Annotated in this window: 61 protein-coding genes and 1 pseudogene (2 of these 62 cut by a window edge); 41 read left to right on the top strand and 21 right to left on the bottom strand. The window is 41.8% G+C overall.

All coding sequences use genetic code 11. The features are described 5' to 3' along the window. Together coaW and selB are read left to right on the top strand one after the other, a co-directional pair. Window positions 1–750: the 3' portion of a type II pantothenate kinase gene (gene coaW / locus ACXAEA_RS12205; RefSeq protein WP_475096152.1), read on the top strand. The gene continues 60 nt to the left of window position 1, outside the view; 750 of the gene's 810 nt are visible here — the last part of the coding sequence; its start codon lies off the left edge, out of view; the stop codon is at window positions 748–750. An 88-nt stretch (window positions 751–838) separates the two neighbouring features. Further along, complete coding sequence (gene selB, locus ACXAEA_RS12200) at window positions 839–2,722, top strand: selenocysteine-specific translation elongation factor (protein WP_475096151.1); 1,884 nt, start codon at window positions 839–841, stop codon at window positions 2,720–2,722. Window positions 2,723–2,764: 42 nt separating this feature from the next. On the opposite strand, the gene ACXAEA_RS12195 is transcribed toward selB, so the two are convergent. From ACXAEA_RS12195 to ACXAEA_RS12185, 3 genes are all read right to left on the bottom strand, one after another. Further along, window positions 2,765–4,921, bottom strand: coding sequence for an MMPL family transporter (locus ACXAEA_RS12195; RefSeq protein WP_475096150.1), 2,157 nt, complete (start codon window positions 4,919–4,921; stop codon window positions 2,765–2,767). Window positions 4,922–5,089: 168 nt separating this feature from the next. Next, window positions 5,090–5,341, bottom strand: a complete 252-nt coding sequence (locus tag ACXAEA_RS12190; protein ID WP_475096149.1) for a sigma-G-dependent sporulation-specific acid-soluble spore protein CsgA — start codon at window positions 5,339–5,341, stop codon at window positions 5,090–5,092. Window positions 5,342–5,349: 8 nt separating this feature from the next. Then, window positions 5,350–5,550, bottom strand: a complete 201-nt coding sequence (locus ACXAEA_RS12185) for a hypothetical protein (protein ID WP_475096148.1) — start codon at window positions 5,548–5,550, stop codon at window positions 5,350–5,352. Between the two features lie 143 nt (window positions 5,551–5,693). On the opposite strand from ACXAEA_RS12185, the gene ACXAEA_RS12180 reads away from it, so the two are divergent. The 4 genes from ACXAEA_RS12180 (at window position 5,694) to ACXAEA_RS12165 (ending at window position 8,462) form a co-directional block, all read left to right on the top strand. After that, window positions 5,694–6,827 (top strand): zinc-dependent alcohol dehydrogenase, encoded by a 1,134-nt coding sequence (locus ACXAEA_RS12180; RefSeq protein ID WP_475096147.1) that lies wholly within the window; start codon window positions 5,694–5,696, stop codon window positions 6,825–6,827. Between the two features lie 153 nt (window positions 6,828–6,980). Beyond that, a complete protein-coding gene (locus tag ACXAEA_RS12175) occupies window positions 6,981–7,577 on the top strand; it encodes a class I SAM-dependent methyltransferase (RefSeq protein ID WP_475096146.1) in 597 nt (198 codons plus the stop codon). A gap of 67 nt (window positions 7,578–7,644) precedes the next feature. Then, entirely contained in the window at window positions 7,645–8,073 is a 429-nt protein-coding gene (locus tag ACXAEA_RS12170) for a ferritin-like domain-containing protein (protein WP_475096145.1), read from the top strand. Further along, a complete protein-coding gene (locus ACXAEA_RS12165; RefSeq protein ID WP_475096144.1) occupies window positions 8,040–8,462 on the top strand; it encodes a c-type cytochrome in 423 nt (140 codons plus the stop codon). Before ACXAEA_RS12170 ends, ACXAEA_RS12165 begins: the two co-directional genes overlap by 34 nt. 5 nt (window positions 8,463–8,467) lie before the next feature. Here the strand turns inward: ACXAEA_RS12165 and ACXAEA_RS12160 are convergent, their stop codons facing one another. Continuing rightward, on the bottom strand, window positions 8,468–8,737 hold the full coding sequence (locus ACXAEA_RS12160; RefSeq protein ID WP_475096143.1) for a hypothetical protein: 270 nt from the start codon (window positions 8,735–8,737) through the stop codon (window positions 8,468–8,470). Between the two features lie 313 nt (window positions 8,738–9,050). Here ACXAEA_RS12160 and ACXAEA_RS12155 point away from each other — a divergent pair, with 313 nt between their 5' ends. Both ACXAEA_RS12155 and ACXAEA_RS12150 read left to right on the top strand, forming a co-directional pair. Then, entirely contained in the window at window positions 9,051–9,239 is a 189-nt protein-coding gene (locus ACXAEA_RS12155) for a hypothetical protein (protein ID WP_475096142.1), read from the top strand. A gap of 133 nt (window positions 9,240–9,372) precedes the next feature. Beyond that, a complete protein-coding gene (locus tag ACXAEA_RS12150) occupies window positions 9,373–9,615 on the top strand; it encodes a hypothetical protein (RefSeq protein ID WP_475096141.1) in 243 nt (80 codons plus the stop codon). A gap of 28 nt (window positions 9,616–9,643) precedes the next feature. Here ACXAEA_RS12150 and ACXAEA_RS12145 read toward each other — a convergent pair whose 3' ends face one another. Both ACXAEA_RS12145 and ACXAEA_RS12140 read right to left on the bottom strand, forming a co-directional pair. Further along, window positions 9,644–9,790 (bottom strand): hypothetical protein, encoded by a 147-nt coding sequence (locus ACXAEA_RS12145; protein WP_475096140.1) that lies wholly within the window; start codon window positions 9,788–9,790, stop codon window positions 9,644–9,646. Window positions 9,791–9,802: 12 nt separating this feature from the next. Then, the gene (locus tag ACXAEA_RS12140; protein ID WP_475096139.1) at window positions 9,803–10,441 is read right to left on the bottom strand and encodes a DUF2238 domain-containing protein; all 639 of its coding nucleotides are present in this window, start codon (window positions 10,439–10,441) and stop codon (window positions 9,803–9,805) included. A gap of 182 nt (window positions 10,442–10,623) precedes the next feature. Between ACXAEA_RS12140 and ACXAEA_RS12135 the strand changes: the two genes are divergently transcribed. The 3 genes and pseudogenes from ACXAEA_RS12135 to ACXAEA_RS12125 form a co-directional block, all read left to right on the top strand. Further along, a complete protein-coding gene (locus ACXAEA_RS12135; RefSeq protein ID WP_475096138.1) occupies window positions 10,624–10,869 on the top strand; it encodes a hypothetical protein in 246 nt (81 codons plus the stop codon). Window positions 10,870–10,907: 38 nt separating this feature from the next. Then, entirely contained in the window at window positions 10,908–11,426 is a 519-nt protein-coding gene (gene mug, locus ACXAEA_RS12130; RefSeq protein WP_475096137.1) for a G/U mismatch-specific DNA glycosylase, read from the top strand. A 237-nt stretch (window positions 11,427–11,663) separates the two neighbouring features. Then, a pseudogene (locus ACXAEA_RS12125) lies at window positions 11,664–11,925 on the top strand (transposase); the annotation flags it as partial. A 104-nt stretch (window positions 11,926–12,029) separates the two neighbouring features. Here ACXAEA_RS12125 and ACXAEA_RS12120 read toward each other — a convergent pair. After that, a complete protein-coding gene (locus ACXAEA_RS12120; protein ID WP_475096136.1) occupies window positions 12,030–12,521 on the bottom strand; it encodes a VanZ family protein in 492 nt (163 codons plus the stop codon). Between the two features lie 334 nt (window positions 12,522–12,855). Here ACXAEA_RS12120 and ACXAEA_RS12115 point away from each other — a divergent pair, with 334 nt between their 5' ends. From ACXAEA_RS12115 to ACXAEA_RS12100, 4 genes are all read left to right on the top strand, one after another. Then, window positions 12,856–13,293 (top strand): peptidylprolyl isomerase, encoded by a 438-nt coding sequence (locus ACXAEA_RS12115; RefSeq protein WP_475096135.1) that lies wholly within the window; start codon window positions 12,856–12,858, stop codon window positions 13,291–13,293. Between the two features lie 206 nt (window positions 13,294–13,499). Continuing rightward, entirely contained in the window at window positions 13,500–14,243 is a 744-nt protein-coding gene (locus tag ACXAEA_RS12110; protein ID WP_475096134.1) for a sigma-70 RNA polymerase sigma factor region 4 domain-containing protein, read from the top strand. 21 nt (window positions 14,244–14,264) lie between these two features. Continuing rightward, window positions 14,265–15,137: a DUF3307 domain-containing protein gene (locus ACXAEA_RS12105; RefSeq protein ID WP_475096133.1), complete on the top strand. Its 873-nt coding sequence runs from the start codon at window positions 14,265–14,267 to the stop codon at window positions 15,135–15,137. Window positions 15,138–15,211: 74 nt separating this feature from the next. Next, a complete protein-coding gene (locus tag ACXAEA_RS12100; RefSeq protein WP_475096132.1) occupies window positions 15,212–16,597 on the top strand; it encodes an FAD-binding domain-containing protein in 1,386 nt (461 codons plus the stop codon). Here ACXAEA_RS12100 and ACXAEA_RS12095 read toward each other — a convergent pair. Then, window positions 16,580–17,473, bottom strand: a complete 894-nt coding sequence (locus tag ACXAEA_RS12095; protein WP_475096131.1) for a DMT family transporter — start codon at window positions 17,471–17,473, stop codon at window positions 16,580–16,582. The two genes, ACXAEA_RS12100 and ACXAEA_RS12095, sit on opposite strands and share 18 nt — an antisense overlap. 136 nt (window positions 17,474–17,609) lie before the next feature. Here ACXAEA_RS12095 and pdxR point away from each other — a divergent pair, with 136 nt between their 5' ends. From pdxR to glsA, 12 genes are all read left to right on the top strand, one after another. Next, window positions 17,610–19,019, top strand: a complete 1,410-nt coding sequence (pdxR, locus tag ACXAEA_RS12090; RefSeq protein ID WP_475096130.1) for a MocR-like pyridoxine biosynthesis transcription factor PdxR — start codon at window positions 17,610–17,612, stop codon at window positions 19,017–19,019. Between the two features lie 53 nt (window positions 19,020–19,072). Continuing rightward, entirely contained in the window at window positions 19,073–19,834 is a 762-nt protein-coding gene (locus tag ACXAEA_RS12085; protein ID WP_475096129.1) for an exodeoxyribonuclease III, read from the top strand. Window positions 19,835–20,109: 275 nt separating this feature from the next. Then, complete coding sequence (gene ccpN, locus ACXAEA_RS12080; RefSeq protein WP_475096128.1) at window positions 20,110–20,760, top strand: transcriptional regulator CcpN; 651 nt, start codon at window positions 20,110–20,112, stop codon at window positions 20,758–20,760. 14 nt (window positions 20,761–20,774) lie between these two features. Continuing rightward, a complete protein-coding gene (locus tag ACXAEA_RS12075) occupies window positions 20,775–21,593 on the top strand; it encodes a pyruvate, water dikinase regulatory protein (RefSeq protein ID WP_475096127.1) in 819 nt (272 codons plus the stop codon). Further along, window positions 21,593–24,265, top strand: a complete 2,673-nt coding sequence (gene ppdK / locus ACXAEA_RS12070; protein ID WP_475096126.1) for a pyruvate, phosphate dikinase — start codon at window positions 21,593–21,595, stop codon at window positions 24,263–24,265. The genes ACXAEA_RS12075 and ppdK overlap by 1 nt, the downstream gene beginning before the upstream one ends. A gap of 180 nt (window positions 24,266–24,445) precedes the next feature. Continuing rightward, window positions 24,446–24,826 carry a hypothetical protein gene (locus ACXAEA_RS12065; protein ID WP_474835881.1) on the top strand — a complete coding sequence of 127 codons (381 nt, stop codon included), beginning with the start codon at window positions 24,446–24,448 and terminating at the stop codon, window positions 24,824–24,826. A gap of 109 nt (window positions 24,827–24,935) precedes the next feature. Beyond that, window positions 24,936–27,512, top strand: coding sequence for a DEAD/DEAH box helicase (locus tag ACXAEA_RS12060; protein ID WP_475096125.1), 2,577 nt, complete (start codon window positions 24,936–24,938; stop codon window positions 27,510–27,512). A gap of 120 nt (window positions 27,513–27,632) precedes the next feature. After that, window positions 27,633–28,898 (top strand): LysM peptidoglycan-binding domain-containing protein, encoded by a 1,266-nt coding sequence (locus tag ACXAEA_RS12055; protein ID WP_475096124.1) that lies wholly within the window; start codon window positions 27,633–27,635, stop codon window positions 28,896–28,898. Between the two features lie 149 nt (window positions 28,899–29,047). Then, complete coding sequence (locus ACXAEA_RS12050; protein WP_475096123.1) at window positions 29,048–29,431, top strand: phasin family protein; 384 nt, start codon at window positions 29,048–29,050, stop codon at window positions 29,429–29,431. A 15-nt stretch (window positions 29,432–29,446) separates the two neighbouring features. Next, on the top strand, window positions 29,447–30,874 hold the full coding sequence (locus tag ACXAEA_RS12045; RefSeq protein WP_475096122.1) for an ABC1 kinase family protein: 1,428 nt from the start codon (window positions 29,447–29,449) through the stop codon (window positions 30,872–30,874). Continuing rightward, complete coding sequence (locus ACXAEA_RS12040) at window positions 30,844–31,119, top strand: hypothetical protein (protein WP_475096121.1); 276 nt, start codon at window positions 30,844–30,846, stop codon at window positions 31,117–31,119. The genes ACXAEA_RS12045 and ACXAEA_RS12040 overlap by 31 nt, the downstream gene beginning before the upstream one ends. A gap of 127 nt (window positions 31,120–31,246) precedes the next feature. Then, window positions 31,247–32,173 (top strand): glutaminase A, encoded by a 927-nt coding sequence (gene glsA / locus ACXAEA_RS12035; RefSeq protein WP_475096120.1) that lies wholly within the window; start codon window positions 31,247–31,249, stop codon window positions 32,171–32,173. Window positions 32,174–32,262: 89 nt separating this feature from the next. Here the strand turns inward: glsA and ACXAEA_RS12030 are convergent, their stop codons facing one another. After that, on the bottom strand, window positions 32,263–32,637 hold the full coding sequence (locus ACXAEA_RS12030; protein ID WP_475096119.1) for a hypothetical protein: 375 nt from the start codon (window positions 32,635–32,637) through the stop codon (window positions 32,263–32,265). Between the two features lie 5 nt (window positions 32,638–32,642). Further along, on the bottom strand, window positions 32,643–33,833 hold the full coding sequence (locus ACXAEA_RS12025; RefSeq protein ID WP_475096118.1) for a ParM/StbA family protein: 1,191 nt from the start codon (window positions 33,831–33,833) through the stop codon (window positions 32,643–32,645). A gap of 203 nt (window positions 33,834–34,036) precedes the next feature. On the opposite strand from ACXAEA_RS12025, the gene ACXAEA_RS12020 reads away from it, so the two are divergent. The 3 genes from ACXAEA_RS12020 to ACXAEA_RS12010 all read left to right on the top strand — a co-directional run bounded on the left by ACXAEA_RS12020 (window position 34,037) and on the right by ACXAEA_RS12010 (window position 37,143). Continuing rightward, entirely contained in the window at window positions 34,037–34,804 is a 768-nt protein-coding gene (locus ACXAEA_RS12020; RefSeq protein ID WP_475096117.1) for a CsxC family protein, read from the top strand. A gap of 331 nt (window positions 34,805–35,135) precedes the next feature. Then, the gene (locus ACXAEA_RS12015) at window positions 35,136–35,915 is read left to right on the top strand and encodes a CsxC family protein (RefSeq protein WP_475096116.1); all 780 of its coding nucleotides are present in this window, start codon (window positions 35,136–35,138) and stop codon (window positions 35,913–35,915) included. Window positions 35,916–36,033: 118 nt separating this feature from the next. Continuing rightward, window positions 36,034–37,143 (top strand): hypothetical protein, encoded by a 1,110-nt coding sequence (locus ACXAEA_RS12010; RefSeq protein WP_475096115.1) that lies wholly within the window; start codon window positions 36,034–36,036, stop codon window positions 37,141–37,143. A gap of 43 nt (window positions 37,144–37,186) precedes the next feature. Here the strand turns inward: ACXAEA_RS12010 and ACXAEA_RS12005 are convergent, their stop codons facing one another. Beyond that, entirely contained in the window at window positions 37,187–38,002 is an 816-nt protein-coding gene (locus ACXAEA_RS12005) for a CsxC family protein (protein ID WP_475096114.1), read from the bottom strand. A gap of 243 nt (window positions 38,003–38,245) precedes the next feature. Further along, window positions 38,246–38,992 carry a CotY/CotZ family spore coat protein gene (locus ACXAEA_RS12000; RefSeq protein ID WP_475096113.1) on the bottom strand — a complete coding sequence of 249 codons (747 nt, stop codon included), beginning with the start codon at window positions 38,990–38,992 and terminating at the stop codon, window positions 38,246–38,248. Between the two features lie 185 nt (window positions 38,993–39,177). On the opposite strand from ACXAEA_RS12000, the gene ACXAEA_RS11995 reads away from it, so the two are divergent. From ACXAEA_RS11995 to hutG, 6 genes are all read left to right on the top strand, one after another. Continuing rightward, complete coding sequence (locus tag ACXAEA_RS11995) at window positions 39,178–39,762, top strand: branched-chain amino acid aminotransferase (RefSeq protein WP_475096112.1); 585 nt, start codon at window positions 39,178–39,180, stop codon at window positions 39,760–39,762. 323 nt (window positions 39,763–40,085) lie between these two features. After that, the gene (gene hutP / locus ACXAEA_RS11990) at window positions 40,086–40,520 is read left to right on the top strand and encodes a hut operon transcriptional regulator HutP (RefSeq protein WP_475096111.1); all 435 of its coding nucleotides are present in this window, start codon (window positions 40,086–40,088) and stop codon (window positions 40,518–40,520) included. Between the two features lie 101 nt (window positions 40,521–40,621). Then, on the top strand, window positions 40,622–42,145 hold the full coding sequence (gene hutH / locus ACXAEA_RS11985; protein WP_475096110.1) for a histidine ammonia-lyase: 1,524 nt from the start codon (window positions 40,622–40,624) through the stop codon (window positions 42,143–42,145). Between the two features lie 34 nt (window positions 42,146–42,179). Continuing rightward, window positions 42,180–43,841: a urocanate hydratase gene (hutU, locus tag ACXAEA_RS11980; protein WP_475096109.1), complete on the top strand. Its 1,662-nt coding sequence runs from the start codon at window positions 42,180–42,182 to the stop codon at window positions 43,839–43,841. A gap of 92 nt (window positions 43,842–43,933) precedes the next feature. After that, window positions 43,934–45,214 (top strand): imidazolonepropionase, encoded by a 1,281-nt coding sequence (gene hutI, locus ACXAEA_RS11975; protein ID WP_475096108.1) that lies wholly within the window; start codon window positions 43,934–43,936, stop codon window positions 45,212–45,214. Further along, window positions 45,183–46,124, top strand: a complete 942-nt coding sequence (hutG, locus tag ACXAEA_RS11970) for a formimidoylglutamase (RefSeq protein WP_475096107.1) — start codon at window positions 45,183–45,185, stop codon at window positions 46,122–46,124. Before hutI ends, hutG begins: the two co-directional genes overlap by 32 nt. Window positions 46,125–46,217: 93 nt before the next feature. Here hutG and ACXAEA_RS11965 read toward each other — a convergent pair whose 3' ends face one another. The 7 genes from ACXAEA_RS11965 to ACXAEA_RS11935 form a co-directional block, all read right to left on the bottom strand. Continuing rightward, entirely contained in the window at window positions 46,218–47,234 is a 1,017-nt protein-coding gene (locus ACXAEA_RS11965; protein ID WP_475096106.1) for an LLM class flavin-dependent oxidoreductase, read from the bottom strand. A 174-nt stretch (window positions 47,235–47,408) separates the two neighbouring features. Continuing rightward, window positions 47,409–48,143, bottom strand: a complete 735-nt coding sequence (locus tag ACXAEA_RS11960) for an exonuclease domain-containing protein (RefSeq protein WP_475096105.1) — start codon at window positions 48,141–48,143, stop codon at window positions 47,409–47,411. 4 nt (window positions 48,144–48,147) lie between these two features. Further along, window positions 48,148–49,113: a DUF294 nucleotidyltransferase-like domain-containing protein gene (locus tag ACXAEA_RS11955; RefSeq protein ID WP_475096104.1), complete on the bottom strand. Its 966-nt coding sequence runs from the start codon at window positions 49,111–49,113 to the stop codon at window positions 48,148–48,150. A 95-nt stretch (window positions 49,114–49,208) separates the two neighbouring features. Next, window positions 49,209–50,507, bottom strand: coding sequence for an ammonium transporter (locus ACXAEA_RS11950; RefSeq protein WP_475096103.1), 1,299 nt, complete (start codon window positions 50,505–50,507; stop codon window positions 49,209–49,211). A gap of 240 nt (window positions 50,508–50,747) precedes the next feature. Then, on the bottom strand, window positions 50,748–51,071 hold the full coding sequence (locus ACXAEA_RS11945; protein WP_475096102.1) for a MerR family transcriptional regulator: 324 nt from the start codon (window positions 51,069–51,071) through the stop codon (window positions 50,748–50,750). Window positions 51,072–51,158: 87 nt separating this feature from the next. Then, entirely contained in the window at window positions 51,159–51,311 is a 153-nt protein-coding gene (locus ACXAEA_RS11940; RefSeq protein WP_475096101.1) for a Fur-regulated basic protein FbpA, read from the bottom strand. Between the two features lie 14 nt (window positions 51,312–51,325). Beyond that, the gene (locus ACXAEA_RS11935) at window positions 51,326–51,466 is read right to left on the bottom strand and encodes a hypothetical protein (RefSeq protein WP_475096100.1); all 141 of its coding nucleotides are present in this window, start codon (window positions 51,464–51,466) and stop codon (window positions 51,326–51,328) included. A 213-nt stretch (window positions 51,467–51,679) separates the two neighbouring features. On the opposite strand from ACXAEA_RS11935, the gene ACXAEA_RS11930 reads away from it, so the two are divergent. The 5 genes from ACXAEA_RS11930 (at window position 51,680) to ACXAEA_RS11910 (ending at window position 55,953) form a co-directional block, all read left to right on the top strand. Continuing rightward, a complete protein-coding gene (locus ACXAEA_RS11930; protein WP_475096099.1) occupies window positions 51,680–52,558 on the top strand; it encodes a dimethylarginine dimethylaminohydrolase family protein in 879 nt (292 codons plus the stop codon). A 149-nt stretch (window positions 52,559–52,707) separates the two neighbouring features. Continuing rightward, the gene (locus tag ACXAEA_RS11925) at window positions 52,708–54,168 is read left to right on the top strand and encodes an alanine/glycine:cation symporter family protein (protein ID WP_475096098.1); all 1,461 of its coding nucleotides are present in this window, start codon (window positions 52,708–52,710) and stop codon (window positions 54,166–54,168) included. A gap of 129 nt (window positions 54,169–54,297) precedes the next feature. Then, window positions 54,298–55,212: a CBASS cGAMP-activated phospholipase gene (locus ACXAEA_RS11920; RefSeq protein WP_475096097.1), complete on the top strand. Its 915-nt coding sequence runs from the start codon at window positions 54,298–54,300 to the stop codon at window positions 55,210–55,212. Window positions 55,213–55,284: 72 nt separating this feature from the next. Next, window positions 55,285–55,554 (top strand): DUF1292 domain-containing protein, encoded by a 270-nt coding sequence (locus ACXAEA_RS11915; protein ID WP_475096096.1) that lies wholly within the window; start codon window positions 55,285–55,287, stop codon window positions 55,552–55,554. A 129-nt stretch (window positions 55,555–55,683) separates the two neighbouring features. Then, window positions 55,684–55,953, top strand: coding sequence for a hypothetical protein (locus ACXAEA_RS11910; protein WP_475096095.1), 270 nt, complete (start codon window positions 55,684–55,686; stop codon window positions 55,951–55,953). A 37-nt stretch (window positions 55,954–55,990) separates the two neighbouring features. Here ACXAEA_RS11910 and ACXAEA_RS11905 read toward each other — a convergent pair whose 3' ends face one another. Beyond that, window positions 55,991–57,313, bottom strand: a complete 1,323-nt coding sequence (locus ACXAEA_RS11905; protein ID WP_475096094.1) for a hypothetical protein — start codon at window positions 57,311–57,313, stop codon at window positions 55,991–55,993. 152 nt (window positions 57,314–57,465) lie between these two features. After that, window positions 57,466–57,671 carry the 3' end of a glycoside hydrolase family 18 protein gene (locus tag ACXAEA_RS11900; protein WP_475096093.1) on the bottom strand. Its footprint extends 943 nt past the window's final position, so only the last 206 of its 1,149 coding nucleotides appear in the window; its start codon lies beyond the right edge, outside the window — the gene reads right to left on this strand; the stop codon is at window positions 57,466–57,468.

Here is a 57,671-nt window from a genome sequence, read left to right as displayed (position 1 = left end):
AACGGGAGATTGCATTTTCGAAAATATCCTATCAATGAATTGGAACATGTCGCAGAGTGGCTAAGAATGGTTGCATTCAATAAAAAAGTTTACCTGACAGGTGGCAGAGCACGCAGAATGCAAAGCGAATTTTTTCCAGATGCAGAGATTATCGATGAATTTACCGCCACTTGCGAGGGTGCAAGGTATTTAACGAATACTGAAGCAATCATTACGTCCAGTGAAATAAGCCTGCTTATAAATATCGGGACAGGAACCTCATGGTTTACAATTGACGGGGATAAATACGAGCGTGTTTTGGGAAGCGGAATAGGTGGAGGCACTTTCATGGGTTTAGGCCAAATTTTTGCTGGTACAAGTGATTTTTCCAAGCTGGTCAGCTTGTCTTCAAATGGTGACAGAGGGTTTGTGGATTTGCTGGTAAGAGATCTCTATCAAGAGGGAGAGCCGCCGATCCCTGGAGACCTGACCGCCAGTAATTACGCAAAGGCAGCCGCAATGGATCCAACCTCTCCTGCAGACCAAATGGCTTCGCTCATCAATATGATTTCGGAAACAATCACTCTTCTAACTTTACAAACAGCTAATTTAACCGGCACCAAGAAAGCGATTTATATTGGGAGTACACTTACAGGCAATAAACCTCTCCAGGAGAGCCTTGTATATTACTCTAAAATGTCCGGCCTTGATCCAATCTTTTTGCCTAATGGCCATTTCAGTGGCGCAATTGGAGCAATGCTGAACAAATAAAATGAACATGTTCTGATTTTCGTTGCTTGAACAATTGTTGTTTTAAAGTTAGAGTTAATTTATACATATTTAAAGTAGGTGTCAGCATTTGAGCAAGAGGTACTTTACCATCGGGATGGCTGGACATATTGACCACGGGAAAACATCGCTGACAAAAGCATTGACAAACGTGGATACCGACCGTCTGAAGGAAGAAAAAGAACGGCAAATATCAATTGAACTTGGCTTTGCGCCATTATATGAGGATGACGACCTGCAGATCTCCGTCGTTGACGTCCCTGGACATGAGCGCTTCATTCGCCAGATGATAGCAGGGGTTGCTGGGATCGACCTTGTCGTACTGGTTGTCGCTGCAGACGAGGGCGTCATGCCACAAACACGCGAGCATCTGGATATATTGGGATTTCTTGGGATCCGGACAGGCGTTATTGCGATTACAAAGATAGATCGCGTAGAAGAAGAATTTGTTGAACTTGTAAAAGACGATATCTTAGGGGAGCTTGAAGGTACAGTTTTTGAAAACTCTCCATTCATGATGGTCGACAGTCTTTCGAAAAAAGGGATTCAAGAATTGAAAGATTTGATCATCACAACGTTGAAGGAGCAGGAAATGCGGGATGCGAAAGGAGCTTTCCGGCTTCCGATTGATCAGGTTTTTACTGTTAAAGGACAGGGGACCGTGGTCAGAGGTACTGTCTATGAAGGTACAGTTGAAGAAGGGCAGCTGTTAAAAGTAATGCCATCCGGGCTTGAAGTTAGAGCCCGTCAGCTTCAGGTGCACCATCAGCAGGCAAAAACTGCATTCGCCGGCCAGCGGACAGCTATCAACTTATCGGGAGTCTCAAAAGATGACCTTGAACGCGGGGAGGTCCTTGTTTCTTCAGAACATTTCATTGTAACTAACACTATTGATGTGGCCATTCGTGTAGTCGAAGACCTCGAACATCTTGTAAAACAAAGGACTCCGATTAAGTGCCATATCGGGACCGCTGAAGTAATGGGCAGGATTGTCTTTTTCGACAGAAATGAATTAAAAGAGGACAACGCTGAAATCCTTTGCCAGCTGCGGCTCGATGAAAAAATCGTCACCAAGCGTGGAGACCGTTTCATTATCCGCAGGCCAAGCCCCCCAGAAACAATTGGTGGGGGGTGGGTCATTGATCCAAGGGGAAATAAATATCGGTTTGGGCAGCAAACGATTGAAGAGCTGGAGAAAAAGAAGGCAGGTACACCTGTAGAAAGAATACATGCAGCTTTATACGAAGCGAAAAGTTTACCAATTGAAGAGCTGATCAAACGGACCGCCCTTGATGAACAATCGATAAAGGATAATTTGATGGATGAACAATTTGTCCAGATTTCCAATAAGGAGTACACCCTCGCCTCCATTGTCGAATTAATCGAGGATGATATTAAGGATCGTATTATGGATTTCCATCAGGAAAACCCAATGCGCACAGGCTTGAACAAAGCGGAATTGATTCAATCACTGCAAAGTTCTTTCTCTAAATCCCTACTAGAATTCATCATCGAAAACGGAATTAAAAATTCAGTATTCTCTAGAAAAGAACAGTTCATTTCGCTTGCAAGTTTTGTTCCCCATGTGCCAAAAAATTGGGAGAAACGGACTGAAAATATGCTAAAGGAACTAAAGAAGGATGGCCTAAAGGTTGCTCATCTAAATGATTATATTAACAATTCCGGAATTCCAGATTCCATTGCTTTTGAATTGAAACGCTTCCTCGAAGACCAGGGCCAAATCGTTCCTTTGGATGACCAATATGCATGGTACGGAGAGCATTTTGCCGATGCGGTCGCAAAGCTTAAAAGCCATACCGGAGACGAGTTTGAAGTTTCAGAGGCTAAGGAAGCTGTAGAATTATCACGAAAATATATGATTCCATTCCTCGAGCGTCTTGATGCCCTTGGCTATACTAAAAGAGTTGAGAATAAAAGGGTTTGGAGAAAATAGAAAAAACAGCAGGACGATCTGCTGTTTTTTTGTATTTGGAAATTAATGTCCAAGTTTATTCTTTTTTGATGGTTTGAGGCCGAAGAACCACCAGTTCCAGTCACCAAGCATCTTCATAAGAGCAGGAACCAGGATCATCCTGATTATGGTTGCATCAATAAAGATGGCAAGTGCGATGCCGACGCCCATTTGCTTTACAGGTGTAACTCCGGTGAATGCAAAAGCACCGGTCACAACGATCATGATGGCAGCGGCAGAGGAGATGATTTTGCTTGTCGAAATTAATCCTGATAAAGTTGCGTTGTTATTATCCTTCGTTTCTAAATACTCCTCATGGATACGTGAAATCAGGAAAACCTCATAATCCATTGACAATCCAAAAACAAGGCTGAAGACAAATACGGGAAGGACCAATGCGATGTTTGCCGGCTCCATGCCCAGGTGTCCTTCCTGGAAAAGCCAAACGACAATCCCAAATGTTGCGCTTAAGCTTAAAATATTCATGATGATTGCTTTCAGCGGGATTAACAACGACCTGAATGCTGCCATCAGGATGAGAAAAGTTGAAACAAGAATCAATATTAGACCTTTAGGTGCTTTATTATAAATTTCATCAAAGATTTCCTGTTCAAATTTAGGTGTACCTCCGAATGAGACAGCTACATCATACTCCTTTTCAGCCCATTCCCTGACCCACTTCTGTGCTTCTGTGGATGAAAGCTGATTATTTAAATATACACTCGCAATCATCTTATCACCAGAAATATACGAATCAATCACTTGTTGAATTGGACTGTTATCCTGCTGTGCAGTGTATAGGAATGTGGATGGTTCATTCATTCCTGTCATTGTAAAAGGAGAAGCGACAGCATTGACATTTTCATTCTTTTCAAACTTCTCCAAAACAGCATGCAGCTTTGCGAGATTATTCTCAGTTAAAACATCGCCTTCGGTTTCCAGAATTACCTTTACCTCTTTATCAGTACTTTTGTCATCGTCAACAAAACGGTCCTGGAATGTATCATAGGCAATCCTGGAATCGTAAGATGGAGGCAGAGCATCTACCCCAGGCACTGTCAGTTCCATGTCCTTGACTGGGATCAGTCCCGTAATTAAGAGTCCCAATGCAAGCAATGTCATAATGACTGGTCTTCTCATGACAAAATGAGCAAATGTGCTCCAAATACCAGGTTTGTCGGGATTCACTTTAAAAACACTAAGAGAATGTATTTTTTTGCCCAAAAGCCCCAGTATAGCAGGCAGGAAGGTGATCGAAGATAAGGCAGATACGAAAACGACAGTCATTCCACCGATGGCGACATTTTGAAAAATATCGATTTTGATGAACATCAATCCCAGTAGGCCGATGAATACACACATAGCGGAGAAAATAATCGAACGCCCCGCTGTCGAAATGGTCGTAATGATTGCTTCATTAACCGGTTTAGCAGTAACTTCTTCTTTGAAACGATTGATGAATAAGAGAGCAAAATCTATGCTTAAAGCCAATCCAATCATTGGAACGATGTTAAGGATGAAAATAGTCAAATTAAATGAATAGCTAAAAAAATACACAACCCCCATCGTTGTTAAAATTGAAAATATCCCTACAAGGAGCGGGAGGCTGGCTGCAACAAGGCTTCCGAATGCGAAAACAAGAACAATCAAGGCAATTGGAAGGCCTATCATTTCAGCTTTGGCAAGGTCATCCTGGCTTGCCTGATTAAGGTCTTTTAAAATGACGGGTTCGCCTGTGATGGAAATCTTTATGCCATCCCGATCATTTAATAGTTGACGAAGACCGTCTATTTCTTTCCCCATGTCAGAAGCTTCCTTATCAAAAAACAGGACACCGTACGCGATGTCACTTTTTATCATCTCTTTTTGCATAAAAGGGGAGATGCTGTCATCTGCGGTCTTTTCTGCATTTTGAAATGAATCTTTAATAAATGTATGCCAATCTTCTTTTGGGACATTCTTTTCATTTTCATAAAGCACAATGACCGAGGATGGATGCTGGCCAAAGTTGTCCTCAAGGATTTTCTTCGTTTGAAGGTACTCTCCGTCAAACTCAAATCCATTGCCGCTTAATACAGATGGCAGCTGCAAGGCAAAAAAGCCAAAAAAGAGGATGATTCCTATCCATAATAAAATAACAGTTTTCTTATATTTGTTAATTACGCTTCCGAGTTTGTTCACATTTTCCTCCTTAAATCGCCATGCCCACAATATGTATTTTATTCCTATTTTGCTAACCTAAATTATATATGAATGCTATTGATAGTTGTATGAATAATGCTTGAAAGATTTTTTCGTGGTGTTCTGAGATATGAGGTGGGATACGGAAGGGAGGATCCCTTCCGAAAATTAATAGAGCAGTTCATACACTTCATTCAGTTGCTGGGCGCGTTTCTCATCTAATTCGTTTTTGGCATACTCAATTGCTTCAGGAAGGATTTTATTCAGGAACTCAATTTCCTCTGCTGTAAGGTGCCTTACAAACTCCCCCTCGGAAGGGTAGTTTCCTTCTTCCAGCCTTTGATAGATTTTTTTGCTGAGAGGGTATGTTTCAGTATAGTTGGATACAATTTCGCGTAAATATGCCTGTGTTTTTTCCATTATCGAATCTACTCCTTGAAGTATTCCTTGAATTGTTCTGAATCGGTCATTTGATCGTTATTCAAGTAAGGGTTTTCTTCGGTAACATCAGCGGGATCCAGATTAGTTTTTATTACAAGCTGCGGCCCAGAAGCTGGCTGGGACATGATTCGATCAGTCATTTCCTTAAAATCAGGCAGGTCTTTATTTCCAGGTTGTTTAGGCTCCATTTTATAACACCTCCATTTTATAAGGTGCATAATCCCAAGAAAGTTTATGTATGAGCTAATTATTGGTAAATCTTCCAAACAGGTTATTCTAAATATATGTAGGGAAATCTTTAAATGTACAAATTGGAATGGGGTGGAATAATTTGAAGGCAGTAACGTATCAGGGAACAAAGGATGTTCAGGTTAAAAATGTGGAAGCACCCAAAATTGAACATGAAAAAGACATGATTGTAAAAATTACTTCTACTGCCATTTGTGGTTCTGATCTTCATCTTTATCAGGGGAACATGCCGCTTCGTCCAGGCTACATCATTGGCCATGAGCCGATGGGGATTGTAGAGGAAGTAGGTCCAGGCGTCCAGAAAATTAAAAAAGGAGACCGTGTAGTCATTCCGTTTAATGTGTCTTGCGGGGAGTGTTTTTATTGCCATAACCAGATGGAAAGCCAGTGTGATAACACGAATGAGTATAAGGATGCAGGAGGTTATTTTGGCTATGCAGAGCAATACGGCAACCATCCAGGCGGCCAGGCGGAGTATCTGAAGGTGCCTTATGGTGATTTCACTTCGTTTGTTGTTCCGAAATCATGTGAATTAGAAGATGAATCCCTACTATTCTTGTCAGATGTCATACCTACTGCATGGTGGAGTGTGGAAAATGCCGGTGTTAAGAAAGGAGACACTGTCATCGTGCTTGGCTGCGGACCTGTTGGCTTGATGACGCAAAAGTTTGCCTGGATAAAGGGAGCTAAGCGCGTCATTGCTGTCGATCATCTCGATTATAGGCTAATGCATGCAAAATCAAGAAATAATGTTGAAATATTTGATTTCACCAAGCAGGACGATCCAGGGAGATTCCTGCAGGATTTGACTGAAGGCGGAGCGGATGTGGTCATCGATTGCGTAGGAATGGATGGAAAGAAATCCGTGGTTGAAAAAGTCGAACAAAAGCTTAAGCTCCAGGGCGGCACTCTTTCTGCCATTGAAATAGCCCATACAGCAGTCCGCAAATTCGGAACAGTCCAGCTTACTGGTGTTTATGGATTAAGGTACAATATGTTCCCGCTTGGCCGATTCTTTGAACGAAATATTACAATGAAAATGGGCCAGGCACCTGTTATCCATTACATGCCGAAGCTATATGACATGATTGTAAATGGAGAATTCGATCCAACTGACATCATAACCCATAGGATTCCATTGGAGAATGCTGCAGAAGGATATGAGATTTTTAACGACCGCAAGGATGACTGTATTAAGGTTGTTTTGAAGCCATAATAATGTGAAGGAAAGGCAGGACTTAGGGTTCTGTCTTTTTTTAGCTGAGCAGAAATTCTCGTTATTTGTTCAATGGGAGAATTAAGAGAATAGATTTTCATCTATCGTTTTTATTATAATGAGGAAAAACTTATTTTTAAGGAGCATAAGTGTGTGGCGAAATTGTTTGCGGCTTTATATGACACAGTAATGGGACCGCTCGAAAAAAGATGGATAAACCGGATCAGAAAAAAATTAATTTCAAATCTCGAAGGGGAAATTCTTGAGATTGGCACAGGGACTGGAGCGAATTTTCCTTTTTATGCACCGGGAAAAGTCAGCCGTATCGTTTCAGTCGAACCGAATCCATATATGATTGAAAAGGCAAAGGTGAAGGCTGATCAAATGAAATTGCCAATCCAGTTTCATCAGGGTATGGCAGAATCACTTCCTTTTAAAGACGGGGAATTTGACATTGTTGTGGCAACTCTTGTGTTATGCTCAGTTGAAAATCCCGAAAAGGTATTTGACGAGATTAAAAGAGTTTGTAAAAAAGGCGGGCGAATTGTATTATTTGAGCATGTAAGGACGGAGTCTGCATCTTTGGCAGCTCTCCAGGATATGCTTACACCTGCATGGAAAAGACTTTGTGATGGATGCCATCTAAATCGCGATACGGGATATTTCATGAAAAAAGCGGGGATCAATGTAATGAGAGAAAAGAAGTACCTACAAGGGATTTTCGTTGAATTTGAAGGCTTCAATCCGTAATAAATTTAACAGGCACACCAATTCCCCCTTCCCATACAATATGATAAATAGTTTGGGGAGGTTTGACATGTATCCATATTATGCCCATTACAGGCAGAACCAAAAGCTGATCAATGACTTAAAGAAAGCCATAAATGGCGAATATAGTGCAACACAATGCTATGCGAAGCTTGCTGGCATGGCGCCTGATGAACCACAGCGGGCTCAGATTACTGAAATACTCAATGATGAAAAAAAACACCTTCAGCAGTTTTCGCAAATATACATGGCTTTGACCGGAGTGCAGCATCTGCCGCAAATGTCGGAGGAATGCGCCAATACTTATCTTGAAGGACTTGAAGCATCAATAAAAGATGAGCAAATAACAACCGACTTCTATCATGAATTTGCAGATGAGGCTGCCGATCCAACGATAAAAGAAATTTTCAGGCGCGCTGCATTTGATGAACAAAATCATGCAGTATGGTTTCTTTATTTTCTTACAAAAGAAAAATAATTGGTGACCTCGAAGTAGAAGATGGGGAAAAGCTTTATGCTCAATCTTGTGCAAGCTGTCATGCAGCGGATGGAGCTGGGACCGGTCCGACTATAGGCCCGGCTGTATGGGGAGAAAATTCATTTAATGATGGTGCGGGAATGTCCAGATTGACAAAAATGGCAGGATACGTGCAGAAAAATATGCCTAAAGGACAAGGTGGTACATTATCGGATCAGGATGCTATTAACGTGGCAGCCTATATCCTTTCACAAGAACGTCCCGAATTCAAAGGCCATGCACAAGACTGGCCAAAAGGTGGAAAACCAGCTGATATCATGAACAAGGAAAAGCGTGAACAGGTTAAAAACGGTACGATCGATTGGCAAGCTGTTCTTTCAACTAATTAAACGACTTATGGTCCAGATCTTTGCTGATTTGGATCCTTTTTTTGCAATTTTTTTCTTTGGGTATAGTCACTTTCCGTACCGAGCTCTTTATTAAGCTGCCACTCCATTTTCTCCAATGAATCTCTAGTCACTACGGGATCACTCATTGACCACTTGATCGTGTAGATAAAATAATAATTTTTAATTTTACGGAACAGTACGATGGAGTTTGGATATTCATCAAACCATGCATTAATATTATATCTTTTCGTGTACGACCATCTTGTTAATTTCATTATTGGTCCCATACCTTCTCTTAAACTATTTGAGTGTTGCTCTTGAATTGTGCAAGATAACTAATGTGGATTGACCATGATTGGTATGACTACAATTTTAGGCTTTTGATTGCCATTAATATTGAGGTACCCTTAATGACAAAAGTGAAAACGGGGATAGATAACAAGAAAGTGTTAAATGCTGTTGTAATATGCTAAAATAAAGGTCGTTGAGAATGTGTTAGCGACATATATCTACATGATATTGATTGCTAGCATTTTGTTAGAATAAGAGAATTGTTGATGTATTAGGAATTGGAGGGAAATCAGTCAGATGAATGAAGCCCAGAGAATTCAATTGAATGTAAGAGTTACAAAGGAAACGTCAGTGAAGCTTGATGAAATTGTGGAATACTATCAAGAAAATACAAAAATCGGCAGAATATACAAAGGCGATGTTTTGACAGATATTATTGAGAAGTCATATGAAATAATGGAAAAACAAAAAAAACTAAGAGGATAATTCACCAAGCTCAGTATGATATATTGTCAATAAGATTATAAGGCGATCTTATGAACAAAATGGTTGCACTTAGCAATAATTAATCGTATTATTTAAATAATCTGATAATTATTCAATGAGGTGGTTATGGATTATGATGAGAATGTCTATTGCTGGTGTCGCCGGTTTTGTCCTTGTGTTCATCGAGTCATATATCGTAATGGTCATCAAACAATATGAAACAATTGAGTTTGGGGGTATTGCCCCGTTTGTAAGTGTCTGGACAATGAATTTCTTTCTGGTATTTTCGATCCTTACGCATGTGAAATTCTGGTATGATGAACGGGAAGCACAACGCGAAGAAGAAGCTGCAGAAAGAGATCGTTTCATTAGTTAAAAGGAGAAAGGCAATTTGCCTTTCTCCTTTATTTTTGCTGTTCTGTTTGATCACGTTCTGCTTCTTCAGCAGCTATTTTTAATTCCGCATAGAATAATTGATCATTACATACCATACTGTGCTGTTCTTCATTCTTTTCGTTATAGCCTTTTTTGTCCTTATGGTTATGTTCCATCCTTTTTCCTCCTTACTCAATGTTTTTCTTGTTCGTATTTAACCCTAATTCCCTTTTTATCATTCGGTCATGCAGTTTTGTTAAAAATATTAATGTTAAGATCGACCCAGCTAATGTTAAGGCCATATCCCATTGCGCGTCCCATATGTCACCCTGCATTCCCAAAAAGTCCTTAGATTGTTTATTTCCCTTTGCAATCATAGCAAATAGCCATTCCACAATTTCATATAAGGCAGCAATGGCAAGTACGATTGAAACAGAAAGACTATTTATCCAGCGTTTATCAAACGTAGTTTTTCTGATTAGAATCTCCCTAACAACAATCGTAATAAGTCCTTTCATCAAATGACCAAATCGGTCATAATGGTTCCGTTTCAAATCCCAGGCGTCTTTCAGCCAATCGAAAAGCGGCACATTTGAATATATATAGTGCCCGCCGATAAACATGAGAATAGTAACGAATGTAATGATTGTATAGGAAAGTGTAGTAAATCGAAATTTTTTATAATAAATAAGAATCACTGCAATGGAAATGACTGCTGGAATAACTTCTAGAAGCCAGGATCCGTAAGATGCAGGCTTGATTGCAGACCAGATAAAAGCAAACAATACTATGAACAATAAAAACAAATGAATTCTTTTATTTTGCACTCAGTTCACCTCCTACAGGGGGACTTCATATATAAGTATTTTTCCAATCAGCAGTTTTCATTCCGATATCTAGCTATTCAATCATTTTAAGGTAAAGAGACTTACAAACGATCTTGTTGATGCCGCTGTATAAGCACTGTGAAACAATGAGAGAATGGAGGTAAAGACAGAGGAGTGGTAAAATGGGTGAAAATGATTTAGAGAATGTGTTCGATTGGGCCGGATTAGCGAATTTATATGATCAGCATGGATTTAAATTATGGCTTAGTGGTATTGAAAACAGTATTGATGCTGAATTTTTGGACCGATTTTCAGATGCGTATTCCATTGATACTGCCGAAAAATTGTATTATGACGAGTTATTATTTCATCTGAGGATCTTTAAAGGGATATGTAAAAACAATGATCTGCCCCCTCGGTATTGGTGAGTGGAGCTATAGATACATATACAGGAGGAGCTGGGAAGATGAATCCAATACCTGATCATTTACGTGAAAATCTTGATGTGATTTTTGTGGGATTTAATCCAAGCATTCGCTCTTCTGAAACGGGTCATCATTACGCCAATCCAAACAACAGGTTTTGGAAGATTTTATTTGAAGCGGGGATCACCAAAAGGAAATATGATACTTCAGAAGACTTTAAACTGCTTGATTTAGGTTATGGGATGACGAATATTGTTGCTCGCCCTACTAAAGCCGCAGATGAGATTACAAAGGATGAATATCAACATGGGAAACAGGAACTAAAGTTGAAGATTGAAATGTACTGTCCAAAAATTGTTTGTTTCGTAGGAAAAGGAGTGTACCAGCAATATAGCGGTAAAAAAGAGATTTCGTGGGGAATACAGAAGGAATCAGTCGTTGCGGGAACAATCGACTTCGTTGCTCCATCCTCAAGCGGCCTCGTGAGAATGCGGATGGATGAGGTTGTTGCTATTTACAAGCAGTTGCCGAATGTAATCAGCAGTTTGAAAACTCGGTAAAAAGGGGGTCCCAATAGTATAAACTTTTGGGACCCATCTTTATTTTTAGGCCGGCTTGTAAAAATGGTCCGTTAATTTCCGTTCCAGGCGCTTCGCTTTCCGCGGGGCCGGCGCTGAGCCTCCTCGTCGCCGTTGGCGTCTGCGGGGTCTCACCTGTCCAGCTGAGCCCGCAGGAGTCTTCGCGCCTTCCACTCCAATCAACTCAGGTTTCTAGATTCATTTTTGGAGCCGGCCTCCTTCCATCCTCGAATGATGTTTAAAGTCATTCTTTATGCATATGCCAACCGGATTTACTCCTCCCACAACTCGCAAAACAGCTAACAGAGAACAATATGTATGTGTGGCTTTTCGGAGAACAGGAACCAGATTTTCGTACCTTCAACCGTTTCCGTTCCGAACGCATGAAGATGTTGTTTACGAGACGTTCATTTTCATTGTCGACCTCCTTCGGGAGGAAAGGTTGGTGAAGCTGGAAAACTATTTCATGGATGGTACTAAGTAGGAAGCAAAGGACAACAAGCATACGTTTGTTTGGAAGAAATTCACTTTTTATGTCTGAAAGCGCAGTGTTTCCATGGCGAAAGTTTGCTTTCTTTTAGCATTCTAATTTCCGCGTGTCTTCTTTTTTATTACGAACTGAAAGATCAGCCGTATCATCAAATAGCCAACAGCTCCCCCAATTGTGTTTAGAATGATATCATCAATATCGAAACTGCCTACTTGGGTGAAAAATTGCAGGATTTCAACCATCACAGTTGACAGAAAAACGGCCCCGATGGTTCGCCAAAATCCGTTAAAACGGTTGAACAGTAACGGGAGGAAGAACCCTAATGGCAGAAAGGCCAGCACATTGCCGAGCAGATTGGACATCCAGATGCTTTGATTGATATGAGAAGATGCACTTATATAGTCTGAGATTGTTTTAAATGGAATGAGGTTATATGGACTGGAACCCGCAGAATTGATTTCGTAGGCAGCCTGTCTGTAAGGGCTCAAAAACAGCAAAATTACTGCACTGATGATGTAAAGAATGAATAGGACATAAGAAAATACAGATATTCTCTTCCTGTATTTGGAATCCATGAAATTTAGCATATCTTCTCCTTGATTTTTAATCTATTAGTCTGATGATATATCATATTTTATGCATTTATTGAAAATGTTGTAGATTTACGCAGTACTCTTAATGAAAGAAAAAACCTTACCTACAAAGGCAAGGTTAACTCATATGTATTTGATCGTCCTGCAAAGCAGGGCCCCTGCCGTCCGTACAGTGGTTAAGTGTCCCGCAACAAGCGAATGTTCGGCAGAGGCAGTTATATTTTAACACAACTTTGTTGGAAAAATACAATTTGAAGAGTGGATACTTTTATTTTTATTTGGAATAGTGTTATGATAACAATGATTTTACCATAAGGAGATGATTTTCATGGCTAAAAAAGGATACATACAAATGCAAAATGGTGAGAAAATCGAATTTGAACTTTACCCAAATGAAGCTCCAGGAACAGTTGCGAACTTTGAAAAGCTTGCAAACGAAGGCTTCTATAACGGTTTGAATTTCCACCGCGTAATTCCTGGGTTTGTAAGCCAGGGAGGGTGCCCTCACGGAACAGGAACAGGTGGTCCAGGATACACAATCAAGTGCGAAACTGAAGGAAACCCTCATAAGCACGTACCAGGTTCACTTTCAATGGCACACGCTGGAAGAGACACGGGCGGCAGCCAGTTCTTCATCGTTCACGAATCACAGCCACACTTAAATGGTGTTCATACTGTATTCGGTAAAGTAACTTCTGGTTTGGAAGCTGCTAAAGCTATGCGCAATGGCGATGTAATGGAAAAGGTAGTTGTAACAGAAGAATAAGAAATACGGAAAGAGCCTTTGGGCTCTTTTTTTGTACTTATTTACCCATTGAACCGAACGTATGCTCTTGTTAAAATGAAGGAGATTGAACTTGCTTAAAAGAATTAAATGCGACAGTCTAATATTCAATGAATTTGACTAAACTATCTAATTTGTTTAAAGTTAGATTAAATAGTCTAATTTTATTAATGTTGGGTGGAATGGCAATGCGACCAGCTTCTGTATTCATAATGGATGTATCGAAGTCTTCCTCTGCATTGGATGGGGATAAATTAAGCAGTTATTTAGGGCACCTCGAGACATGGATTAAAGCATGGTTTGGCAATTCAGGCCTGGTGAAAGTGAAACATCGTTCTGGGGATGAAATCATACTTCTCGCTGAAGGCTATTCGTCTGCCTTTGTCACTGCATTTTATATTAGCCGGATATGGAGTTTTAGTGATAATCCGCCATATTTTGGGCTCGCCTTTGGCAAGATTGATAAAAGAGTAGATGAAATAGATATTGAAAAGTGGATTCATCCATTGGTGAAAGACGCAAGAAATGCGAATGACCATCTAAAGAAACAGAAAGAAAAAGAATCCTTCTTTTTTCAGGTGAATGATGAAGGGTCAGAGCTGCGTACATTAATGAGGGGATTGCTCAGGATCCAGCATGTATTGAGCATGCAGCAGACGGAGGTCCAACGGCTAGTTTGCTCTCTATATCTCGTATATGGAAAACAAAACGCTGTTGCTGACCTGCTAGACCGAACAGCACCTACGATTTACAGCCATTTTAAGAAAGGTCATAGCGAGCATATTCTAGAGAGTTTCCGTGATATCGTTGAAGTGTTGGACTCCATTCAGGCAAAAGAATTCCCGGATTTTAAGAATGGACAAACGAAGGAACTCGAAGCAAATATCCGAAAAAATATCAAAGACCAGGTACAGTATGTATTCAGCCTCTAAGTTCTGGTGAAAGGAGCAGGAATGCTTATATTAAGTTTAATCATTGCCCATTTAATAGCGGATTTTTACCTGCAGACAGATCTAATGGTACAGAATAAGCTGAAAAACTTGAAAAAGCATATACTCCATCATCTCGTTATGAATATTGCTGTCCTGACAACAGGCTGGCTTTTAATGGGTCAACATTATGACTTGGTAAAGGCTGTCGTGTGGCCAGTACTTTTCATAACGGGGACTCATCTAATTATTGACATTTTAAAGATCAAGATTTTGGACCAATATTCAGTCCGCGAAAACTTTAATAAGCTGTGGTTTTTTGTAATAGACCAGCTGATGCATTTCTCCATCCTGTTGATCGCATTGCAGCTTTTCTGGGGAATTCCACTAGTTTCAAATATCGATAGATTTATACAGCTGCTGTTTGAGCAAGGGCGACAATTGGACACAGTAAATTCAATCCTTGTCATTGTGGTCATCGTAATACTGGGAACAACAGTTAGCGGCCATATAATCCGCATCCTGCTTGGATCCCTGCCTGGGCAGCTGTTGACTTTTGAAGGGAAATACACCTTTAAAAATGAGCTTAAGGAGACTGCGTATCCCCCGAATAGCATTGGCGAAAGAGGTTTGTCTGAGCAATACAGCTACATGGTTTTTAATAAGCACGATATGTCACGAGGGAAGCTGATCGGCTATATCGAGCGTCTCCTGGTCATCCTGCTTACATATTATGGCTCGTATCCAGCCATCGGCTTCATTGTTACCGCGAAATCAATCGCTCGTTTTAAACAAATGGATGACCGCGACTGGGCAGAATATTTTCTATTGGGTACTTTAACATCCATGTTTTTGGGAATCTTATTCGGAATTCTTTTGAGGGAAATAGTAAATTAGTAAATAGGAATGGCAGTCTTTTGGCTCGCAATTTTACATTTTCAGCTAAAGAGTATTATGGCGGAGTGATTCGAATGAACATCGTACTATTCAGTAAGGATTTGCGTATTTCTGACCATCAGCCATTGACCGAGGCTGCTGCAAAAGGCACTATACTGCCGCTTTATATTATTGAACCTTCTCTTTGGGAAGAATCAGCACTTTCCGCACGTCATTTTAAATTTGTTGCCGAAAGTTTAGAGGACCTTTCAAAGCAAATAGAGGACAGGGGCGGGAAACTCTTTTTTGCGATCGATGAGCTGGAGACGGTACTGGGAAATTTGCTGGTGTCTTATGATTCTATCAACTTATATGCGCATAATGACAATAGACTGATAGATAAAGCGGCACTATGGATGGAGCAACATCACCAGCGCCTTTTTACTTTTGGCCCGGAGCTTGAAAGTGTGCCAGTAAAACTTTATAAAAACCGTTTGCAGTCGTACCTGAACGAACCTATTGAAAACATTCCAAACAGGATCGAGGTACCGGAACAATCACCAGCTTTTCTATTTACTGATTTAAAAAAACTCCAAAAATTCAGCGTCAAAGGGAGTAAAATCCGTTTTGGACAGCAGGGCGGAGAAGGTAGAGCGATAGAAACACTTGATTCTTTTCTCGAAGAAAGGTTTGCGAACTACATCGCTAACCAGCACAAGCCTCTGCCTTCTTCGCTATCATCTTCGAGGCTTTCCGCTTATATCACATGGGGTAATATTTCAGTCAGGACAATTTTTCAAAAAACAAACGAAAAATTCCAATTCTGTGAGGTGAAGGAGGAACAGCTCCAGCTAGAAGAGTTTTTATCAAAGCTAACTGCCCGGTTGAAAATTTTCAGTATTCCTCATGAAGATCTGAGCGTGACAGATGTAGGTATGATCAAAAGGGAATGGAATGAAGAGTGGTTCCAGCGCTGGCTGCAGGGCAGCACAGGGATACCGATGATTGATGCAGCGATGAGAAGCCTGTTTAAAACAGGGTGGCTGAATTTCACGCTGAGAGGCCTGGTTATTTCTTTCATTACAAACACTTTATTGCTGGATGGACATAAACCATCCAGGGCATTGGCAGAATTGTTTTTAGATTACGAGCCTGGTGTCCATGATTTCTATATCCACCAGCTAACCGGAATGGCAGGAAAGGTGAAAATCACTGACCCTGTAAAAATTGGCAAGCAGCTTGATCCGGATGGGGTGTTCATCCGCAGATATATCCCGGAACTGAACAGTATTCCAGGAGAATATATCCACGAACCATGGCTTTACCCTGCTTTTTACCGGCTGGGCTATACAGCACCGATTGTTGATGTGAAAAAAGCAAATAAGCATGCGAGGATTCAGTTTCAGGGAATAAAAGGAAAGGGGAAGCGAGGTCGAGAAAAAGGAGTACGGGGGACGGAGCAGCTATCCTTCGACCTTTAAAGAGCAATCCTCCACGCCGCTTTTTCCCTTGAAATAAGTTAAGGAAACTCCTAAAAGGGATATAACCCCTCCTGATATAGTTAAAATGGACGGACCTTCTCCAAGCCAAACCCAGGCAATCAGGAAGGAGGCTGCCGGTGTCAGGTATAGTGAACTTGCAGCTTCGGAGGCGCCAGATTTAGCTGTAATATAGGCTAATGCAAAGTATGCAATCACCGTTGGGAAGAGCCCAAGGTATATAACGCTAATCGTAGCTCCTATTGATGCCTCAGCTATTTCTGCCCTGATTCCAGGAGCAAAGAAGCTCATGAAGATCGTAGCGCCCCAAATGGTATAGGTAGTAAAAGGAAGTGCTCCATATTTACTTAAATATCTTTTTTGGAACACAAAGTAAAGTGATTCTGAAAGTGAAGCAATCAATATCAGGATCACGCCTAAACCAAACTCGAAGCTTCCCGAAGCGCCATATGAAATGAAGATGACCCCGAGCAAACTGATGGCAGCGCCAACCCAATACCATTTTCCGGTGCGTTCCCGAAAGAAAATGGTGCCTAATAATCCAATAAACACCGGGGATGTTGAAACAAGCAAGCTGGCTGCTCCGGAACTGACCGTTTGTTCGCCAAAATTTAGAGCTGTTTGATAGACAGCAAATCCGAGGAAGCCAAACAGCAAAATTACCGGCCAATCTTTTATATCTGGCAGCTTCATTTTTGTGAAGGCTGCGTAGAAAGCGAGAACCACAGAACCAATAAAGAGCCTCAGGAACGACAGGTGCTCAGGAGAATACCCTTCAAGACCGTGTCTGATTCCAGCGAATGAAGAACCCCATAATAAAATAACCAGCGCGTGTGCCGTCAGAATTCTATAATCCATTTAATACACCTCATTAAAAACCATCCAATTAAATCCTGTATAATGTTATGTCTTTTAAATATAACTGGGTCTTGGTAGAATGTATCCAGCCATTAAAATTATTTTAAAACCAACCAATTTTGAATGGAGCTGGGACATGAAAGTGCCGAAGTATAAGGTGATTATTGAATATATAAAAGAACAAATTACAAATGGCACATGGCCGGTTGGCAGCAAACTGCCCAGTCAGCGTGACCTTGCAAAGCAATTTGGTGTGAACAGAAGCACTGTCATAACTGCATTGGATGAATTGGCAGCTGAAGGCCTGGTAGAAGGTAAGCTCGGAATGGGGACGGTCGTCGTCAACAATACCTGGACTCTGATGCGTTCCACTGCTCCTGTGAATTGGAGCGAGCAGGTAGCGCTTGGCATGCACCAGGCAAGCATTGGCACTGTACAAGCTATAAACAAGGCAGAATCGGACCAGAGTTTAATTCAGCTCAGTAAAGGAGAACTTTCCCAGGATTTATTTCCTCTTGAGGATATGAGAGCTATTATAAAAAAGGTTGGACAAGAGCTCGAACCTTTTGGGTATGAAGATCCAAAAGGTAATCCACAATTGAGGGACGCGATTGCTAATTACCTAAATGAAAAAGGGATTCAGGTACCAGCATCTTCAATTTTAGTAGTATCCGGGGCATTGCAGGCTCTTCATTTAATTTCCATAGGTTTATTGGAAAGAGAATCCACAGTATTTCTCGAGAATCCATCATACCTATATTCATTATCTACCTTCCAGTCTGCCGGTATGAACCTGCAGGGAATCCAGATGGATCAGGAAGGCATCATTCCAGAAATGATTAAGGCATTTAATCACAGCAAGAAATCCGTATTATACTGCCATCCAACATTCCAGAATCCCACTGGTGCATTAATGGGAGAAAAAAGAAGGCAGGAGCTGCTGCAGCTGGCGGAGAATGCTCAGCTTCCAATCATCGAGGATGACGTGTACGGTGATTTATGGCTAGACTCACCTCCCCCGGCTCCAATCAAATCGCACGACAGGCACGGCAATGTCTTGTATCTTGGAAGCCTTTCAAAGAGTCTGAACCCGGGCCTGAGAATTGGATGGATTGCCGGTCCGGAAGCTGTTATTGACCGTCTGGCAGACCTAAAAATGCAAACAGACTACGGCTCAAGCTCTTTATCTCAAAGGGTAGCAGCAGAATGGCTTTCAAGTGGATTATATGAGCAGCACTTATTGAAGGTAAGGCAACAGCTAAAAAAGCGGAGAAACACCGCAATACAAGCATTGGATCAACATCTTAGCCGTTATGCTGAATGGGAGCGGCCTGCCGGCGGATTTTTCATCTGGGTAAAAATGAATCCGGAAATCTCAATGGCAGATTTGTACAGAAAAGCACTTGCCAATGGCGTTCTGATCAATCCGGGGAGGATTTATGCGACAAAAAAGCTGCAGCATTTCAGGCTTTCTTTTGCGAACGGGCCGGTTGATGACATCGCCAGGGGAATCGCCATATTAGAAACACTGTTGGAAGATTGTTAGAATAGAAGAATAAGATTTGGAATTGGATCAAGGTCAGGGAAAAGGAGAGAAAAATGAAATTAGTATCTTGGAATGTGAATGGAATAAGAGCTTGTACTGGCAAAGGTTTCTTGGACTTCTTTAATGAAACGGCCACAGATATCTTCTGTATACAAGAAACGAAATTGCAGGAAGGCCAAATTAAACTTGAACTGGAAGGGTACCATCAGTTCTGGAACTATGCTGAGAAGAAAGGGTATTCTGGTACAGCTGTCTTTTCAAGGGAAAAGCCTATCTCTGTACAATACGGGATTGGCTCTGCTGAACATGATCATGAGGGAAGGGCAATCACACTTGAATTCGAACAATTTTACCTTGTGAATGTCTATACACCAAATTCCCAGCGCGACCTGGCAAGACTAGGATACAGGTTATCCTGGGAAGATAAATTAAGAAACTATATGCTTGAACTAAACCAGAAGAAACCAGTTATCCTATGCGGTGATTTGAATGTCGCCCACAACGAAATCGACTTGAAAAATCCTAAACCCAACCGAGGCAACTCTGGATTCACAGACGAAGAAAGGGGAAAAATGACCGAACTCCTTGAGTGCGGATTTGTTGATTCCTTCCGTTACCTGCATCCTGATGCTGAAGGAGTCTATACATGGTGGTCTTATATGAATAAGGTAAGAGAAAGAAATATCGGGTGGCGCATTGATTATTTCATTGTTTCAGAGAGACTGGCCTCTTCAATTGTGGAAGCGGGCACCGAATGCTTCGTTATGGGAAGTGACCACTGTCCTGTAACATTGGAACTTAACATAACAGAATGACGTCTTATTATTCCTCCGGGTTATTGTCCGGGGGAATTTTTTTTTTCATTTTCATTTTTATTGGCTCAAAGAAACAGTATGGCTTAATTCAAGCTTGATAGCTTATGAGTATATCTTAATCACAAAGCATTACATCGCTTTTATAAAAGAATTTAAGAATTATTAAAACCTTTTCTTTTGATTTCCGCTTAAATGTTATATACTATAAGACAATAAGGATAACACATTTAAAAATTCCTTGATAATGTAATGTCATTATTAATGGGGGTACGTTGGTGGTAAGTTCTATTAAACTAACAAAACGACAGGAAGAAATCGTTCAGATTGTTAAGGAAGATGGCCCGATCACGGGTGAGCAGATTGCTGAAAAGCTAAAGCTTACTCGCGCAACTCTCCGTCCTGACCTGGCGATATTAACGATGGCAGGGAATCTGGAGGCCAGACCAAGAGTTGGCTACTTTTTCAATAAAGAAAAAGAGACGAAGCTGAACGCGAAAGCAATTCTTGATCTGAGGGTCAATGATTACAAAGGCCACCCGATCGTCGTTCAGAAATCCTCCTCCGTGTACGATTCGATTGTCCAGATGTTCCTTGAGGATGTAGGGACCCTTTACGCGGTGGATTCTGAAGGATGTCTGGCTGGGGTTATTTCAAGAAAAGATCTATTGAGGGCAGCTATCGGGAACAAAAATCTCGAGGATCTGCCTGTAAGCGTCATCATGACAAGGATGCCTAACATCATTACAGTCAAACCGGAGGAAACGCTGCTTCAGGCTGCTAATAAGCTGGTGACAAATCGAATTGATTCACTCCCTGTCGTCCGGGAACTCAACGGGAAGCCAGATACATATGAGGTCATTGGGCGAATTACAAAAACGACTATTACGAGGGTTTATCTTGAAATCGCAGAGCAAAAATCTGTCTAGGAAGTGAGCGTATTTTGGATATGAAGGAAGTTGTTTATGTAGTATCCGACTCCGTCGGGGAAACAGCAGAATTTGTAGTAAAGGCCGTGGCGACACAATTTAACGGCGGCCAGGTTGACATAAGAAGGAATTCATATGTTGAGGATGAAGAGGACATTGAGGATGTCATCATTGTGGCGAAACAAGTTCAGTCCATCATCGCATACACCATCGTCGTTCCGTCTTTAAAGGCTTATCTTGACAAAAGGGCCCAGGAGGAAGGGATTTATGCAGTTGATTTGTTAAACCCGCTCATGAACGCCTTTGAAAAAAAGTTCAACAAGGAGCCGAATCATCGTCCAGGAATGATGCGCAAGCTTGATGATGAATACTTTCGGAAGATCGAAGCGATAGAATTCGCCGTGAAATACGATGATGGCAGAGATCCACGGGGGATTTTAAGGGCGGATATCGTTTTGGTCGGCGTTTCACGAACCTCCAAAACACCGCTGTCCATGTATCTTGCACATAAACGGTACAAAGTGGCAAATGTTCCGATCGTGCCTGAAGTCAAGCCGCCTGATGAATTGTTCCAGATTCCGAGGAGCAAATGTGTCGGACTCATCATCTCGCCAGATAAGCTGAATGAAATCAGGACCGAAAGGCTGAAGGCGCTGGGGCTGGGTGCAAGGGCGAATTACGCGAGCTATGAACGAATTCTTGAAGAGCTTGATTATGCGGAAAAAATAATGAAACGTGTTGGCTGTCCTGTCATCAATGTTTCCAATAAGGCAATTGAAGAAACTGCAGGGTTGATACTTGATATTTTAAAAAGTGAGAGGAGTTTTGGCTGATGTCTAAATTTGTTTATCTTTTTAATGAAGGAAACAGCGGGATGAAGGAAATTCTTGGAGGGAAAGGTGCCAACCTGGCGGAAATGACGCGTATCGGCCTTCCTGTACCGTTTGGCTTCACCATTTCCACTGAAGCCTGCAACTCTTACTATGAAGCAGGCAAAACGATTCCTGCTGAAGTCCAGGCGCAGGTTCTTGAAGCGCTCGGGGAACTTGAAACGAAAACAGGCAAGAAGCTTGGAAATCCTGAAAACCCTCTGCTTGTATCAGTACGCTCTGGCGCAGTGTTCTCCATGCCGGGGATGATGGACACAGTTTTGAATCTCGGAATGAACGACGAAACAGTTGAAGGCATGGCCAGTCTGACGAACAATCCTCGTTTTGCGTACGATTCTTATCGTCGCTTTATTCAGATGTTCAGTGATGTCGTCCTTGATGTTGATGTGTTCTTTTTCGAACGTTTCCTTGAAGAAAAACGTGAAGCAAAAGGATATGCATCTGACCCAGAAATGACAGCTGAGGACTGGAAGGAAGTAATAGAAGGATATAAGAAAATTGTGCAAAAACATACGAGAAAGCCATTTCCTCAGGATCCAAAAGAGCAATTATTTCTTTCGGTCAACGCTGTATTTGATTCATGGAACAATCAGCGCGCGATTGTCTACCGCCGTCTGAATAAAATTCCTTCCCACCTTGGAACTGCTGTCAATATCCAGAGCATGGTCTTCGGGAACATGGGTGACGATTCAGGCACAGGTGTTGCGTTTACACGCGATCCTTCTACCGGTGAACACATCCTATATGGCGAATATTTGATCAATGCCCAAGGGGAGGATGTGGTAGCGGGTATCCGTACACCTCAGCCAATCCAGACACTAAAAGATGAAATGCCTGAAGTCTATCAGGAATTCGTTGAGACATGCCAACGGCTTGAGAACCATTATGAAGACATGCAGGACATTGAATTCACTGTAGAACGTGGAGAGCTTTTCATCCTGCAGACACGCACCGGAAAGCGTACCGCCCAGGCGGCAATCCGAATTGCAACAGAGTTAGTCCAGGAAGGAATCATTGACAAAAAGACTGCATTGCTTCGTGTGGACCCTGAGCAGCTTGATCAGCTCCTGCACCGGAGGATCGATGAGAATTTCGAACGGAATCAGCTGGCCAAAGGACTGCCAGCTTCACCAGGGGCCGCAACAGGCAAGGTTGTATTCGATGCTGATGAAGCAGAGCTGCTTGCGAATGAAGGCCAGAAGGTCATCCTCGTCCGTCCAGAGACGACTCCGGATGATATCCACGGCATTATCGCAGCACAGGCGGTTGTTACAAGCCGCGGCGGAATGACAAGTCATGCTGCTGTTGTGGCTCGAGGCATGGGTAAAGCATGTATCTGCGGATGCGAGGCGATGAAGATCGATCTTCATGAGAAACAATTCCGCGTCGGTGAAGTGGTAGTGAACCATGGAGACATCATTACGATTGATGGCGGAACTGGAGAAATCATGCTTGGTGAGATCCCGATGATTGAGCCTGAGCTTTCAGATGAGTTCCAGCTTCTGCTTTCGTGGGCTGACGAAGAACGAAAAATAGGAGTGCGTGCGAACGCTGATAATCCTGAAGATTCTGCAAAGGCGCTTGAATTTGGGGCAGGTGGTATTGGTTTATGCCGTACTGAGCACATGTTCATGGATGCGGCAAGGGTGCCGATTGTCCAGAAGATGATCCTGGCTGAAACGTTTGAAGAGCGCAATCTTGCCCTTGATGAATTATTGCCAATGCAGCAGGGAGATTTTGAAGGAATCCTTGAAGTCATGCAGGGGCTTCCAGTAACGATCCGCTTGCTCGATCCGCCTCTTCATGAGTTCTTGCCTGACAAGGAAGAATTACTAGTAGAGATTACGAAGCTGCAAATACTTGATCCAGAATCAAAGGAACTTAAGGGAAAGGAAGCATTGCTTAAAAAAGTGCGCCAGCTTGATGAATTCAACCCAATGCTGGGTCACCGTGGCTGCCGTTTAGGCATGATCCATCCTGAAATCTATGAGATGCAAGCCAGAGCCATCTTTTATGCAGTAGCGAACCTTTCGGAGAGAGGGATTGAAGTCCAGCCTGAAATCATGATTCCATTAGTAGGACATGTAAATGAGTTAAAAGAAATGCGTGAATTAGTCAATGTTGCAGCACAAAGCATCAAAGAAGAAACAGGCAAGGATTTTCAGTATACTGTTGGGACAATGATTGAGATTCCACGTGCAGCCTTGACAGCTGACCAGATTGCCCAGGAAGCTGATTTCTTCTCATTTGGCACGAACGACCTGACACAAACAACATTTGGATACAGCCGTGATGATGCAGAAGGCAAGTTTCTTCAAGCATATATTGAACAAAAAGTACTGCCAGAAAATCCATTCGCCGTGCTCGACCGTGAGGGAGTCGGCAAATTGGTTGAGACAGGTGTAACGCTTGGCCGCCAGACAAAGCCTGGTCTGAAGACAGGTATTTGCGGTGAACATGGAGGAGAAAAGAGCTCGATCGAATTTTGCTACACTGCAGGACTTGACTACGTCAGCTGCTCTCCTTACCGTGTACCGCTGGCCCGTTTGGCAGCTGCTCAGGCAACAATCCGCCATGAGAAAAATAACGAAAAAGAAGTCGTCACAACTAAATAATTTATTCGAGGAGCGTGTGACCAAAACACGCTCTTTCTTTCATAATATGAAGGATTTACCTTATCAATAGGTAACTCATGGAAAAAAGGGTATACTAGTCATGTAAGTAAAATCCTTAGGTCTTCTGGTGTTACGACTCACCGTTAGAAGGCGTGAGACCAACCAGAAAGGATGAAGGAAATGAACATGAAATTATACCAGGCTAATGCAGGGGATGGCAGCAAGAAGAAAGGCTTAAGAAGAACGCAATCATTTTTTTCGACAGCCCATGAAGCTGTTTCAGAAGCCTTTGCTCTAAAGGAAAAGATGGATTCGAGGTATGGCAACGAAATTGAGTGGGATTATGAAAGTGTATTTACAGGAACATCAGATAAGATGAAAATCCTCAAAGGATACCTGAAGGGTAATCGACAAACTACACCTTTTTATCTGGAAATACTTCGTGTCGAAAACGATGAGAAGATAAAACCGGTATCCCCGATCAAACCTAAAAGTGTTACAAAAGAAGATCAAATGGTTTTCAACAAGGTTGTGGATATGCTGCAGTTAAAGAACGCATAAATTAGGCCGTTCCTCAATTACGATGAACGAATAAGAAAAAATGGAAGGGCTCGCACAATTTTTTGTGCGGCCTTTTGTATATATTTTACCGATATTAAGGGGTTCAGAGATGAGACAAATTGAATTAATCCATCAGCAAGCAGTAGAAAACACAAAAATTAAAATTCAGGAAGACATCGATATGTTCCTTGGAGAAAAGGAAGACTTGCCCGATTTCGAGGAATATTTAAATACAAGAAGTAATTATATCAATCAAATTTGGCTGAATGTCTGGCTGACGAAGTCGACGAATGACTTCTCAAAGCGTGACAAGAAATCTTTTTTGAGTGAACGTGGTTTTACAGTAGAAGGTGTAGACCGGAAGTTGATCAATAAGTTGTTCAGGAACGAAGTGAGGGACTATGAACCCTTTGATACGGAAGAGTGGATTAAATCCTCAAACATCGAGCAAACATGGCGTGAGTTATATGGCCGGGCACGGAAAAGGTACTTGAAAAAAGCAGAGGAAGACCGTCTGCTTGAGAAGAGAGCGTTGATCAAAGAGAAAATCCATCAGGCAGCACATAAGGTTTTAAATGAGTACCAGGATTTGGCTTACTTGAGGATCAGGCATGAGATGGCAAAGGAATTGCAGAAAGTATTTAAGGAGAATCCGAGATACGAGGATCTTGATACATACAGGCTTGAGGAAAGGTTAACGGAAATCGGAGCCTTTGAGCCGGAAGACTACCGAACTATGGCTGATTTTTTTGATGAATTGACAGGTCAAATCCATCAGACAGCACAATGGGGACGGTATTATTTTGAATATGAAACCTACCAATTCCATTTTGAAAACAGAGTGATGGATTACTTCAGTCTTATAGGAGCAGAACAAGTCCTGAATAACCTTACGGAAGATGTGATTAACTCTTATGAAGAGGTATTTGAAGACAGGCTCTCCGTTTCTGAGACGAAGCGGATTATTCATGATACAGTTGAAGCGTTTATAGATGGATTCCTGTATAAACTTCAAGAAGAGTACATAGACGATCTTTTGGAGCTATCCGAAACTGTTTTTGATGAAAAAATCCATCGTGATCTATATGAACATGACTTGATGGAAAGGGAAAGAAGGAAGGCGGAGGAAGCTGCAGAACAAGAGCGGAAGCGTGCAGAAGAGGCTCGGATGCTGGAAGATATCTTCGGCAGGGAATATAATCCTTCCCTCAGGAGGAATATACGTTATATTTTGCATATCGGAGAGACCAATACAGGGAAAACTCACCATGCACTTGAAAGGATGAAGGCGGCAGAAAGTGGCTTGTATCTTGCGCCTCTGCGCCTGCTGGCACTGGAGGTCTATGAAAAGCTCAATTCAGAAGGTGTTCCATGCTCGCTGAAAACGGGTGAGGAAGAAAAGTCAGTGGAAGGGGCGAACCATACTTCCTGTACTGTAGAAATGTTTCATGAAAAGGATTTCCATCATGTAGTCGTGATTGATGAATCCCAAATGATTGCTGATAAAGACAGAGGCTTTTCCTGGTTTAAAGCAATCACGAAAGCAAATGCTGAAGAAGTGCACATCATTGGCAGCGTGAATATTAAACAGATGATGTTGGACCTCCTCGGTGATGGAGTTGCGGAAATACATGAATATAGCCGCGATATTCCTCTGCAAGTTGAGAACAAAGAGTTTAGTCTTAATCATACAAAGAAAGGAGATGCGCTTGTTTGTTTCTCCCGTAAACAGGTATTGGAGAATGCGTCAAAGCTGCAAAATAGCGGACGGCAGGTAAGCATGATTTATGGAAGTATGCCTCCAGAGACGCGAAAGAAGCAAATTGACCGATTTATTAAAGGGGAAACAACTGTTGTAGTCGCAACAGACGCGATTGGGATGGGTTTGAACCTGCCAATTAGGCGAATCGTATTCTTGGAAAATGAGAAGTTTGATGGAACGAGAAGACGAAGATTAACGTCACAGGAAGTGAAGCAAATAGCGGGCCGTGCGGGAAGGAAGGGCATTTATAATGTCGGTCGGGTTGCATTTACAGCGGATATCAGCCTGATGACAAAGCTCCTTGAAAAGGAAGATCATCCAGTTGAAATATTTTCCATTGCACCAACCTCAGGAATCTTTGAACGATTTCAGAAATATCACCGTTCTCTCGCTGTCTTCTTTGAGCTTTGGGATAAATTCGAGAGTCCAAGGGGCACGAAAAAAGCATCCCTAACGGAAGAAAGGGATCTGTACGAATATGTGCGGAATACTGAAATCGAAGCGAGACTGCCAATGATGGAATTGTATGGTTTCCTCCACTTGCCATTTTCATCCAGAGAGCCTGCCCTGATTGAACAATGGCTTGAAACAATCAAGGCAATTATCTCTGGTGAAGACCTGCCGGAGCCTGTTGTAAAGACAGTGACACTTGAAGAACTCGAACTTTCATATAAGGCAATCGGCCTGCATTTGTTGTTTTTATATAAGCTTGACCGGAGGACAGAGGCTGTATATTGGGAAAGGCTTAGAACCGGATTGAGCGATGATGTTCATGAATTCTTAAAGTCAGAAGTGAAGAATTATAAAAAGAAATGCAGACTTTGCGGTAAAGGTATCCATGTCGATTCCCCTTATCAAATTTGTGATCCCTGCCACTCGGCAAGGTACAGGAACCGGTCTGATTCACGGGACAGATGGAGATGACTAACAGGAAGCGGTGCTCTTATGAATTGAGAGCACTGCTTCTTTTATGAGGGACAGTAGTATATAAACGGTGATCCGCCATAAGATGGATAGTGAGATTATTTAAAAAGGTGTGATCACATGGCTGTCCATGTCGTGAGAGCAGGAGAAACCCTTTGGTCTATTGCAAGAACATATGGTGTCACCATCCAAAACATAATCGATGTCAATGGGCTCCCTTCCGCCAGTTTAATTATCCCCGGCTTGGCGCTCTACATCCCTGATCAACAGCCGATTGTTCGCTTTTATAAAATTAAGGCTGGCGATACCTTATGGAAACTGTCGGTCCAGTTTAATACAAGCGTCAATAGTATCTTGAACGCAAATCCTGGGCTTGACCCCAACAGATTGTATATTGGCCAGAATATTAATATTCCATCCCCTATAGAACCGCAAATGGCCACGCTCGGTTTTATTGTACCGAGTTCCCCTCAAACCTTTCTGGCAACACTCGAAGCACTCGCGCCAAAGCTGACTTTCCTGGCGGTGGCGGCTTACTCCTTTACCGACCAAGGATATGCTTATGTAGGCATGGATGATACCTCAATCGTCAGAAGAAGCAACGAATTGAATGTGATTCCGTTATTATTAATCCAGAACACAAAAGGTTCGGGTTTCAGCAAAGAATTAGCTGGGAATGTATTGGGGAACTCTGTATTAAGAGGAAACCTGGTTGCCAGTCTCGTGAACCTCGCTAATACAAGGGGATATGGGGGCATTAGTGTCGACTTGGAGTTCATTCCCCCGCCAAACAGAGAAGATTTTAATTCCTTCCTAAGGGAATTGAAGGCAGCAATGGGTAATCTTATTTTACACGTGAACGTACACGCGAAAACAGAAGATATCCCTACCAATCCAATTATTGGAGCCTACGATTATAAAACAATCGGAGAGATTGCGGACATTGTTGCCGTCATGACAATTGATTACGGCTACCCGGGAGGCCCGCCAGATCCTGTATCACCCTTATGGTGGCTGGCTCTTGTGATACGGTATTCCCTTACTCTGATTCCTCGGGAAAAAATGCAAATCGCCTTACCCCTTTATGGGCATGACAAAGTCGTTTCAACCAATCAATACAAAGCACTTTCAGTCCTGGATGCGCAAAATCTTGCCATATCCACAGGTACGGTCATCCAGTTTGACGCAGCTGCCAAATCCCCCTGGTTCAGATATTGGAAAGGAACAGAAGAACATATCGTCTGGTTTGAAGATATTCGCAGCTATATCGAGAAATACAGGTTAGTCGACCTTTATCAGCTCTATGGAACAACTTATTGGCAGCTGAGCATGCCAGCACCACAAAACTGGGCGTATTTAGAAAAAATTGATATTTTAAAATCTTAATAGGTTTTTTGCTTAAAGATAGATAAAAGAGTTTTATCAGATATTTTCCACTTGCTTCTAAAAAGGAGCAGGTGTCTTTTTATTTGTGTGAATAAACTGCTTTTTGGGTATTAGGTAGGTAATCGTATTAGAGAAAAGGAGGCTTCACGATGAACAATTTTTTAAAAAGTGGCTTTTTGCTGGGAATCGGTGCTGCTGTTGCGGGAAAGGAAAAGTTGGATGATACCATTACGAAGCTGGTTGAGAAAGGTAATATGACTCAGGCAGAGGCAGATACCATTTTTGATGATTTTTTTAAAAAAGGTGAATCAAAAAGTGATGAGTGGAACCAGGAATTCAGGAAAATGGTCAAAGGTCAGCTCAATGAGCTTGGATTCGTGACAAAGGAAGAACTAGATCATGTGCAGGCACAGCTTGTCATGCTGCGAGATGAAATAACTCATCTTCGAAACAGCAGCTTAAATAAGGATATAGATGAAATGGAGCTAGGAATGGAGAATGTTCCACCTGGTTTTTCAAAAGACTTGGAATAATAAGGTGATGGAATGTTGACAGATCGTTTGAGACGTTTAAATAGATATAGAGAAATAGCTTCATTGTTTGTAAAGTATGGGTTTGGATATGTGCTGGACGAAGTCGGTCTGTTTCAGGTCCTTTCTTTAAGAGACAGGATAACGGCTGAAGTGAAAAACGGAAATACAAGAGAAGCTGGCCATCGTATCAGATGCATGCTGGAGGAATTAGGCCCTGCATTCATAAAGCTTGGCCAGCTGCTCAGCATCAGAAGTGATTTATTGCCTGCGGAAATTGTCAGGGAACTGGAGCTGCTGCAGGACCAGGTACCGCCTGTTCCAGTAGAGGAAATAAAAGAAAAGATCCAGGCTGAGTTTGGCAGGCCGGTGGAGGAGATTTTCGATTATTTTAACGAAGAATGCACAGCTGCAGCTTCGATCGGTCAGGTTCATGAAGCGGTCCTTCCTTCTGGAGTGGAAGTCATGGTGAAAATCCAGCGACCAGGAATTAAACAGGTAGTTGATTCTGATCTGGAAATATTGAAGGATCTTTCCAGATTAATTGAGCAGCGGTACGATTGGGCGCAATATTACAATGTCAGGGATATGGTGGAAGAATTATCCGAGTCCATTCGCAGGGAATTGGATTATTCCGAAGAAGCGCTTAATACGGACATGGTCCAAAGGCAGTTTTCTGATTGTGAATCGATCAAAGTACCGCTAGTGTATCATGATTATTCTACATCGCAGATTCTGACAATGGAAAAGATCAAGGGTATCAAACTAAATGAGCTAGTTAATATCATTGCAGAAAAAGATGAAAAAAGACGGATTGCGGACTCTCTGGTCAGTGCGTTTATTACCCAAATTTTAAAGGAAGGATTCTTTCATGGAGATCCACATCCTGGAAATATTCTCTATATCCCGGAGAAGCAGCAGATTGTGTTCATTGATTTTGGCCAAGTGGGAAGCCTTTCGGCAAGCATGAGATATGATACGGCCACGATGATGATGGGAATCATGCAAGAGGATACCCACCGAATCGTAAAGGCGATTTTCCGAATGGCGTATGTGCCGACAGATATAGATGAACAGCATTTCTACGATCATGTCGATGGAATCAGGAAAACGATCGAACATTCCTCTCAAAAAGGGCTTCATTTAGGACTGACTGTCAAAGAGTTGTTTGCAGCAGCGCAGGAACACCAAATTATTCTTCCGAAAGAAATGACGATGATGGGAAAAGCGCTCATTACAATTGAAGGAATCATAGCGGAATTGGACCCCAGCCTTAATATGATCGAACTTGCAAAACCATATGGGGAACAGCTTATGAGAGAAATGTATGACCCGATAAAAACAGGAAAAAGGCTTTGGAATAAAGCGGAGGACCTAACAGAACATTCACTAATATACCGAAACAGGTCGAGAATGTGCTGGAGCAAACTTCAAAAGGGGATTTAAAGTTTGAAATAAGCTTATCTGAAATTAACCGTATCCTTCATAAATTTGATCGAATCAGCAACCAGGTTTCCTTTAGTTTAACTTTGCTGGCCTTTAGCATCGTGGTCCTTGGATTGATTGTAGGTGCCACGTTTGGGAACAATACCGTCCTTACCAGTGTTCCGGCAATTGAAATAGGATTCGTCATTGCCTTTGGCATGTTTTTGTGGATTATCTATTCAATACTTAAATCAGGAAGGTTTTGACAGTGTAATCACTAAATCGGGCGGTGCGAATAGCATCGTCTAATTTTATGGTCTGTGTAGGGCTAAATGCGGTGCTTAAGGGCAATGGTAATTATAGTTAATCCTATAGTTTACGGAGGAAATAAGCATGCCTTGCAGAAGAACTGACGAATTGCATGAACTTGTTAAGGAAGCTAAAAAGTATACAGTGACCGGAAGGGTAGCCGATTATATTCCTGCACTGGCAAAGGCTCATCCTGAAGAATTATCGGTAGCAATCTTTCATAATGACGGCGAATGTGTTTCTGCTGGGGATGTACAGCAGAAACTTACATTGCAAAGTGTCTCCAAGGTGCTGACACTTGCACTCGCATTAATGGACTACGGTGAAGATAAGGTTTTTAGTAAAGTTGGCTATGAACCTACTGGAGACCCAATCAACTCAATCATCAAACTGGAATTCAGTCCTTCCAAACCGCTAAATCCCATGATCAATGCAGGAGCACTTGCTGTTACTCATATGATTAAAGGGGAGCATCCCAATGATCGTTTTGACCGTATACTATCATTTATTCAAAAACTGGCTGGGAATTCATCTATCGGTTTTTCAAAAGAAGTTGCCCAATCAGAATATGAAACTTCCGATCTGAATAGAGCTCTTTGCTATTTCATGAAACAGCATGGGGTCATAGAAGAAGATGTCGAAGAATTGCTGGAGGTTTATACAAGGCAATGTGCGATAGAAATGGACTGTTTGGATTTGGCGCGTATTGGCTGCGTTTTTGCCATGGATGGACTTGATCCAGTCACAAACAAAAGGCTGATTCCGGCCCATGTTGCGAGATTATGCAAAACTTTCATGGTTACTTGCGGAATGTACAATGCATCCGGGGAATTCGCAGTCCGTGTCGGAATACCGGCAAAAAGCGGGGTATCCGGCGGAATAATGGGGTCTGTTCCAAATCGGTTCGGCATAGGGATTCTGGGTCCGGCACTGGATGAAAAAGGGAACAGCATAGGTGGGATAAAATTGTTGGAGATGATGTCAGCGAGATATAAGATGAGCATGTTTTAGGAGCTCGAAAAACACGAAATAAAATGTGTAAATTAAAAAAGTGAAGGACGCGTACAAATGTACCGTCCTTGTTTTCGTTTTTCATTCAACTATCCCCCAAAGGCTTCGAGAATATCCTCAATTTCCTTCAGATTGAGCAGCTTCGCTGCATCTGTTTGATCCTTAGGTGTCCTTGGCTGTACCGCTGGCCTGATTTGATAAACACCATTTTCAAGGATCGACTTGATTTCTGCAAGCTCTTGTAAGATTTCAGCAGAGCCGCCATTCAGAGCCGGTTTGGGGCTCAGGTAATGGTGAAGCGCAGATAGAACCAAATGGCTAAGTGTGCTGTTTTCTGCATGGTATTCAATCTGATCCACAATTTTGGGTGAAATAGTGTAAGACTCACCAGTCTTGACATCAATATATCTTTCGGGGACAGTTATCGCGATCTTGTTGACGTAATCCGTATAAGTGTTTGACATACCGATCATCCTTCAACGGAAATTAGTTCCTCGGTATTCTCATGTTGTTTTTTAAGTTGATTCATTTTGGCTAAAATCATGAGTCCGAAGACATTCAGTTTTTCCAGATTTTCAGGAAAAGTCAGTTCGATCGGACGGCCTTTCTCAGACCATCTTACTGCGGCTTCCTGGATTTGTTTTTGTGCAAGCTTTGCAGCACCGCCGACGGCAATATATCGTGAGGCTCCCTTGATTTCACTCGAACTGCTTCTGGCCCGGTCGAAATGCTCAAGGTATTTGATCGCCATGATCCGTAATTGCGGAATTACATACTTGCTGATATCTTTCCTGACACCTGCAAAAGGTTCGACATACCATTCTGACTGTCCTGCAGAAAGCTTTTCTTCGAGTTCGGACCTAGAGTCAAATGTATAAAGTTCGTTCTTGCTCACTTTTTTAATGATGGTATCAAGGAATAAATTGATACCGAAGTGGTCCCCTTCTACAGAAGCCACTGGTTTATTATTCTTGATTCCTACAAAGTCAACTGAGTCACCGCCGAGGTCTCCGATGATGATTCCTTTTTTGGAATCTTTGACAAGGCTGTCGTCTTTGATGGCAAGTGTGTCGATATCGCGGATTAAGCCAAGATAAGCGCAGGCTCCTTCTGCACCGACAATGACATCTTTAATCTGAAGCTTGACAGTCAGTTCCTTCGGCTCTGGAATCCCGGCCACCTTGTGGAGGATGACCGAGTGATTTCCAATCAATCTTTGCTTCAATACTTCTTTCTTTTCCTTATATTGCGTAGTTGGAAGAGAAACAGCTAATTGATCGATCGTATAATTTATTTCAATGTCATCGGGATTGATAATTGAAGCGTGATAGGCTGCAGCGGCAAACAGAAGTATATATGTGCGTTCTTCGTCGGCTTTTTGATTATTGCTTGCAGTCAAGCTGACGTTCCTCTGTTTTGCAGCAGATTTTCCTGCGTAAAAAATTTCTCTTTTGTTCATGACCGCCGGGCTTTTTACCTCTACGATCAAATTTTCCTCGAGGTCAATATCTTCTTCGTCATAGGGCCTTTCGTAAAATTCATCGTCGTATAGTGCAATCGCATTGGGCATCTGGTATTCGCTAAGTTCCCCTTGATCAGAGGCCAAAACTTTATACCAGCTGTTCCCTATATCGACAGCAAAGAAATTATAATTATTCATTTTATCCTCCTCCTTTTGAATTCTATGCAATAGGCATGTTCAATTGTGCAAGTACCCATTGTATTAGAAGAATGAAATTTAAATGGGAAAGAAATCTCGGAAAATAGCAAAAATCCGCGTTTGTTCTGATTAATTTATCTATGCCAAAAAAACTAGAAGGAATAGGATAAATTGTACAAGAAATTTAAAAGGAGGAAATATGAATGACTAATGACCATAAAGGTTCACGTGGTTGTGTGAATGTGAATAAATCTGCTTCAATGCCGGAATGCGAAAATGTTAGGGCGGTTCCTGCTGGAGTAGGACCTCTTGCCAACCTTGCGATAACACTGGCTGATGTCAGAGTAACAGATCATCTTGTTGCGGAAATCCACTTCCCAGACCCAGTACTTGAAATTAAAGATATTAAGAAGCGGGTGAAAATTGTCCAATGTAGATTGCTTCTAGGGACAACATTCCCTGCAGCAGGTGTCCCGTTGTTCATCAAAGGATTCATCCGGAAGAATATCCAGTATGCTACACCTTGCCTTCACGCTAAGAGCGATTGTGTATCATCAGAAATGCGCTCTTTGACTGTTGATGTTCCTTTTGAGTGTGTAACTGTCCTGACACGGGATCGTTTCATTAGAGGACCAATTTTGCCTGTAGCGAACACTCGTGATGAATTTGATTTCTTCAGAGCTCAGAAGCTTGGCCATGGATTCCCTGAAAAGGACGAATTATTATCAAGCGACTTGTCTCAATTCCATCAGGTAAGCACTCAGAACTATAACCCGATCACATTTTGTGAATTGGTGGAGAGCAGCATTGTTCAATGGGATGAAGCAATCGACCGTTATCCGCTGCCTAATAATGGACCTTTCGAAGAAGGAACATTCCAAACGATCATTGAAAAAACATTCCTGCAGTTCCGAGTAAGAGTTTATCAAAACCAGCAAATTGATATCTCTGATTTATTCGATGGTGATTAATTAATAGCAGAATTCTAATAATACGGAATTTGAACGACGACAAAAGCATGGCGAAGTCCAGAAGATTCTGGAGCCGCCATGTTTTTTCGTCTTTATGTTCCATACATATTCATGATCAATACTTTTTGTTAATTAACAATAGAAGCAAAAAAAGATATAAAAAAATTTTGCCATTGGCTTTTGGCATGTACATCCCAGGAAAATTAAGGGATGTCAATGGGTACCTGCCTCAAATTTCCCTTGTGTATACGGGCATATGCCTAGACCCATATCATCATGGTGCATAGTATAGACCATCTTCACTCTAAGGAGTTTTAAGGAGGAGCCATGTATGTTTGAATTAGATAAAAATAAAAAGCCCGATTTTGAGTGTAAGCCTTCAAAGGATCAATTTGAATGCAAGCCTCACCATCATCACCCACATGTAAGCTTAGGAAAGATTGTTACAAAAGTTCCTGTTGTTCTTGCGGAATTGACGCTGCATGTGAACCTGGATACAATCATCAATTTTCCAGAGCCAGTCCTTGAAATCAAGGATATCAAGAAAAGGATTAAATTGACGCAATGCAGACTTTTATTGCCAACTAATAAATTGTTCATTAAAGGATTTGTCAGGAAGAATATCCAATATGCAAGTCCTAGCCATGAAATAGAAGCATCATCATCTACGTCAGTTGCTTCTGACTTGCATTCTTATACTGTCGACATTCCGTTCCAGGTTGTGACTGAGATTAAACACTTCCTGTCTCACCCGGTAATGCCACAGGTGAACAACCGTAAGGAATTTGATTTCTTTGTATCAAAACCATTGTCTACAGGCTTCCCGGAAAAGGATGAATTGCTGACTAGCGATTTATCTCAATTCCATCAGGAAAGCTGCCAGCATTATAATGAATTGCCATTCTGCGAATTGGTGTCCAGCCAGATCATTGAATGGGATGAAGCGATTGACCGTCAGCCGCTTCCTACATCTTCACCGATTGACGAAGGTTTTTTCCAGACAATCGAAGAAAAGATGGTAATCGATTTCACTGTCCGCGTCCTGCAAAATCAGCAAATCCGCGTGTCTTCAGCTACAAATGATCCAGATTACTGTGACGAATCAGAATAACATTTAAGCTAATGCGGGGTATTATACTAATTTTCCATAGTATATGCCCCTTTGTGTTTTAACGAAGAAGTGTGAAAGGAGGGTAGGGAAAGGATGCATTAAAACGCAGTACCTTCCAATGAACATGGAAAATGGAAATAGAACGTTTCATGAAATGAACCTGTTTCAAGGAAATTGGAGAAATACCGGAATAACATCAATGCCGGAAACAAGCGATCAGGAAATGGAAAAAGTCTTTGAGGAAATTGAGCAAGATCTTGCAAATAGCCGTTTTGTTAACGACAATGTCACCCGGCCGAGAGTGGGAGGCAATCGCTCAGGTAAGCCTTTAATACTTGCCCCACCTGCAATAAAAAGCGTGCAAGAAAAACCATTTAAAAAACGTGTTACCATGGAAGATTCGTACGATGATGATACTCCTGATCAATTAGAATCAGTTGGAAATTTTCCAGAAGAAGAAAAAATTCACGAGCTACTTGAAAGCTCAGAAGAATCCTCGGAGTCAGAAGAGTTGATTTTCCTGGATGAGCATGAGTTATCAGCTGCGATGAATAAAGATTATAGTGGTCTAGATGAGTATGATTCCTTAGAAGAAAGTCACGAGGAAACACAGGAATATCAACTTGAATCGTCAAGTTATCACGAGGATTCAATTAAATTAGCTACTGCTGCCTATAGGGGAAGGGAGTATCAATCAGCCAGCACAAAGGTGCGCTTACCAATCCATCTAGCTCATGTCGACCTGGAAGTGGATATATTTGATACATTCAATCTTTCAAGGCCAATATCATCTGTATCGAATGTAGAATGTTCGCTGCATTCAATCGATGCAGAAGTATTGCTGCCTTCAGCAAATTTATTTACAAAAGGGGTTCTTCTTTTAACAATCGATTATGTATGCAGTAATGATACCGGAACAATGCATTCAATCAAGATCCATATTCCGTGGAAAAAAATCATTCCAGTCAAATGGACGCATCATCCGGAACTTTCATCAAAAGCCAGCAAGGAGTATATGTTTACATCACCACTAGGTATGGAAGCAGGATTTACCCGCGAATACAAAGAGAGTCTGGTTGAAAAGGTGAATTTTCATTTATCTAATTTGCACTGTGTCTGGAATGAACAGTTCATAAATAATGACAGGGTTTTGGTGCAGGGGACGGCAAGGATGCAAATTGATCTTTTTCAGAAGCAATGTCTGGATTTGGAAAAGTTGCTTATGTGAAAATAAATCAGAGGGTGCCTCACAATTGAGACACCCTGATTATTTAACCTTGATGGCGTTTAGTTAAATCGCTCATTCTTTCCTTCATAGTCTTCTGCTGGTACTCCATTTCATACCCTGACTCAGAAGAAGATGATGAAGACTCTTCATACTCGCCATATTTTTTATGTGGTAAATTTACCTGTTGCTTCTGAAGCAATTTGAAGAATAAACCAACTTCCATCTTTTCTGTGATGCGGTTGAATCTTCCCCAGTTGTCAAAATCCTTGAATAAATCTAGGTCATTTACGAAGGAAGCGAGAAGTTTGCATTCGATTGGCTCATTGTAGAATTCATACGTAAATGCTCCAGATGTGCAATTGTCAGCGCCATGTCCTTTTTTATCGATGAACCTTCTTTCATAAACAGTGTTCTTTTGGCTCAGGTTTTCGAAATCAGGGTAGTTGAAGACCTTGACAGCGTCACTGCAAGTAAATGGAACGTCTACGCTGAAGTCCTTCAGCAAGCCGCTGCATTGTTCTACATACTGGATGTTTTTGTGGACAACACCAGAAATATAGAGTTTTACCTTTTTGTAATCCATGGCAGATCGGATTGCCTTGCACTGAGTCAAAGTTACGTTCCTGCGCATGTGCTTGATCTCACGAGCTGCAGTAGGAAGATAGATATTGGCTTCTACTTCAACCTGTAATTCGACTTCTGCTAATGCCACATCAACGTCAACGACTGGGAATTTTAGATGATTGCCATAAGGATAGAAGGAATCTGCATCGCAATCTACGTGAAACGTTTTTGCTTTATCACAAGAAAGCTGTGGCGGGCAGCCATGGTGCGAATTGCAACCTGTATTTTTCTTCATTTTTTTCACTCCTTTATTTTATAATCAAAAGCAGTAAGAAACAGATGATTTCCGTTTCTTTCTTTTGACTTACTATTTTATATGCCAGTACATGAGCAAATGAATAGACGAATGATAGAGGGCAATCACACATATTTTATTTTTATGTCCGCGTATAAGAGAATACGGGACAAGTGCTGATTAATAGAAACAGACAGAACCCCCGACAAAGTACGGGGGTTCTGTAACAGAAGATGACTTTGTTTATTTGGGGCGCTTGCTGTTGCCAGAGCATAATAGCTTTGATGGATCCATCTTCTTCGCTTTAACAGGCGGGAAACAGGTAATCCCGACAAAATCCTTTAAATCAACCTCAAAGCAGGCTCCTGTCCGGATGAAACCCTCAATACCGTGATGCTTTCCTTCGCACCGATCTGGACATAGAAGCTCCAGAATCGCACAGCAATTTGAGCCTTTAACAAAATCAGCAACGCGGAAAAAAGTAGATTTGATATCATAGAAACACCCATTGATCTTGACTACGCCAGTACCGACAAAAGTCTCGCAATCACCTTTGCTGCAGCCGCATAATAACTTAAAAGGAATCGTATCGAAGTCTGATTGCTTGCATTGATGAAGAAGTTCTTTTATTGACTTGTCACAGCTTACATCACAGCCGTGTTTTTTTCTGCTTACTTCATGCTGTGCTTCATTAATATCCCTTACCTTTTTACAAACACAGCTGTGGGAATGCTTATCATGGTCCTTTTTACATCCACAGTCATGGAAATCGTGGTCATGGTCTTTGTGGTGGTCACGGTCTTTATGATGATCACGGTCTTTGTGATGATCACGGTCTTTATGATGATCACGGTCTTTGTGATGATCGCGGAAATCATGTTCAACCCTGTCTTTGTGTTTATCATGCTTTTTAGGTTTATCCCTATCCCCATGCTTCATTTTATCTTTTTTGCATCCACAATCATCGTCATGTTCATGATAGTAGTTCATAAAACGTGCCTCTCCTTTCTTATAGATGGTGATGTATTATCAGGATATGGGGAAAAGCATTGCTTTGTATGGGGATGTGACTATATAACTGAAAATTATGGGGAAACCGTTGAAGAAAATTTGCTATTTCTTAACATTCCATTCAATATTAATAGCAGCAAATAGAAATTGGAGGAATTGCAGTTATGTTAAAAAAACAGATTGAGGCTTATCTAAAAGCGGCGAATGGTGCTGTTGGTTTACCTGAAGAAGAAAGAGAATATGCTGAACGTCATGGTATGCTTACAGACATCCCGGTTAATGAACTGTCATCTGAAGACCGCTTTGCAAAAGCCTATATTGAACGAGGAAACAAAGAAACCGAGGAATTCCTTGGAGAAGAATCATTCGATTTTCTGAAAAAGCCAATTGGTTATTTTTCAGAGAATAAAAACGAATTCATGTACATGGAATCAGAATGGTTTAACATGATTGGTGTAGATGCTGTCAGTTTCGAAAAGGATGATGTCTTTGGAAATTACGATGTCATGCTGGGCTTGAAACTTCAAAAAAAATATGAGCAAGCGATCAAGTCATATTTGAATGAGAATATCCAGGGAGAAGGTAGTCGGTATGACTTGATGTTTGATGGAAATGAAGGCCTATGGAGCCTTAACTTCGCCCTGAATAATCTTGAAGGATTTCGAGATGATTTCACAATTGGCGAAGCTTATAGTCTCATCTACAGATTCCTGTTCAGGCTCGCTGAATTAGTTGAAAACAGGCATTAAGTAAATAATGCGCCTTGATGGCGCTTTTTTTTAAAATAGTAAGAAACTACAAAATTAACTTCGAGAAATGTCCAGCTGCAGCGCCTAGCCCCTCGAGACGTTTCGGTCCGCCCAATGAAGTCAAAGAACGACTTCACCGGTCGGCCCTCCAACGCTTGTCGGGGCTGACCAAGGCGCTTACGCTTTTCTATACTTTAGCATGGCATCATACTACTATATTAGAATACTAAAATTTCCCAAAACGGTTGACATGTTCCATGCGGGCACATAAAATTAGTATTAGTTATTAGTTAATAGTAAAAATTCAGAAATCGGGGATTTTCATGAGCAAAAGTGCGATTGGTAAAACAGCGATGCTGCTTGCCTCATTAACAGAAGAAGAGATGCTTTTCTTTAACCAATCTCTAAAAGATGTTAAGTATTGTATTGGCAAGGTTGGATCGATGAATATGCAAAAAGTGATTTCCGCAGTGGAAACGGCAGCCAAACGCCATGGGATCATTCATCCAAGTTTATATCGTGAAACTCATGCGCTTTATCATGCGATCATGGAAGGCATGGAAGGTGTGACAAGAGGTCACCTGGCCATCGGCGATATGAGCCGGACAGTCGGCCTTCGATTTGCCGTCGTGCGCGGAACGCCCTTTGCTGAAAAAGGCGAAGGAGAATGGATTGCCGTAGCGTTCTATGGAACGATAGGGGCTCCTGTTAAAGGTTCTGAACATGAAACAGTTGGATTAGGAATTAATCACATATAGTTTTACATTGCCTATAGTCCATAAGTCAGTAGGAGGCGATGATGGTTTAAATATGCCATTGTCGTCTCCTTTTTATTTTATCCAATAAGGGGGTTGCTAAAATGGTTGTTTTGACAGGAGAAACATTAACATTAGAACAAATCAGGCAAGTCTGCTACCAGGAAGAGGTTGTTGCCATAAGCCCGGAAAGTATGCGTAAGGTGGAAGAAAGCAGGGCAGCGGTGGAAAAAATCGTAGCTGAAAAGCGTACGATCTATGGAATCAATACAGGTTTCGGGAAATTCAGCGATGTTGTGATTGATGAAAAAGATGTAAACGCTTTGCAGTTAAATTTGATCCGTTCCCATGCGTGCGGAGTTGGTGAGCCGTTTCCTGAAGTTGTTTCAAGAGCAATGGTACTCCTTAGGCTAAACGCGTTGATAAAGGGTTTTTCAGGAATCAGGCCAGTGATTGTCGAGAGGCTCAAGGAGTTAATCAATCTGCAAATCCATCCGGTAGTACCACAGCAGGGATCTCTTGGCGCTTCAGGTGATTTGGCGCCACTTTCCCATCTGGCACTAGTGCTGCTGGGTGAAGGAAAAGTCTTTTACAAGGGAAATGTTTGTACGACAGCAGAGGCATATAAATTGGAAGGCCTTGAGCCTGTCGTTCTTCAAGCGAAAGAAGGACTCGCCTTGATTAATGGTACCCAGGCAATGACAGCAATGGGTGTTGTTAACTGGATTGAAGCCAATGACCTCGCTTTCCAATCAGAATGGATCGCCGCTCTTACAATGGAGGGGCTTGAGGGTGTTATTGACGCTTTCCATCCCGCAATCCATGAAGCCCGTGGCTATAAGCAGCAAATCGCAGTAGCAGAGCGAATGAGGAATTTGCTGTCAGGAAGCCAGCTGACAACACGACAGGGAGTAAAAAGAGTACAGGATGCTTATTCCCTAAGGTGCATCCCGCAAGTACATGGAGCATCTTGGCAGGCGCTTGATTATGTAAAAGAAAAGCTAGAAATTGAAATGAATGCGGCGACCGACAATCCATTGATTTTTGATGGTGGTGAAACAGTGATTTCCGGTGGTAATTTTCACGGCCAGCCGATTGCGATTGCAATGGATTTCATGAAGATTGCTGTTGCGGAATTTGCCAGCATATCTGAACGAAGGATTGAACGGCTGGTGAACCCGCAATTGAATGATCTACCGCCATTTTTAAGTCCGCAGCCAGGGCTTCAATCAGGTGCGATGATCATGCAATATGCTGCAGCGTCTCTTGTATCAGAGAATAAGACGCTTGCCCACCCAGCAAGTGTAGATTCTATCCCATCGTCAGCCAACCAGGAAGATCACGTCAGCATGGGAACGATTGCATCCCGTCATGCTTACAGCATCATCCAAAACGTAAGGCGCGTGCTTGCAATTGAGTGCATTTGCGCCATGCAGGCAGTCGAATACCGCGGAATTGACAAGATGTCCTCTAAGACAAGGGCATTTTACGAAGATGCAAGAATAATAGTCCCATCCATTACAGAAGACAGGATTTTTTCAGAAGACATTGAAAAACTTACAGAATGGCTAAAAAAAAATAATAGACAGTGGACAGCTGTAAGGAACGAAGAAGCAAGCCTTGTTTAAACCTTAAAACTACTATCCAAAGGAGTGTTATTAGATGGCAATCGAAGCGAAAAGAAATATTAGAGCTAAAAAGGGTCTTGAACTCGAGTGCAAAGGCTGGGAGCAGGAAGCGGCATTAAGGATGCTGTATAACAATCTGGATCCAGAGGTTGCAGAAAAGCCTGAGGATTTGGTCGTCTATGGCGGTATCGGCAAAGCGGCACGCAACTGGGAAGCTTTTGACGCAATCGTTGATACACTGCGCAGGCTGGAAAATGATGAAACAATGCTTGTTCAATCCGGGAAACCTGTAGCAGTTTTCAAGACACATAAAGCTGCTCCGCGCGTTTTGTTGTCCAATTCCGTTTTAGTGCCAAAGTGGGCGAATTGGGATCATTTCCACGAGCTCGACAAAAAAGGATTAATGATGTACGGCCAGATGACAGCAGGAAGCTGGATCTATATTGGCTCACAGGGGATCCTGCAAGGAACTTATGAAACATTTGCAGAGGTTGCACGGCAGCACTTCGGCGGCTCGCTGAAGAACACAATCACCCTGACAGCTGGTCTTGGCGGCATGGGTGGAGCACAGCCGCTGGCAGTTACAATGAACGGAGGTGTCTGTATCGCTGTTGAAATCGATCCTGAGCGAATCCAAAAGCGTATTGACACACGTTATTGTGACAGGATGACTGCTTCTATTGATGAAGCGATTGAATGGGCAAAGGATGCAAAGCATAAAGGTGAAGCACTTTCTATCGGGCTGGTCGGAAATGCTGCAGAAATCCATCTTGAGCTGCTCCAAAGAAATTTCAAAGTTGATATCGTTACCGACCAGACTTCAGCTCATGACCCATTGAATGGTTACATCCCTGTAGGTCTGACTTTAGAAGAAGCAGACAGACTTCGCGAGGCAGACCCAACTGAATATGTAAAACAATCCTCATTCTCGATGGCGAAACATGTTGCAGCTATGCTCGATTTCCAGCGCAGAGGCGCAGTCACTTTTGATTACGGTAATAATATCCGCCAGGTTGCCAAGGATCATGGGGAAGAGCATGCATTTGATTTCCCTGGTTTCGTACCTGCCTATATTCGTCCGTTATTCTGCGAGGGCAAAGGACCGTTCCGTTGGGCAGCCCTTTCTGGTGATCCTGCAGACATCCATCGTACTGATGAGCTTATTAAAGAATTATTCCCTGAAAATGAACCGTTGCAGCGCTGGATCGACATGGCTCAGGAAAAAGTAGAGTTCCAGGGTCTGCCTGCCAGAATTTGCTGGCTTGGCTACGGGGAACGTGTGAAGATGGGGCTTGCGATCAATGAACTGGTACGAAAAGGTGAACTGAAAGCCCCAATCGTCATTGGCCGCGACCATTTGGACAGTGGGTCTGTTGCTTCTCCAAACCGCGAAACAGAAGCGATGAAGGATGGCAGCGATGCAGTAGGCGACTGGGCAATCCTGAACGCATTAGTCAATGTCGCAGCCGGCGGGTCATGGATTTCGGTCCACCATGGCGGCGGCGTAGGGATGGGTTACTCGCTTCATGCTGGTATGGTCGTAGTCGCTGACGGTACCGATCTTGCGGAAGAACGCTTGCAAAGAGTCCTGACAACAGATCCAGGAATGGGTGTCGTCCGCCATGTTGACGCAGGCTACGAAAAAGCAATTGAAACAGCCAAGGAAAAAGGCGTCGATATCCCGATGATGCCTTAAAAACGTATTGGATCCTTTACACTGTTCCATTGTGGGCATGGGAGAACAGAAAAGAATCCCATGAAGCTTGTGAAAGAAAGGGTGGAAGACAATTGACATACGATTTACTTGTACACAATATTGGCCAGCTGATTTTGCCAAAAAGTACTGATAAGCCCCTAAAGGGTCAGGAAATGAAAGAACTGAAAATAATGGAAGACGCAGCGATGGCAATCATGGAAGGGAAGATTGCCTGGCTTGGTTCCAATGCGGATGCAGCTTCAATTAAGGCATCTAAGCTCATTGATGCAAATGGGAAGGTGGTTTCCCCTGGCCTTGTTGATCCCCATACACATTTAGTTTTCGGAGGGTCCCGTGAGAACGAGCTTTCCTTGAAGCAAGCGGGTGTTCCTTATTTGGAAATACTGGCTCAGGGAGGCGGTATTTTATCAACAGTTGCTTCAACAAAAAAAGCTTCTGAAAATGAACTTTTTGAAAAGGCTTCGTTCCATCTAGAGAGAATGATTTCGTATGGTGTGACAACGATGGAAGCCAAGAGCGGCTATGGACTTGATGCAGAAACAGAATTGAAACAGCTCAGGGTAGTGAAGAAACTGAAAGAAAAGTATCCTATCGCAATCGTCTCGACTTTTCTTGGTGCGCACGCAGTTCCCCCCGCTTTTAAGGGGAAGGAAGATCAGTTCCTGGGAGAGATGTCACAGTTGTTTGAGGAGATTAAACAATCAGATCTTGCTGAGTTCGTAGATATTTTTTGTGAGACGGGTGTTTTCACAATAAGTCAGTCAAGAGAGTTTTTGCAAAAGGCTAAGGAACTTGGTTTTGGCTTGAAAATCCATGCGGATGAAATTGATCCGCTTGGAGGCACTGAGCTTGCAGTGGAGTTGGGGGCTGCAAGTGCGGACCATCTGGTTGCGGCCTCCGATGAAGGAATCAAGATGCTCAGCGAAGGCGAAACAGTAGCGGTATTGCTTCCAGGTACTACTTTTTACCTCGGGAAGGATCATTTTGCACGTGCGAGAAAGATGATTGATGATGGTGCAGCAGTGGCATTGGCAACGGATTTCAATCCGGGAAGCTGTGTCACGGAAAACTTGCAGATGATTATGTCGCTTGCTGCATTAAAGCTGAAAATGTCTGCAGAAGAGATCTGGAATGCTGTCACTGTTAATGCTGCTCATGCAATCGGGAAAAGTTCAGAGGCGGGTTCGTTGGATGTTGGCAAATCTGCTGATTTTGTCATCTGGGATGTTCCAAACTATCAATATATTCCTTATCACTTCGGTGTGAATCACGCGCAAAGTGTCTATCATTCTGGTAAAAAACTTTGGGAAAGGACTCCTTATGGTGAATTTCAGTTATCTTCAGCCAGGTAAGCCGGCAGTTTTCAAAGACCAGCATGTAACGAAAGTCAATGAGTGCCTATCTCCATATTCAGAAGGAGTAAAAGGGGAGTTTGGAATGATCGGTCTTCCTTTCTCCAAAACATCCATATCATTGTCACAGGCGTCTGATGCCCCGAGAACAATCAGGGCATGCTTGAGCGGGTTTTCTACTTTCTCAGGAGAAAAGGATTCGGATTACAAGGATGTAAGGATCATTGACTTTGGAGATGTGCAGACACATCCTACAGATATGGAAGCCTCCATCGAGCGTCTTCATGTAAGTGTGGCAGAGATGCTCGACAAGAACGCCTGTGAAAGATACATCATGCTAGGAGGAGACCATGGTGTTAGCTATCCATCGATTCGCGCTTTCAAAGAGCGCTTTGGTGAGATTGGAGTAATCCAATGGGACGCGCACCATGATGTCAGGAACCTCGAGGATGGAGGACGAACGAACGGTACCCCTTTCAGAAGTCTTATAGAGGGCGACTTTTTAAAAGGGGAGCATCTCGTCCAAGTTGGTATTCGCGATTATGCAAATGCAAAGAAATATCATGATTATACGAGAGAAAAAGGGATTTCTGTTTATACGATGGAGGATGTAGAGTCAAGCGGAATCGTCCCAATCATGAAAAAGGAACTGGACAGATTATCGAAATTGGTAGATTTCATCTATTTATCAGTAGATATGGATGTGGTCGATCAAGCCTTTGCTCCAGGTTGTCCGGCGATTGGGCCAGGAGGAATCACGAGCAGGGAATTACTATCCAGCATATCCATAGCTGCTTCCCATGATAAAGTTAGGGCAATGGATATTGTTGAAATAGATCCTTCTAAAGACTTCCGGGATATTACGAGCAGACTGGCAGCAGCCGCAATGCTTCGTTTTATGTATAATTAAAAATCAAACAAAAATAGCCTGCAGACTTTTTATTTAGTCTGCAGGCTATTTTTTATACTAAGTTAATTGCTTTTCATACTAGCTAAATTCCTGCTAGTTAAAAACATTAGACACTATTTCAAAGGATTTCAGCCTGGAGTTGTGATCGAAAATCTGCGCATTGATGATGATTTCGTCTGCCTGGGTCTCATCCAGGAACTGTTGCAGCTTCGTTTTTACTGTTTGTGGGCTTCCTACTATTGACGAGCCAATTCTGCTGTCCAGAAGCATTTTTTCATAGTCGCTTAGCTGATCGTCCATATTGTTGATTGGCGGCAGCAGAGGGCTAGGATTGTTCCTGAAAAGGTTCAGGAATTGCTGCTGCATGGAGGTTGCAAGATACTGTGCTTCTTCATCAGTTTCCGCAGCAATAACATTGACTCCAACCATCGCATAAGGCTCCTGTAAAACTTCTGAAGGCCTGAAGCTGCTGCGATATAGTTTCAGTGCGCCAAAAGTGTTTTCGGGGGAGAAATGGCTTGCGAATGAAAAAGGCAAACCGAGCTGCCCTGCAAGCTGTGCGCTATAACCGCTTGAACCAAGAAGCCAGATTGGAATGTTTAATCCTTCACCAGGAATGGCCCTTACACTACGGTATTGGGAATCTAGTTCAGGATTGAAATATGCACGAAGTTCATCCAACTGCTCTGGGAAGTCCTGCCCGTCGCTCCGGCGTTCACGCCGTAGAGCGTATGCGGTTACTTGATCAGTTCCAGGAGCGCGGCCAAGCCCAAGGTCAATCCTGCCGGGGAAAAGAGATTCTAATGTGCCGAATTGTTCTGCAATGACAAGCGGTGCGTGGTTTGGGAGCATTATTCCTCCCGAACCTACGCGGATGGAGGATGTCCCTGCTGCTACATGTCCTATTATAAGCGACGTTGCAGAACTTGCGATTCCCGGCATATTATGATGTTCTGCCAGCCAATAACGGTTATATCCCCATTTTTCGGCATGCTGTGCGAGATCAAGAGTATTTTTGAATGCATCGGCCGCTGTGCCACCCTGTATGATTGGCGACAAATCCAGAACAGAATATTTAATATCATTCAAACGTTTACCGTTAGTCATCATTTCAACTTCCTTTTTAAAAAAATATGAACGCCCAGTAACGATACCTTTACTATTCCCTGTGACGATTCAAATCAATAGTACCAATTATCTTTCGGTAATCAAAATAAAATGATTTGAGATACATGAAATCAGGATATTGAAGGGGAGATGGGAGGAGAAGTGGAGCGTGGCGAATTATCGTAATAAGGACAAGTACTCATATATTTCATGCAAGTTTTTATAGCCATGTTCCTGCGCCTTTTTAATATAAAATCCCCATAGTTTAGCTGTCATGATCGAATCATCCAATGCATGATGCCTGTTTTTTACTTCGATTCCGCACTCATTGCAGATTTGATCAAGTGACAGAGGATGGGGCACAGTTTGAAATAACCTGATTAAGAACGATGTATCAATGACCCTGTGTTCAAAGTTAATGCGCAGTAGTTCGCTGGATATTTTCCTCATGAATGCCTGTTCATGCCTTGCGTGATGGGCAACCAGGACAGAACTTCCAATGAATTTGTAAAAATCCAATAGTACTTCTGAGGCTTCTGGCGCATCCTTCAATTGCTCGTCTGTAATTTTTGTCAGGATGGCAATTTCAGATGGCAAAGGGATTTCAGGATTTATTAAAGAATAGAATACATCGTCTTCTTGAATGGATGAGCCTTTCATTTTAACAGCGCCGATCGAAATGATTTTATCACCTTTATCAGGATTAAAGCCCGTTGTTTCCAAATCGAAAACTGTAACATGCAATTCCTCTAAAGGGAAGTCCAGGCTGTTCTTTTGTTTCATTTCTTTTTGCAGCTGTCTTAAGAACGAAATTTGCTGGGGATTGGACTGCGGCTGCATTCCAGCATATATTCCGGAGCCTATTCTTCCAGTCATTTGTCTTACAAAACGGACCATATCATTCATTCCCATCGTCTCACATCCTCTTGATTATTTTCTGGGTACTTTCATAAAACAGTTCACCAGATTTAAGAATTTCTTTGAGAACTTGCTTTTCTTTTTTTGTAAGCTGGCTGCCGTCAACATAATGGCCAGCATCATAGTTATGGTGACAGCTGTGTTCGAGCCGGAAATCAAGGAGGGTTGAGAATTTCTTGCTGTAAAAATCTTTTTCCTCAGTAGATAGGCCTAAGCCGGATTGGTAGGTAATTCTTGAGATCGTCGATGTATCTTCAGTTCCCTCTATTAGAGAAAGCAGCCTTGCAGCGTTAACAAAGGGCAAAAAAGCCGTTTCCTTTAAATTGATCGATCCTGAAAAAGTGCCATGAGTTTCGACGAGCAGCTGGCCAAGGAGCCCTACGCCTTTTTTTATGTGCATGGTATTTTGAAGCATCCTGTAAAGTAAGTTTCCTTTTTTGGCTGCTGCAAATGATTTCTCCTTCAATGCGGATATCATACTTGAATCTCCATATAAAGAGCGTCCATCGGCAAAAATGAGCAAGTGGCGGATTGATTCCCATGACGATTCACTAATCCATGAATCAAGCTGCTGCTGCCATCGAGGCAGGGATTTGCACCATAGGGGATTGCTTGCCATGACTGATCCATTGCATCGCTTATAGCCGGCCTGTTCCAACCCGATGGAAATTTCAATCCCTAGTTCCAGAAAATACTCCTGCGCTTCCATTGAATCATCTAAAAAAACCAGTCCATGATCCTGGTCACTCCAAATTGATTGTTCTCTCCGCCCGGCACTGCCCATGACAAAGAACATGAAAGAGGTAGGGGGGACACCGCGTCTATCAGATAGATTTTTTAATGAAGCAGTGATTACCTGCTGATAAATTAAATCATGAAAATGATTCAATGATCCATTGCTGTAGGAATAATCGTTTATCTTAAGCAGGCGTAATTTGGCTATTTCTGCATAATAATCGTTCATGCTTTAATTTCCTCCTTCCTGTGAAAAACCAAAACGCGGTGACCCCAAATAGTTGGTGCCGCCGCTAAAGATAGATTCCTAAAAAACGTATCGAGTTAATTTACAGAGTTTATTTGAGCATGACTCGTATTAATTGTTTCGTTAGCATGAGCTTCATTTTTGACCAATTCGGGATACCCATAGCTGCCATGTTCACTTAGGTCAAGACCGATAATTTCTTCTTCTTCCGTGACACGCAAACCCTTCATGGATACCTTCATGAGCGATAACAGGAGGTAAGATACAAAAAATGCAAAGGCACCGCATACGAGAACCCCCAGTGCCTGGACCCCTAATTGTTCAAATCCTCCACCATAGAACAATCCTGGTTTCCCAACTGCTGCCAGCTCTGGAGTAGCGAAGAAACCAGTTGATAATGTACCCCAGACACCAGCCGTTCCGTGTACTGACAGTGCAAAGATCGGATCGTCAATCTTGCGGTTTTCAAAGAAGCGAATGCTATAAAAAACGAGAATCCCGGCAACCAGGCCAATGACAACTGCAGCCCATGTGTCGACAAAAGCACAGGAGGCAGTGATTGCAACAAGTCCTGCAAGAGCACCGTTCAGCATCATTGGCACATCTGCCTTGCCAACAACAATCCAGGAAATTAGCATTGCTGCAAGCGTGCCGGCAGCTGCGGCGAGATTTGTATTTAAAGCTACAAACCCAAAGAACGCGCCGTCTACAGAAACTGTGCTTCCAGCGTTGAAACCGAACCAGCCGACCCATAACAACAACACACTTAATGCAGTGAATACCTGATTATGGCCTTCGATATTATTTGCTGAGCCATCTTTATTGTATTTTCCAATCCGGGGCTTTAACAGGATTGTTGCTGCCAGGGCAGCCATTGCTCCTGTCAGGTGAACTACCGTGGAACCTGCGAAATCCTGCTTGCCATGCTCGGCGAGCCAGCCGCCTCCCCAAATCCAATGAGCGATAAATGGATAAACAAAAATTGAGAATAAGAGTGCAAAAACAAGATAAACAGATAACTTTGCCCTTTCAGCAAAACCTCCAAAAGCAATCGTCAATGAAATGCCAGCAAAGGCCAGCTGGAATAAAAAGAATACCGAACCGGAAAGCGATAATCCTTCCACATCATATCCCGAGTAAAAAAAGTCTGAGAATCCTAGAATGGAGTTGCCTTCCCCGAATATCAGTCCATATCCGACTGCCCAGAATACGAGGGAGGAGATTCCAAAAGTTAAAATCGTTTTCCCGGCGATGTGGCCTGCGTTCTTCATTCTTGTCGATCCTGTTTCGAGGAGAATGAACCCTCCGATCATCAAAATAACTAATACTGCTGAAATCATCACCCAAAGGCTGTTCATCAAAAATATCGTATCCATAGTGATTCCCCTTTCTAATTGTGAATGTAGTTTGTATTCTCGCATGAATTTTAAGGGGTATCTACAAATATGTTAGAAAACCTTACACTGTTTTTGGTTAAAAAGAAAAACCTTCAAGGTTGAAGGTTTCATGGTTGTATAGGAAATAATATAGTTTTGTTGTGGATAACCACATTTAGTAATCTTAATTCTAATCCAGCACTTAACGGGGCTGGCCAAGGCGCATGAGTCTTTTGTTCTTTAGTATTTTCTTATGCCAAATCTTGCGTTGAGCTGTCCTTGAATCATTTTCTTGTGCGCTTCTTCTTCGTTTCGCTTCTTTTCCCGGATCATCTCCTGGCGTATTTCATACGTTTGGACACCGTCTTCGATCTTGTTTGCAATTTCGACTAATTGCTCGACGTCCGCAAAAGAATATCTCCTGCTGCCTCCTGCTGTCCTTTCCGGGAAGATTAATTTCCGTTCTTCATAATAACGTATTTGTCTTTCTGAAAGTCCGGTCAATTCCTTTACGATTCCAATCGTAATGACTTTCTTTTCTTTATAGGAAGATTCGTTTGCCAAGCCAACCACCACACTTTGAAGAGGTAATATTAATGTATGTTATATTTTCTCACATGAAACCTGTTCTGGCAAAGATTATTTTAATATTCAATTATTTTGGTAGTTACTGAGGTTTTTTAATTCAGTAATTGTTAATTTCTTTAACTCTTCTTCCGTTTCAGTGGTTAGTCCTGAATTGAGTATATAATTTATATAATGCTCTTTCAGTTTTTCAATCGCTGTGCGTAAATGTAAGGACATTGCATTTTCCTCCTTTACAGTTCATTTTGAAGCCTGCGTAATAGTTCATGAGCTTTGCTGCCATGCATTTTTAGAAGCTCCTCGTATAATTCATCCCTGAAAACGTCAATCAAGACAATTAAATGCGCTAAGTTCATTTTGTTTTCATTGTCCATCCAGTTTCCTCATTTCCCTTTGATAAATTTTTATATGGTGATACCTGCTATGTTAAATGGTTACAAATTAGATGATTATTTTCATTATCGTAATGGAAATTTTAATCAAGGTCTGTAAACGTGTAAGAAATCCTAACTGATTTTTTAAAAAAATCCTTATGATTGAAGGAAAAAAGGGAAATCTAAAATGATTCGTCCAAAGGAGGAATGGAAATGGAACCGAATAACCTGGCTGATAATAGAGGGAATGTCATGAATGAATACGATGTGCTTAAGAAAGTCATCTTATGTCAGCCTCAGTATATGACAATACGTGAAGTGATTAATGAGACACAAAAGCATTTTAAAGAAGAAGGCATACATATTGAAATGGCTTTAGACCAGCATAATGAATTCGTAGGTACACTTAGGAAATATGGGGTTGAGGTTATCCTCCTTCCTTACCATAAAAAATACCCGGAACAAGTTTTTACAAGGGATATCGGATTCACCCTTGGCCAAACGATTTTTGTAGCAGAAATGGCAAGTGAAGTGAGAAAAGGAGAAGAGGATGTGTTAAAGCTATGGCTGGAGGATGAAGAAATATCCTATTATAATCTTCTCGGTGACCAGATTGAAGGCGGGGATGTCATTATTGACCAGGATATAATATATGTAGGCCTAAGCAACCGCACTAATCAAAATGCGGTTGATCATTTACAAGGATTGCTGCCGCAATTTAGTGTAAAAGCAATTCCGTTTAAAGCCGAATATCTCCACCTTGATTGTGTCTTCAATGTAGTATCTCCTGAGACAGCACTGATTTATCGGCCAGCTCTGACTGAAGTGGATATAGAACTATTCGCATCACGTTATGAGTTGATTGATGTTTCCGAAGAGGAGCAATTTACGCTTGGAACGAACGTTTTGGGAATAGGGAACAAAAGGATCCTGAGTCTGCCAGTCAACAAGGCAGTCAATGAGCAATTAAGAAGCAAGGGATTTGAAGTAATAGAAGTGGATATCACGGAAATCATTAAGTCTGGCGGTTCATTTCGCTGCTGTACTTTGCCGATCATGAGAGAAAGTAAGATAAGTAAAAAACATTCATAAACCTTGACACCCTTTTACCTGGTAAAAGGGTGTTTTTATACAGACATCAAAATAGTTTTCTGTTAAATATCACATTTTGATTGTCCTTCATAAAAAATTATCTTATAATTCAAAATAGAAAGAAATCAAATTAGCAAAGGGGGATTCACTTGGAAGATTTTGTTAACTCTTTAAATGGGATCTTGTGGAGTACACCGGTCATTTATATCATCCTTGGTATCGGATTACTCTTCTCGATCCTAACGAGATTTTTGCAGGTTCGTCACATTAAGGACATGGTCATGCTTATGTTCCAGGGAAGAAGTTCTGATGCGGGTGTGTCATCATTCCAGGCCTTATCTATTGCTCTTTCTGGCCGCGTTGGAACAGGTAATATTGCAGGTACTGCCACTGCAATCGCAATGGGTGGACCAGGAGCCGTATTCTGGATGTGGGCAATCGCCTTCATCGGCGCGGGCAGTGCATTCGTTGAATCCACACTTGCGCAAATCTATAAGGTTAAGCAAGATGGTATTTATCGAGGCGGTCCGGCGTATTACATTGAAAAGGGACTCGGAATCAGATGGTTTGCAATTACTTTTGCAGTAGCAGCTCTTCTGGCAATGGCCCTATTGATGCCTGGCATTCAATCTAACTCCATTGCACTAGGGGTTGAAAATGCATTCGGTGTTAGCAAATCTATAACAGGTTTAATCATTATCGCACTTTTAGGATTAATTATTTTTGGCGGTGTCAAAAGGATTGCAACTGTTGCCCAGTATACTGTTCCTTTTATGGCAGTGGGATATATCTTAGTTTCTCTTGTTATCATTGGAATGAATATCTCTGAAGTTCCAGCTGTCTTTGCATTAATTTTCAAAAGTGCATTTGGCGCTGACTCAATGTTTGGCGGAATTCTAGGAAGTGCGATTGCTTGGGGCGTAAAGCGCGGGATTTATTCCAATGAAGCTGGTCAGGGAACTGGACCGCACGCTGCAGCTGCAGCTGAAGTTTCCCATCCTGCGAAACAAGGTCTTGTTCAGGCATTCTCTGTTTATATCGATACTTTATTTGTTTGTTCCGCAACTGCATTCATGATCCTGTTCACAGGCATGTTCAATACAGTTGGAGCAGACGGGGGATTTATCGTTGAAAACCTGAAAGGTGTTCAAGCAGGACCAGGTTATACTCAGGCTGCTGTAGACTCTGTAATTCCGGGATTCGGCGCAGGATTTGTCGCTGTAGCATTATTCTTCTTCGCTTTCACAACCATCATGGCTTATTACTATATGGCAGAAACGAACATAGCTTATCTTTTAAGAGGTAAAGATGGGAAAGTCCCAATGTTCATCCTGAAGGTTGTTATCTTAGCTGCTACATTCTATGGAGCAGTAAAAGAAGCGGCTCTAGCATGGGCACTTGGGGATGCAGGCTTAGGACTGATGGTATGGCTGAACTTGATTGCGATAGTCCTTCTGGCCAAACCTGCATTAATAGCACTTAAGGACTACGAGGAACAGAAAAAACAAGGACTTGATCCGGTATTCAATTCCAAGAAACTTGGTATCAAGAATGCTGAGTACTGGGAAGAAGAGTATTCCTTCAATCACGAAAAGGAAAAAGTCTCTTAAAAATTTCCAAAGAAGAGTTGACCATATGGTCGGCTCTTTTTTTAGTGCAATCAAAAAATTACGTTTGATAATATTGATCCAGTGGTTTGGGAAGAATAAAAAATACTTGCTTGAAATCGGGGGATTCTAATGAAGATGTTGTGCATTGACGGCGGTGGAATAAGAGGTGTTTTCCCAATTTCAATTTTAACAGCTATTGAGGAGGAATATAACAAACCTGTTGGCGAGTTATTTGATGTCATTGCCGGGACAAGCACTGGGTCAATCATTGCTGCTTCTGCAGCCCTGAAGACACCGATGGATCGAGTATTGGACAGTTACCGGAACTACGGGGAAAAGATCTTTGAAAGAAAAGCAAAGGTTGGGCTGTTTAAAAGTGTGTACAGTGACCGTTATTTGCGAAGACTGTTGAAAAGAGCATTCAGGGACATTTCTCTTGGAGATATCCAAAAGCCTCTTTTGATTCCAGCTGTCGACATTACTCATGGGAAACCATATGTTCACCGTTCAGATTTCGGATTTAGCGATGGTAGTGACCTTTCGATAAAATTATGGGATGCAGTATTGTCCTCCTGTTCAGCACCGATTTATTTTCCACCCAATAACGTGAACAATAAATTTTTATCAATTGATGGTGGACTCTGGGCAAATAATCCCTCTTTAGTGTGTGTGACAGAAGCGTTGCACCATTTTAAAACAAATCTTGCTGATATTAAAATTTTTTCTATTGGAACGGGTCAGCAAAAGATCGATTTTTCAATCGATCAAGAAAGGGATTGGGGAATCCGCCATTGGCTGCCATTCCAGTTTCCTTCGTTAAAGATAACTCCCAAGCTGCTAGACCTTGCAATGGATTTGTCATCTGAATCGGTATCCTATCATTGCCGTCTTTTGTTAGGAGAATATTATTTTCGTCTCAATAAAGAACTGACAGAGGAAATTCCTTTTGATGATCTTACGTTCATGACAGAGTTAGAAGAATTGGGAAGTCAGGTGTATAATGAAAACAAAGAGCGAATAGCAGCTTTTTTTCAAGACCAATAGTTATTTTGTTTAATGAATTGGGAAGAAATAAGTATGAAATATTATTTTCAATAATACGAGAGGGGAATCATAATGGACAAGATTGAAGTAGGCGAAGTTTTTACAATTAGTGACGAAGATGATGTAGAACATGAAGTGGAGGTCATTGGGACTGTCACAATCGAAGGTATAGATTATGCTGCCGTTAGTTTTGTGGAGGATCTTCAGGAAGAAACGGATGAAGAGATTGATTTGTTTTTCCTGAAGGTAGACGAGGATGGAGATTTCGCTGCTATTGATTCAGATGAGGAGTTCGAAAAAGTTTCTGCTGCTTTTGATGAAATGATGACTGAAAATGATTAGTTTCCTTCGTGAGAGAGGTCAATCCTCTCTTTCTTTTTTTGGTTACTGACATAATCATGATGGAAAACGTACGGAAAAGAGGAAAATGGCTGCTTTTTGTCGAAATGGTTTTTAAAGGAGTTGATACAATTGGATAGCGTCATATTAGTAACCTTTAAAATTAAAGGAATACCTATTCCTATTAAAATAGCATCAACTAATGAACCAAGCAGGGAACAAATCATGAAGAAGATTTCGGATTTAGCAAATGGATATGACATACATGGTGAGATCCAATTCAAGAAGCTCCTTAAAGAAAACGGCCATAAAATGTATATCTATGAAATAGGTGACCGGAAATGCATGGTGCTGGTAGAACGTCTCGAAAAAATAAAAGAGTTTGAAGAAATCGGATCATAGTATTCTATAAAAAAAGAAACCCAGGGGAATATCTGGGTTAATTTACGTCAAAATATGATGTCGAAGCTTTAGAATTCCTGATTAAAATAACGTATTGAAAATAATTCAATGTTCCATTTACGGTCGGTTGCGGTACAAAAATGTTAGGTAATTCAAAAGGTGAATTTTTGCCATTCAATTTAAATAATGTGACATCATTTTTAGCATACGGTGTGAGCATGTTTAAATGGGTAAATTCCTCCATGAAGGAGACTGAATTACCCTCGGTCTTCCTAAAAGGGTTTAAATAAGAATTTTCATACATGTATGCTATTGACAGTACTTTCCCTTTTGTCTGTGGGACATCTTCATTCATATACTGAGCAAGCGTAGGGACTTGCTCTGAATAGGACCCACTGAGTACAATTGATTTTTCCTCGGATAACAGAATATGGGCTCTGCCCCATTCTCCAAAGAATTTAGCATCTTCGGACAGCCGGTCAATCCAATAAGTGAAGGCATCTTTTACGACGCCTTCCCGTACCACATTAAAATCTCCATAGTTTTTATTATTTGCATCGATTTCTTTCAGTCCGTTCTCAAGGCTGATTAATGTAAATAGAAACTTGTCAAAATCAGTGCCAAAGGTTTTTTTATGCAGTTCTTCATTTACTTTCACTTCATCAAGCCAGGACTTTATGTACGCTTTTAATGCAGGAGTCGACTGTTCCTGTCTCGGTAATTCTGGGTGGATTTGATTCTGGATTGAATCGAAGTGCTGAGAAATTTCTTCTGGTATCGCTTTCGTGCTTGCCAATTCCTTCAAATAACTCAAAGCTAAATTCGGGTTCGTATCTCCATCAATCGCGAGAAACTTGATACGGCGATCTGCCGGCTGATTCTGATTATATTGATAAACATCCCTATACAACTGAAAATAGCCTGATGCTTCTCCATGGGTATTTTTCGATTCGGTTGCAAGGTATTCAAGTATCTGTTCGTCACCGGAATCAAGGTATAGATTAATAAACTCACCCATGGCAAAAGGCAGTTCAGCCAAATAATAATTTACATCTGCACTTTGGTTCAAATAGAACAGTAGTTTCGTTTGTGTTGGAAAGTTAAGTTCAACCGAATGAAACTCCCCGGTAAAAAAGACTTTGTGTGATTTAATATCTTCATTCAGTAGTCTCAAATCTGAAAAGTCTTCAAGATTGGTGATATCGACCGTTTGATGATAATCTTTCAGGTACTCGATGGGCGTCTGTTTTTCAACGTCGCCACTAGCAGGAACAGCTTCTGCTGAATCCTCTTTTTTGGGGCTTGTGCAACCGGTTAGGATAAAGGAAAAAGCCAGTACTAAAATCAGGAATGTTCGCATTCACACATCCTCCATAGATTCATGATAATTTAATAATATCACTAACTCATGGTGGAAATGGGTAATTTTTCATAAACAATTACCCCTGGCACTTAAAGTTGAGGTTAGGTATAAAAAAGAAGCCTCCATACATATTAAGAGGCTTCATATCATTATTTTCTCGTATAGTAACGTGTGTCTTCTTTGCTTTCAAGTTTTTTTGCAATCATGGTTGATGCACTGTATGAGCCTGCTGCATCAAGTCCTGCTTCCCATAGCATCATTCCGCCTAAGTTATTAGCTACTGCAAGTTCTGTCTTCTTCTTCAAGGTTTCATGGCTATTGTAATGGTATGTTGTCCCGTTCATGGTGACCTTTT

This window comes from Mesobacillus sp. ABV4_180 (assembly GCF_056158485.1).
Note: the sequence above shows the minus strand (reverse complement) of the source record. Positions and strands in the feature narration are given on the sequence as shown.

Bases quoted from the DNA above. Each gene is read 5' to 3' on its own strand.
- ACXAEA_RS12190 (WP_475096149.1), bottom strand. From the start codon at position 5,341: ATGGAAAAAACACAGGCATATTTACGCGAAATTGTATCCAACTATACT.
- ACXAEA_RS12185 (WP_475096148.1), bottom strand. From the start codon at position 5,550: ATGGAGCCTAAACAACCTGGAAATAAAGACCTGCCTGATTTTAAGGAA.
- ACXAEA_RS12170 (WP_475096145.1), top strand. From the start codon at position 7,645: ATGTATCCATATTATGCCCATTACAGGCAGAACCAAAAGCTGATCAAT.
- ACXAEA_RS12165 (WP_475096144.1), top strand. From the start codon at position 8,040: ATGGTTTCTTTATTTTCTTACAAAAGAAAAATAATTGGTGACCTCGAA.
- ACXAEA_RS12160 (WP_475096143.1), bottom strand. From the start codon at position 8,737: ATGAAATTAACAAGATGGTCGTACACGAAAAGATATAATATTAATGCA.
- ACXAEA_RS12155 (WP_475096142.1), top strand. From the start codon at position 9,051: ATGAATGAAGCCCAGAGAATTCAATTGAATGTAAGAGTTACAAAGGAA.
- ACXAEA_RS12150 (WP_475096141.1), top strand. From the start codon at position 9,373: ATGATGAGAATGTCTATTGCTGGTGTCGCCGGTTTTGTCCTTGTGTTC.
- ACXAEA_RS12145 (WP_475096140.1), bottom strand. From the start codon at position 9,790: ATGGAACATAACCATAAGGACAAAAAAGGCTATAACGAAAAGAATGAA.
- ACXAEA_RS12135 (WP_475096138.1), top strand. From the start codon at position 10,624: ATGGGTGAAAATGATTTAGAGAATGTGTTCGATTGGGCCGGATTAGCG.
- mug (WP_475096137.1), top strand. From the start codon at position 10,908: ATGAATCCAATACCTGATCATTTACGTGAAAATCTTGATGTGATTTTT.
- ACXAEA_RS12120 (WP_475096136.1), bottom strand. From the start codon at position 12,521: ATGCTAAATTTCATGGATTCCAAATACAGGAAGAGAATATCTGTATTT.
- ACXAEA_RS12115 (WP_475096135.1), top strand. From the start codon at position 12,856: ATGGCTAAAAAAGGATACATACAAATGCAAAATGGTGAGAAAATCGAA.
- ACXAEA_RS12110 (WP_475096134.1), top strand. From the start codon at position 13,500: ATGCGACCAGCTTCTGTATTCATAATGGATGTATCGAAGTCTTCCTCT.
- ACXAEA_RS12105 (WP_475096133.1), top strand. From the start codon at position 14,265: ATGCTTATATTAAGTTTAATCATTGCCCATTTAATAGCGGATTTTTAC.
- ACXAEA_RS12100 (WP_475096132.1), top strand. From the start codon at position 15,212: ATGAACATCGTACTATTCAGTAAGGATTTGCGTATTTCTGACCATCAG.
- ACXAEA_RS12095 (WP_475096131.1), bottom strand. From the start codon at position 17,473: ATGGATTATAGAATTCTGACGGCACACGCGCTGGTTATTTTATTATGG.
- pdxR (WP_475096130.1), top strand. From the start codon at position 17,610: ATGAAAGTGCCGAAGTATAAGGTGATTATTGAATATATAAAAGAACAA.
- ACXAEA_RS12085 (WP_475096129.1), top strand. From the start codon at position 19,073: ATGAAATTAGTATCTTGGAATGTGAATGGAATAAGAGCTTGTACTGGC.
- ppdK (WP_475096126.1), top strand. From the start codon at position 21,593: ATGTCTAAATTTGTTTATCTTTTTAATGAAGGAAACAGCGGGATGAAG.
- ACXAEA_RS12065 (WP_474835881.1), top strand. From the start codon at position 24,446: ATGAACATGAAATTATACCAGGCTAATGCAGGGGATGGCAGCAAGAAG.
- ACXAEA_RS12060 (WP_475096125.1), top strand. From the start codon at position 24,936: ATGAGACAAATTGAATTAATCCATCAGCAAGCAGTAGAAAACACAAAA.
- ACXAEA_RS12055 (WP_475096124.1), top strand. From the start codon at position 27,633: ATGGCTGTCCATGTCGTGAGAGCAGGAGAAACCCTTTGGTCTATTGCA.
- ACXAEA_RS12050 (WP_475096123.1), top strand. From the start codon at position 29,048: ATGAACAATTTTTTAAAAAGTGGCTTTTTGCTGGGAATCGGTGCTGCT.
- glsA (WP_475096120.1), top strand. From the start codon at position 31,247: ATGCCTTGCAGAAGAACTGACGAATTGCATGAACTTGTTAAGGAAGCT.
- ACXAEA_RS12030 (WP_475096119.1), bottom strand. From the start codon at position 32,637: ATGTCAAACACTTATACGGATTACGTCAACAAGATCGCGATAACTGTC.
- ACXAEA_RS12025 (WP_475096118.1), bottom strand. From the start codon at position 33,833: ATGAATAATTATAATTTCTTTGCTGTCGATATAGGGAACAGCTGGTAT.
- ACXAEA_RS12020 (WP_475096117.1), top strand. From the start codon at position 34,037: ATGACTAATGACCATAAAGGTTCACGTGGTTGTGTGAATGTGAATAAA.
- ACXAEA_RS12015 (WP_475096116.1), top strand. From the start codon at position 35,136: ATGTTTGAATTAGATAAAAATAAAAAGCCCGATTTTGAGTGTAAGCCT.
- ACXAEA_RS12010 (WP_475096115.1), top strand. From the start codon at position 36,034: ATGAACATGGAAAATGGAAATAGAACGTTTCATGAAATGAACCTGTTT.
- ACXAEA_RS12005 (WP_475096114.1), bottom strand. From the start codon at position 38,002: ATGAAGAAAAATACAGGTTGCAATTCGCACCATGGCTGCCCGCCACAG.
- ACXAEA_RS12000 (WP_475096113.1), bottom strand. From the start codon at position 38,992: ATGAACTACTATCATGAACATGACGATGATTGTGGATGCAAAAAAGAT.
- ACXAEA_RS11995 (WP_475096112.1), top strand. From the start codon at position 39,178: ATGTTAAAAAAACAGATTGAGGCTTATCTAAAAGCGGCGAATGGTGCT.
- hutP (WP_475096111.1), top strand. From the start codon at position 40,086: ATGAGCAAAAGTGCGATTGGTAAAACAGCGATGCTGCTTGCCTCATTA.
- hutH (WP_475096110.1), top strand. From the start codon at position 40,622: ATGGTTGTTTTGACAGGAGAAACATTAACATTAGAACAAATCAGGCAA.
- hutU (WP_475096109.1), top strand. From the start codon at position 42,180: ATGGCAATCGAAGCGAAAAGAAATATTAGAGCTAAAAAGGGTCTTGAA.
- hutG (WP_475096107.1), top strand. From the start codon at position 45,183: ATGGTGAATTTCAGTTATCTTCAGCCAGGTAAGCCGGCAGTTTTCAAA.
- ACXAEA_RS11965 (WP_475096106.1), bottom strand. From the start codon at position 47,234: ATGATGACTAACGGTAAACGTTTGAATGATATTAAATATTCTGTTCTG.
- ACXAEA_RS11960 (WP_475096105.1), bottom strand. From the start codon at position 48,143: ATGGGAATGAATGATATGGTCCGTTTTGTAAGACAAATGACTGGAAGA.
- ACXAEA_RS11955 (WP_475096104.1), bottom strand. From the start codon at position 49,113: ATGAACGATTATTATGCAGAAATAGCCAAATTACGCCTGCTTAAGATA.
- ACXAEA_RS11950 (WP_475096103.1), bottom strand. From the start codon at position 50,507: ATGGATACGATATTTTTGATGAACAGCCTTTGGGTGATGATTTCAGCA.
- ACXAEA_RS11940 (WP_475096101.1), bottom strand. From the start codon at position 51,311: ATGTCCTTACATTTACGCACAGCGATTGAAAAACTGAAAGAGCATTAT.
- ACXAEA_RS11935 (WP_475096100.1), bottom strand. From the start codon at position 51,466: ATGGACAATGAAAACAAAATGAACTTAGCGCATTTAATTGTCTTGATT.
- ACXAEA_RS11930 (WP_475096099.1), top strand. From the start codon at position 51,680: ATGGAACCGAATAACCTGGCTGATAATAGAGGGAATGTCATGAATGAA.
- ACXAEA_RS11920 (WP_475096097.1), top strand. From the start codon at position 54,298: ATGAAGATGTTGTGCATTGACGGCGGTGGAATAAGAGGTGTTTTCCCA.
- ACXAEA_RS11915 (WP_475096096.1), top strand. From the start codon at position 55,285: ATGGACAAGATTGAAGTAGGCGAAGTTTTTACAATTAGTGACGAAGAT.
- ACXAEA_RS11905 (WP_475096094.1), bottom strand. From the start codon at position 57,313: ATGCGAACATTCCTGATTTTAGTACTGGCTTTTTCCTTTATCCTAACC.